The sequence below is a fragment of the Ruegeria sp. PrR005 genome (assembly GCF_010500245.1).
GTDB lineage: Bacteria > Pseudomonadota > Alphaproteobacteria > Rhodobacterales > Rhodobacteraceae > Ruegeria_B > Ruegeria_B marisflavi.
This window is the reverse complement of sequence record NZ_JAAGOX010000005.1, coordinates 1-54,729: the sequence shown is the minus strand read 5'-3', so window position 1 is coordinate 54,729 and position 54,729 is coordinate 1. Positions and strand designations below refer to the sequence as shown.

Annotated in this window: 58 protein-coding genes and 1 tRNA gene (1 of these 59 only partly in view); 29 read left to right on the top strand and 30 right to left on the bottom strand. The window is 62.4% G+C overall.

Features of this window, described 5'->3' with window-relative positions; all coding sequences use genetic code 11:
• A protein-coding gene (locus tag G0P99_RS03775; protein ID WP_164127869.1) for a GlxA family transcriptional regulator crosses the window boundary here: on the bottom strand, positions 1-245 show its 5' portion. It extends 760 nt beyond the left edge of the window; 245 of the gene's 1,005 nt are visible here — the first part of the coding sequence; the start codon lies at positions 243-245; its stop codon lies off the left edge, out of view.
• A gap of 168 nt (positions 246-413) precedes the next feature.
• On the opposite strand from G0P99_RS03775, the gene G0P99_RS03770 reads away from it, so the two are divergent.
• Positions 414-1,784, top strand: a complete 1,371-nt coding sequence (locus G0P99_RS03770; protein WP_164127867.1) for a class II 3-deoxy-7-phosphoheptulonate synthase — start codon at positions 414-416, stop codon at positions 1,782-1,784.
• Between the two features lie 50 nt (positions 1,785-1,834).
• Here G0P99_RS03770 and G0P99_RS03765 read toward each other — a convergent pair whose 3' ends face one another.
• Positions 1,835-2,503 (bottom strand): PAS domain-containing protein, encoded by a 669-nt coding sequence (locus G0P99_RS03765; RefSeq protein WP_239059663.1) that lies wholly within the window; start codon positions 2,501-2,503, stop codon positions 1,835-1,837.
• A gap of 246 nt (positions 2,504-2,749) precedes the next feature.
• Here G0P99_RS03765 and G0P99_RS03760 point away from each other — a divergent pair, with 246 nt between their 5' ends.
• The 10 genes from G0P99_RS03760 to phoB all read left to right on the top strand — a co-directional run bounded on the left by G0P99_RS03760 (position 2,750) and on the right by phoB (position 12,274).
• Positions 2,750-3,640 carry a YicC/YloC family endoribonuclease gene (locus G0P99_RS03760; protein ID WP_164127865.1) on the top strand — a complete coding sequence of 297 codons (891 nt, stop codon included), beginning with the start codon at positions 2,750-2,752 and terminating at the stop codon, positions 3,638-3,640.
• Positions 3,641-3,658: 18 nt separating this feature from the next.
• Complete coding sequence (gmk, locus tag G0P99_RS03755; RefSeq protein WP_164127863.1) at positions 3,659-4,300, top strand: guanylate kinase; 642 nt, start codon at positions 3,659-3,661, stop codon at positions 4,298-4,300.
• Positions 4,297-4,821, top strand: coding sequence for a gamma carbonic anhydrase family protein (locus tag G0P99_RS03750; protein WP_164127861.1), 525 nt, complete (start codon positions 4,297-4,299; stop codon positions 4,819-4,821). The genes gmk and G0P99_RS03750 overlap by 4 nt, the downstream gene beginning before the upstream one ends.
• A gap of 24 nt (positions 4,822-4,845) precedes the next feature.
• Complete coding sequence (locus G0P99_RS03745) at positions 4,846-5,892, top strand: ATP-binding protein (RefSeq protein ID WP_164128008.1); 1,047 nt, start codon at positions 4,846-4,848, stop codon at positions 5,890-5,892.
• 201 nt (positions 5,893-6,093) lie between these two features.
• Positions 6,094-7,134 carry a substrate-binding domain-containing protein gene (locus tag G0P99_RS03740; protein WP_164127859.1) on the top strand — a complete coding sequence of 347 codons (1,041 nt, stop codon included), beginning with the start codon at positions 6,094-6,096 and terminating at the stop codon, positions 7,132-7,134.
• Positions 7,135-7,215: 81 nt separating this feature from the next.
• Complete coding sequence (gene pstC, locus G0P99_RS03735) at positions 7,216-8,688, top strand: phosphate ABC transporter permease subunit PstC (RefSeq protein WP_164127857.1); 1,473 nt, start codon at positions 7,216-7,218, stop codon at positions 8,686-8,688.
• On the top strand, positions 8,685-10,037 hold the full coding sequence (pstA, locus tag G0P99_RS03730) for a phosphate ABC transporter permease PstA (RefSeq protein WP_164127855.1): 1,353 nt from the start codon (positions 8,685-8,687) through the stop codon (positions 10,035-10,037). The genes pstC and pstA overlap by 4 nt, the downstream gene beginning before the upstream one ends.
• A 14-nt stretch (positions 10,038-10,051) precedes the next feature.
• Positions 10,052-10,849: a phosphate ABC transporter ATP-binding protein PstB gene (gene pstB, locus G0P99_RS03725; protein ID WP_164127853.1), complete on the top strand. Its 798-nt coding sequence runs from the start codon at positions 10,052-10,054 to the stop codon at positions 10,847-10,849.
• Between the two features lie 17 nt (positions 10,850-10,866).
• The gene (gene phoU, locus G0P99_RS03720; RefSeq protein ID WP_164127851.1) at positions 10,867-11,568 is read left to right on the top strand and encodes a phosphate signaling complex protein PhoU; all 702 of its coding nucleotides are present in this window, start codon (positions 10,867-10,869) and stop codon (positions 11,566-11,568) included.
• Positions 11,569-11,584: 16 nt separating this feature from the next.
• Entirely contained in the window at positions 11,585-12,274 is a 690-nt protein-coding gene (gene phoB / locus G0P99_RS03715) for a phosphate regulon transcriptional regulator PhoB (RefSeq protein WP_164127849.1), read from the top strand.
• A gap of 5 nt (positions 12,275-12,279) precedes the next feature.
• On the opposite strand, the gene G0P99_RS03710 is transcribed toward phoB, so the two are convergent.
• Positions 12,280-13,191: a LysR family transcriptional regulator gene (locus tag G0P99_RS03710; protein ID WP_164127847.1), complete on the bottom strand. Its 912-nt coding sequence runs from the start codon at positions 13,189-13,191 to the stop codon at positions 12,280-12,282.
• A 97-nt stretch (positions 13,192-13,288) separates the two neighbouring features.
• On the opposite strand from G0P99_RS03710, the gene G0P99_RS03705 reads away from it, so the two are divergent.
• From G0P99_RS03705 to G0P99_RS03695, 3 genes are all read left to right on the top strand, one after another.
• Positions 13,289-14,515, top strand: a complete 1,227-nt coding sequence (locus G0P99_RS03705; protein ID WP_164127844.1) for an acyl-CoA dehydrogenase — start codon at positions 13,289-13,291, stop codon at positions 14,513-14,515.
• A 146-nt stretch (positions 14,516-14,661) separates the two neighbouring features.
• On the top strand, positions 14,662-16,413 hold the full coding sequence (locus tag G0P99_RS03700) for a SulP family inorganic anion transporter (RefSeq protein WP_164127842.1): 1,752 nt from the start codon (positions 14,662-14,664) through the stop codon (positions 16,411-16,413).
• 136 nt (positions 16,414-16,549) lie between these two features.
• Positions 16,550-17,320: an SDR family oxidoreductase gene (locus tag G0P99_RS03695; RefSeq protein ID WP_164127840.1), complete on the top strand. Its 771-nt coding sequence runs from the start codon at positions 16,550-16,552 to the stop codon at positions 17,318-17,320.
• On the opposite strand, the gene G0P99_RS03690 is transcribed toward G0P99_RS03695, so the two are convergent.
• The 4 genes from G0P99_RS03690 to G0P99_RS03675 form a co-directional block, all read right to left on the bottom strand.
• A complete protein-coding gene (locus G0P99_RS03690) occupies positions 17,317-18,186 on the bottom strand; it encodes an acyl-CoA thioesterase II (protein ID WP_164127838.1) in 870 nt (289 codons plus the stop codon). The genes G0P99_RS03695 and G0P99_RS03690 overlap by 4 nt on opposite strands.
• Positions 18,187-18,201: 15 nt before the next feature.
• Complete coding sequence (locus tag G0P99_RS03685) at positions 18,202-20,157, bottom strand: acetoacetate--CoA ligase (protein WP_164127836.1); 1,956 nt, start codon at positions 20,155-20,157, stop codon at positions 18,202-18,204.
• Complete coding sequence (locus G0P99_RS03680; RefSeq protein ID WP_164127834.1) at positions 20,157-21,389, bottom strand: serine hydrolase; 1,233 nt, start codon at positions 21,387-21,389, stop codon at positions 20,157-20,159. The genes G0P99_RS03685 and G0P99_RS03680 overlap by 1 nt, the downstream gene beginning before the upstream one ends.
• A 79-nt stretch (positions 21,390-21,468) precedes the next feature.
• Positions 21,469-22,209: an enoyl-CoA hydratase/isomerase family protein gene (locus G0P99_RS03675; protein WP_370462692.1), complete on the bottom strand. Its 741-nt coding sequence runs from the start codon at positions 22,207-22,209 to the stop codon at positions 21,469-21,471.
• 165 nt (positions 22,210-22,374) lie between these two features.
• Between G0P99_RS03675 and G0P99_RS03670 the strand changes: the two genes are divergently transcribed.
• From G0P99_RS03670 to G0P99_RS03660, 3 genes are read left to right on the top strand one after another with little or no spacing between them, the layout of a single operon-like run.
• Positions 22,375-22,980: a glutathione S-transferase family protein gene (locus G0P99_RS03670; protein ID WP_164127832.1), complete on the top strand. Its 606-nt coding sequence runs from the start codon at positions 22,375-22,377 to the stop codon at positions 22,978-22,980.
• Positions 22,977-23,711 (top strand): SDR family NAD(P)-dependent oxidoreductase, encoded by a 735-nt coding sequence (locus tag G0P99_RS03665; RefSeq protein ID WP_164127829.1) that lies wholly within the window; start codon positions 22,977-22,979, stop codon positions 23,709-23,711. Before G0P99_RS03670 ends, G0P99_RS03665 begins: the two co-directional genes overlap by 4 nt.
• Entirely contained in the window at positions 23,711-24,313 is a 603-nt protein-coding gene (locus tag G0P99_RS03660; protein WP_164127827.1) for a 2-hydroxychromene-2-carboxylate isomerase, read from the top strand. The genes G0P99_RS03665 and G0P99_RS03660 overlap by 1 nt, the downstream gene beginning before the upstream one ends.
• Here G0P99_RS03660 and G0P99_RS03655 read toward each other — a convergent pair.
• Genes G0P99_RS03655 through G0P99_RS03620 form a run of 8 tightly spaced genes read right to left on the bottom strand, consistent with a single transcriptional unit; the run spans position 24,310 to position 31,867 of the window.
• Positions 24,310-25,089, bottom strand: coding sequence for an IclR family transcriptional regulator (locus tag G0P99_RS03655; protein ID WP_164127826.1), 780 nt, complete (start codon positions 25,087-25,089; stop codon positions 24,310-24,312). The genes G0P99_RS03660 and G0P99_RS03655 overlap by 4 nt on opposite strands.
• Positions 25,090-25,106: 17 nt before the next feature.
• Positions 25,107-26,135, bottom strand: coding sequence for a phosphotransferase (locus tag G0P99_RS03650; RefSeq protein WP_164127824.1), 1,029 nt, complete (start codon positions 26,133-26,135; stop codon positions 25,107-25,109).
• A 10-nt stretch (positions 26,136-26,145) separates the two neighbouring features.
• Entirely contained in the window at positions 26,146-26,796 is a 651-nt protein-coding gene (locus G0P99_RS03645) for a histidine phosphatase family protein (protein ID WP_164127822.1), read from the bottom strand.
• A gap of 3 nt (positions 26,797-26,799) precedes the next feature.
• The gene (locus G0P99_RS03640; protein ID WP_164127820.1) at positions 26,800-27,807 is read right to left on the bottom strand and encodes a nitronate monooxygenase family protein; all 1,008 of its coding nucleotides are present in this window, start codon (positions 27,805-27,807) and stop codon (positions 26,800-26,802) included.
• Between the two features lie 13 nt (positions 27,808-27,820).
• On the bottom strand, positions 27,821-28,750 hold the full coding sequence (locus tag G0P99_RS03635) for an SDR family NAD(P)-dependent oxidoreductase (protein ID WP_164127818.1): 930 nt from the start codon (positions 28,748-28,750) through the stop codon (positions 27,821-27,823).
• A 10-nt stretch (positions 28,751-28,760) separates the two neighbouring features.
• The gene (locus tag G0P99_RS03630; RefSeq protein WP_164127816.1) at positions 28,761-29,579 is read right to left on the bottom strand and encodes an SDR family NAD(P)-dependent oxidoreductase; all 819 of its coding nucleotides are present in this window, start codon (positions 29,577-29,579) and stop codon (positions 28,761-28,763) included.
• Between the two features lie 9 nt (positions 29,580-29,588).
• Positions 29,589-30,704, bottom strand: a complete 1,116-nt coding sequence (locus G0P99_RS03625) for an acyl-CoA dehydrogenase family protein (protein ID WP_203582959.1) — start codon at positions 30,702-30,704, stop codon at positions 29,589-29,591.
• A 5-nt stretch (positions 30,705-30,709) separates the two neighbouring features.
• On the bottom strand, positions 30,710-31,867 hold the full coding sequence (locus tag G0P99_RS03620) for an acyl-CoA dehydrogenase family protein (protein WP_164127815.1): 1,158 nt from the start codon (positions 31,865-31,867) through the stop codon (positions 30,710-30,712).
• Between the two features lie 138 nt (positions 31,868-32,005).
• On the opposite strand from G0P99_RS03620, the gene G0P99_RS03615 reads away from it, so the two are divergent.
• Positions 32,006-33,001, top strand: coding sequence for an NADPH:quinone oxidoreductase family protein (locus tag G0P99_RS03615; RefSeq protein WP_164127813.1), 996 nt, complete (start codon positions 32,006-32,008; stop codon positions 32,999-33,001).
• Positions 33,002-33,006: 5 nt separating this feature from the next.
• Here G0P99_RS03615 and G0P99_RS03610 read toward each other — a convergent pair whose 3' ends face one another.
• Positions 33,007-33,663 carry a histidine phosphatase family protein gene (locus G0P99_RS03610; protein WP_164127811.1) on the bottom strand — a complete coding sequence of 219 codons (657 nt, stop codon included), beginning with the start codon at positions 33,661-33,663 and terminating at the stop codon, positions 33,007-33,009.
• 56 nt (positions 33,664-33,719) lie between these two features.
• Here G0P99_RS03610 and G0P99_RS03605 point away from each other — a divergent pair, with 56 nt between their 5' ends.
• The 4 genes from G0P99_RS03605 to G0P99_RS03590 all read left to right on the top strand — a co-directional run bounded on the left by G0P99_RS03605 (position 33,720) and on the right by G0P99_RS03590 (position 36,345).
• A complete protein-coding gene (locus G0P99_RS03605) occupies positions 33,720-34,544 on the top strand; it encodes an enoyl-CoA hydratase-related protein (RefSeq protein ID WP_164127809.1) in 825 nt (274 codons plus the stop codon).
• 10 nt (positions 34,545-34,554) lie between these two features.
• Entirely contained in the window at positions 34,555-35,025 is a 471-nt protein-coding gene (locus tag G0P99_RS03600) for a MaoC family dehydratase (RefSeq protein WP_164127807.1), read from the top strand.
• Between the two features lie 118 nt (positions 35,026-35,143).
• On the top strand, positions 35,144-35,593 hold the full coding sequence (aroQ, locus tag G0P99_RS03595; protein ID WP_164127805.1) for a type II 3-dehydroquinate dehydratase: 450 nt from the start codon (positions 35,144-35,146) through the stop codon (positions 35,591-35,593).
• Positions 35,590-36,345, top strand: coding sequence for an autoinducer binding domain-containing protein (locus tag G0P99_RS03590; RefSeq protein WP_164127803.1), 756 nt, complete (start codon positions 35,590-35,592; stop codon positions 36,343-36,345). The genes aroQ and G0P99_RS03590 overlap by 4 nt, the downstream gene beginning before the upstream one ends.
• Before the next feature lie 482 nt (positions 36,346-36,827).
• Here the strand turns inward: G0P99_RS03590 and tsf are convergent, their stop codons facing one another.
• The 5 genes from tsf to G0P99_RS03565 form a co-directional block, all read right to left on the bottom strand.
• On the bottom strand, positions 36,828-37,703 hold the full coding sequence (tsf, locus tag G0P99_RS03585) for a translation elongation factor Ts (RefSeq protein WP_164127801.1): 876 nt from the start codon (positions 37,701-37,703) through the stop codon (positions 36,828-36,830).
• A gap of 78 nt (positions 37,704-37,781) precedes the next feature.
• Positions 37,782-38,549: a 30S ribosomal protein S2 gene (gene rpsB / locus G0P99_RS03580; protein ID WP_164127799.1), complete on the bottom strand. Its 768-nt coding sequence runs from the start codon at positions 38,547-38,549 to the stop codon at positions 37,782-37,784.
• Between the two features lie 173 nt (positions 38,550-38,722).
• Positions 38,723-39,550: a 1-acyl-sn-glycerol-3-phosphate acyltransferase gene (locus G0P99_RS03575; RefSeq protein ID WP_164127797.1), complete on the bottom strand. Its 828-nt coding sequence runs from the start codon at positions 39,548-39,550 to the stop codon at positions 38,723-38,725.
• Between the two features lies 1 nt (position 39,551).
• Positions 39,552-40,307 (bottom strand): GNAT family N-acetyltransferase, encoded by a 756-nt coding sequence (locus G0P99_RS03570; RefSeq protein WP_164127796.1) that lies wholly within the window; start codon positions 40,305-40,307, stop codon positions 39,552-39,554.
• A 108-nt stretch (positions 40,308-40,415) separates the two neighbouring features.
• Positions 40,416-40,598, bottom strand: a complete 183-nt coding sequence (locus tag G0P99_RS03565) for a DUF3553 domain-containing protein (protein WP_164127794.1) — start codon at positions 40,596-40,598, stop codon at positions 40,416-40,418.
• A 50-nt stretch (positions 40,599-40,648) separates the two neighbouring features.
• On the opposite strand from G0P99_RS03565, the gene G0P99_RS03560 reads away from it, so the two are divergent.
• Positions 40,649-41,245 carry a histidine phosphotransferase family protein gene (locus tag G0P99_RS03560; RefSeq protein ID WP_164127791.1) on the top strand — a complete coding sequence of 199 codons (597 nt, stop codon included), beginning with the start codon at positions 40,649-40,651 and terminating at the stop codon, positions 41,243-41,245.
• On the opposite strand, the gene G0P99_RS03555 is transcribed toward G0P99_RS03560, so the two are convergent.
• The 9 genes from G0P99_RS03555 to G0P99_RS03515 form a co-directional block, all read right to left on the bottom strand.
• A complete protein-coding gene (locus G0P99_RS03555) occupies positions 41,246-42,499 on the bottom strand; it encodes a glutamate-5-semialdehyde dehydrogenase (protein WP_164127789.1) in 1,254 nt (417 codons plus the stop codon).
• 53 nt (positions 42,500-42,552) lie between these two features.
• Positions 42,553-43,659, bottom strand: a complete 1,107-nt coding sequence (proB, locus tag G0P99_RS03550) for a glutamate 5-kinase (protein WP_164127787.1) — start codon at positions 43,657-43,659, stop codon at positions 42,553-42,555.
• The gene (gene obgE, locus G0P99_RS03545) at positions 43,647-44,681 is read right to left on the bottom strand and encodes a GTPase ObgE (protein ID WP_164127785.1); all 1,035 of its coding nucleotides are present in this window, start codon (positions 44,679-44,681) and stop codon (positions 43,647-43,649) included. Before obgE ends, proB begins: the two co-directional genes overlap by 13 nt.
• Before the next feature lie 37 nt (positions 44,682-44,718).
• On the bottom strand, positions 44,719-45,255 hold the full coding sequence (locus G0P99_RS03540) for a GNAT family N-acetyltransferase (RefSeq protein WP_164127783.1): 537 nt from the start codon (positions 45,253-45,255) through the stop codon (positions 44,719-44,721).
• Entirely contained in the window at positions 45,252-45,860 is a 609-nt protein-coding gene (locus tag G0P99_RS03535; protein WP_164127781.1) for a LysE family translocator, read from the bottom strand. The genes G0P99_RS03540 and G0P99_RS03535 overlap by 4 nt, the downstream gene beginning before the upstream one ends.
• 97 nt (positions 45,861-45,957) lie before the next feature.
• Entirely contained in the window at positions 45,958-46,227 is a 270-nt protein-coding gene (gene rpmA, locus G0P99_RS03530) for a 50S ribosomal protein L27 (protein ID WP_164127779.1), read from the bottom strand.
• 11 nt (positions 46,228-46,238) lie between these two features.
• Positions 46,239-46,811: a 50S ribosomal protein L21 gene (locus tag G0P99_RS03525; protein ID WP_164127776.1), complete on the bottom strand. Its 573-nt coding sequence runs from the start codon at positions 46,809-46,811 to the stop codon at positions 46,239-46,241.
• Between the two features lie 221 nt (positions 46,812-47,032).
• Entirely contained in the window at positions 47,033-47,839 is an 807-nt protein-coding gene (locus G0P99_RS03520) for a DUF2059 domain-containing protein (RefSeq protein ID WP_164127774.1), read from the bottom strand.
• On the bottom strand, positions 47,839-48,678 hold the full coding sequence (locus G0P99_RS03515; protein WP_164127772.1) for a DUF2059 domain-containing protein: 840 nt from the start codon (positions 48,676-48,678) through the stop codon (positions 47,839-47,841). The genes G0P99_RS03520 and G0P99_RS03515 overlap by 1 nt, the downstream gene beginning before the upstream one ends.
• Before the next feature lie 123 nt (positions 48,679-48,801).
• Between G0P99_RS03515 and G0P99_RS03510 the strand changes: the two genes are divergently transcribed.
• From G0P99_RS03510 to G0P99_RS03485, 6 genes are all read left to right on the top strand, one after another.
• Positions 48,802-48,891, top strand: a tRNA-Ser gene (locus tag G0P99_RS03510).
• A 1,264-nt stretch (positions 48,892-50,155) separates the two neighbouring features.
• Positions 50,156-50,968, top strand: a complete 813-nt coding sequence (locus G0P99_RS03505) for an IclR family transcriptional regulator (RefSeq protein ID WP_164127770.1) — start codon at positions 50,156-50,158, stop codon at positions 50,966-50,968.
• 22 nt (positions 50,969-50,990) lie between these two features.
• The gene (gene mtoX / locus G0P99_RS03500; protein ID WP_164127768.1) at positions 50,991-52,301 is read left to right on the top strand and encodes a methanethiol oxidase; all 1,311 of its coding nucleotides are present in this window, start codon (positions 50,991-50,993) and stop codon (positions 52,299-52,301) included.
• Positions 52,302-52,370: 69 nt separating this feature from the next.
• On the top strand, positions 52,371-53,081 hold the full coding sequence (locus G0P99_RS03495) for an SCO family protein (protein ID WP_164127766.1): 711 nt from the start codon (positions 52,371-52,373) through the stop codon (positions 53,079-53,081).
• A complete protein-coding gene (locus G0P99_RS03490; RefSeq protein WP_164127764.1) occupies positions 53,078-54,292 on the top strand; it encodes a cytochrome-c peroxidase in 1,215 nt (404 codons plus the stop codon). Before G0P99_RS03495 ends, G0P99_RS03490 begins: the two co-directional genes overlap by 4 nt.
• An 18-nt stretch (positions 54,293-54,310) precedes the next feature.
• A partial coding sequence (locus G0P99_RS03485; protein ID WP_164127762.1) for an alcohol dehydrogenase catalytic domain-containing protein occupies positions 54,311-54,729 on the top strand: 419 nt, incomplete at its 3' end.

The following is a 54,729-nucleotide window of genomic DNA, read 5'->3' as shown; positions in this document are numbered from 1 at the left end:
CGCAATTCGCCCAAGTCGCTATCGAGCTTGAACACGGTGCCGTTGGAGCAGGTGGCCGAAACGCCGCCTTCGCCAATGACCATCCATTCATAGAGCGTCTGGCCCGCCATCCGGTTGGCGATGCGCAGCGATTCCACCGCGCAGGCGAAGCACAACATCGTGAATTGATCCAGCAGGACAAAAACAAACCTCTGCGGCTTCTTGCCCGAGGTGTCGACTTTGACAACTTGACGTTGTTCTTTCATTGATTTGTGTCCTTGGCTGGCATCCCGCGACCGGTTGGACGCAAGAGCTGTGTCATTTCACATTGGCCAGAGCTTGTTTGCGACGTCAAGGGGCGCAAATCGGATATGGTCACTGCCACATCGTTTTTGTATAGAGGCCACCTGTCGTTATCGTTGCGGAGAAAAGCTATGAGCGAGTGGCAAAAATCGAACTGGCGCGCCAAACCGCGGGTTCAGATGCCCGACTATACCGATCCGGACGCCCTGTCCCAGGTCGAGGCACAGCTTTCCAAATATCCGCCGCTGGTTTTTGCCGGTGAGGCGCGGCGCCTGAAGCGCCATCTGGGGGCTGCGGGACGCGGCGAGGCCTTTCTGCTTCAGGGCGGCGATTGCGCCGAGAGCTTCGAGCAGTTCAGCGCGGACGGCATTCGCGACACTTTCAAGGTGATGTTGCAGATGGCGATGGTGCTGACCTATGGCGCCAAGGTGCCGGTGATCAAGGTGGGCCGGATGGCCGGTCAGTTCGCCAAGCCGCGCAGCGCGCCGACCGAAGTGGTGAACGGGGTTGAATTGCCGAGCTACCGGGGCGACATCATCAACGAGCTGGCCTTCACTCCTGAGGCCCGCATTCCGGACCCGCGCAAGATGTTGCAGGCCTATACCCAGGCCGCCGCGACGCTGAACCTGCTGCGCGCCTTTTCGACCGGCGGTTTCGCCGACATGAGCCGGGTCCATTCCTGGACACTGGGGTTCACCAACGATCAGGACGTGCAGAAATATTCCGAGATCGCCGATCGCATCCAGGACACGATCGACTTTATGGGTGCGGCGGGCATCACGGCCGACACCACGCATGAATTCTCGACCGTTGAATTCTATACCAGCCACGAAGGGCTGCTGCTGGAGTATGAAGAGGCGCTGACGCGGCTCGATTCGACCTCGGGCAACTGGCTGGCAGGTTCGGGGCACATGATCTGGATCGGCGACCGGACCCGGCAGCCGGACGGCGCACATGTGGAATTCTGCCGGGGCGTGCTGAACCCGATCGGGTTGAAATGTGGCCCCACCACCACCGCCGAGGACCTCAAGGTGCTGATGGCCAAGCTGAACCCCGAGAACGAAGAGGGTAAACTGACCCTGATCGCGCGGTTCGGGGCGGGCAAGGCGGGCGAGCATCTGCCGCGCCTGATCCAGGCGGTGCGCGAGGAAGGTGCCAAGGTGACCTGGGTCTGTGACCCGATGCATGGCAACACGATCAAATCGGCATCTGGTTACAAGACGCGCCCGTTCGATCTGGTGCTGCGCGAGGTGCGCGACTTCTTTGCCGTGCATCAGGCCGAGGGTACCATCCCCGGTGGCGTGCATTTCGAGATGACCGGTCAGGACGTGACCGAATGCACCGGCGGCGTGCGCGCAGTGACCGACGAGGATCTGAGCGACCGGTACCACACCGCCTGCGACCCGCGCCTGAATGCCAGCCAGTCGCTGGAACTGGCCTTCCTGGTGGCCGAGGAACTGTCCAAGCTGCGCACCATGCAGCGTCGCCGCGCGGCGGTCTGATCCAAAGCGAGATGGCCCGGTGAGACCGGGCCATCACCCGCGGTCCGGTTTCAGTCTTCTCGAGAGACCACGCGCAATCCAGGCGCGTTCCGGCTGATCGGGGCCTGATCCTCGGCAAGGCCGGGAGCGGGTTCGACATTGCTCTGGACGGGCCGGGCGTCGATTTTCCTGAGATTCGAGCTTGCGATATCAAACCGCAGGCCACCGGCGCCCAGCGGCCCGTCGGCGACAAGAACGCCGAGCGCCCGGCTGACGTCACCCTGATCGCTCTTCAACGGCAGCAGAATGGTGCGCGCCTCGACCTGAGGAACCGCACCGCTGTTGTTTGCGCTGGCCAGGGACAGATCGGCAATGGCCGGAGCCAGAAAGATGTGTTCGAGTGTCGCCGCAGCCTCGGCCCGGGCCATGGCCGAGAAGAGGGCGGTCATCGGCATGCCGCGCACCTCCATGCCCAGAATCCGGGACAGGTGGTTGCCCGCGAGCCGGAACCGGGCCACGCCGGGGGCGATACGTTCGAGGATGAACGTGTATTCAAGGATGTTTTCCAGACCGCGCGGGTCGATGTCGGAGCGTTTCGGCACATCGCCCTGCCGCCGCAGCGCCGACCAATAGGCCTCGGCCTGCCGGATCGGAGACACACTGCGGCCACTGCGAAACCGGTCCATCGAGATTACGTTCCCCGTTTCGGCCCTGGAACGGCCACCCAAAAAAATCGTCATAATGCCACCTGTTGACCCGAAGCCCACCCGCCCGTTTCGCTCTGTGCGCCTGCATGCGCCCGATTCAGAACAGGTTACCCAAGTGTTAACGTGCCACGGGAAGCTCCTATTTTGGAGCATTTCCTTAATGAATGGTTAATTGTCTTAAACTCGTGGAAAATTCGCCCGGGTCTTGCCCTGAGGCAGGGGTTCGCATTAGGTGCGGCGGAACGGAACGGTCGCAGTTCGGGACGGGAGTTGACCAAGATGATCAGATCCATGACGGGTTTCGCCTCGGCGCGTGGTGAAAAAACGCCGTTTTCCTGGAGCTGGGACCTGCGCAGCGTGAACGCCAAGGGTCTCGATCTGCGTTTGCGCGTGCCCGATTGGCTAGATGGGCTGGAAGCGGCGCTGAGGGCCGATCTGGCCAAGGCGCTGACCCGGGGCAGTGTGAACCTGACGCTGAGACTGGGGCGGGGCGAAGAGGTGCCAAGCCTGGCGCTGAACCAGACTGCGCTGGCCGCGGTGCTGGACGCGCTGGCCGAGGCCGAGGAACAGGCCATGGCGCGGGGGCTTACGCTGGCGCCCTCCTGCGCCGCCGATCTGCTGGCGCTGCGCGGCGTCATGGACGCAGGAAGCGGCGAAGAGGACCTGACCCCGGTCGTCGCCCAGCTCAAGGCTGAATTTGGTCCGCTGGTTCAGGCATTCGTGCAGATGCGCGAAACCGAAGGGATGGCACTGGCCGAGATTTTGCAAAACCAGCTGACCCGGGTCGAGGAGCTGACGGCCCAGGCATCGGAACTGGCCGAGGCGCGCAAAGAGGCGGTGGCCGAAACCCTGCGGGCCAATCTGGCCCGTGTGCTAGACAATACCGACGGCGCCGACCCCGACCGCGTGGCGCAGGAACTGGCGCTGCTGGCGGTCAAGGCGGACGTCACCGAAGAGCTTGACCGGCTGCGCGCCCATGTGCGTGCCGCGCGGGGGCTGCTGGCGCAGGGCGGCGCGGTGGGGCGCAAGCTGGACTTCCTGATGCAGGAGTTCAACCGCGAGGCCAACACGCTGTGTTCAAAGTCGCAAAACGCGGACCTGACGGCCGTAGGGCTGGAGCTGAAGGCCGTGATCGACCAGATGCGCGAACAGGTTCAGAATGTGGAATAACGGAAAGGACCCCAGCAGATGACAGACCGTCGCGGGTTATTGATCATCCTGTCCTCGCCTTCAGGGGCAGGCAAGTCGACGCTGGCAAGCAGGCTGATGGCCTGGGATCCCGGCCTGAAATTCTCGGTCTCGGCCACCACCCGCGCGCCTCGCCCGGGCGAGGAACACGGGCGCGAGTATTTCTTTCTGACCGAAGACCAGTTCAAGGGACAGGTCCGGCGCGGCGAGATGCTGGAACATGCCCATGTGTTCGGCAATTTCTACGGCTCGCCCGCAGGCCCCGTGCGCGACACGATCGATGCGGGTCAGGACGTGTTGTTCGATGTCGACTGGCAGGGCGAGATCCAGATCCGCAACTCGGACCTGGGCAAGCATGCGCTGTCGATCTTCATCCTGCCGCCGTCGATCAAGGAGTTGCGCCGCAGGCTGGAGAGCCGGGGTCAGGACAGCGCCGAGGTGATCTCGCGCCGGATGCTGAAAAGCTGGGACGAGATCAGCCACTGGGGCTATTACGATTATGTCCTGATCAACGACGATCTGGACAGCACCGAGGAAAAACTGAAAACCATCGTCAGCGCCGAACGCATGCGCCGCATCCAGCAGCCCGCGTTGCAGGAGCACGTGCGCAAGCTGCAAGCCGAATTCGAGGACCTGTCATGACCATCTATGCCCTGGGTGACCACCGCCCCGAGATCCATCCCGACACCTGGGTCGCGCCCGATGCCAACCTCATTGGCAAGGTGGTGCTGGAAGAGGGCGCCTCGGTCTGGTTTGGCTGCACCATCCGCGCCGATCACGAGGAGATCCGCGTCGGCGCGGGATCGAATGTGCAGGAAAACTGCGTCATGCATATCGACGCGGGCTATCCGCTCAGAATCGGCACGAACTGCACCATCGGACACAAGGTCATGCTGCATGGTTGCACCATTGGCGACAATACGCTGGTCGGCATGGGTGCGACAGTGCTAAACGGGGCCAAGATCGGCCGCAACTGCCTGATCGGGGCGGGGGCGCTGATCACCGAGAACAAGGAAATCCCCGACAACTCGCTGGTTATGGGGGCCCCGGGCCGGGTCGTGCGGCAACTGGACGAGGCCGCTGTGGCGCGCATCGCCTGGAGCGCCAGGCACTATCAGGACAACATGCGCCGGTTCCGCGACACGCTGGTTCCCGTCGAATAAGACCGGGGGCGAAAGGCGGAAATGGTGTCGGAAACCGTGATCCAGGACCTTGTTGCGGCGGTACCCTTGCCGGCGCTGCTGGTGGACCAGTCCGAACGCATCCTGGCCGCCAATACCGAGGCGCGCACGCTCTTTGGCAGCCAGATCACCGGCCGCCATTTCGCCACCATCCTGCGACAGCCTCAGGTGATCGAGGCGATCGAGAAATCCCTGCGCGACAAGGCAGGCGCCCGCAGCAAGTACCTCGGCAATGACGGCGCGCAGGACACCTCGTTTGACGTGACCTGCCGCTACGTTCACGGCGTGGGCGCGGTGGAGGGCGGTGCGGTGCTGGTCAGTTTCATCGACGTGACCCCGGTTGAACAGGCCAGCCAGATGCGGCGCGATTTCGTCGCCAACGTCAGCCATGAATTGCGCACGCCGCTGACGGCGATCATGGGGTTCATCGAAACCCTGCGCGGCCCCGCCCGCGACGATGCCGCGGCGCGGGCCCGGTTCCTGGAGATCATGGAGCAGGAGGCCAGCCGGATGAATCGGCTGGTGGGGGATCTGTTGTCCTTGAACCGGGTGGAAACCGACGAGCGGGTGCGCCCGCGCGATCAGGTCGACCTGACGGCGCAGATCGCATCGACCCTGAACTCGCTCAGACCGCTGGCCGAAGAGGCGGGGGTCGAACTGATCTCGGATGGGCCCGAGCATCTGGTCAACGTGACCGGCGATACCGACCAGATCCGGCAGGTGCTGACAAACCTGATCGAGAACGCGATCAAATATGGCAGCAGCGGCGGTGAGGTCCGGGTAAGCCTGACCGAGGTCGAGCGTGATCCGGCCGTTCGCGGGCCGGCGGTGCGGCTGCTGGTGATGGACAAGGGGGCGGGGATCGACCCCATCCACCTGCCACGTCTGACCGAACGGTTTTACCGGGTCGACAGCCACCGGTCGCGGCAAAAGGGCGGCACCGGTCTGGGCCTGGCCATCGTCAAGCATATCATCAACCGCCATCGCGGTCGCCTGCGGGTGGAAAGCGCCCTGGGCGCGGGCACGACGTTCACGGTGATTCTGCCCCGCTGACCGGTTTGGCGGCATGCCTGGCGCCTGGCCTCTGTCACACGCCGGTTAAATAGCTGTCACATTCCTTTTTCCGACACTTGGCCGGGCTTTGTCATATGCCTGTTACATAACCGTCACAAAAGGCTCATGCACCGCCCCTAGGAGTCGCGGCGAGATCATCATGGGGATGATCACTACACTTTCGCTGTCATGGAGACTGCAATGTCCTTTGTGAAACTCTCGGCCTCGGCCCTGGCAATTGCTGCTGTTTCGGCCACCGCCGCCGCCGCCCGCGATCAGGTCCAGGTGGCCGGTTCCTCGACCGTTCTGCCCTATGCCTCGATCGTGGCCGAAGCTTTTGGTGAAAACTTCGACTTCCCGACCCCGGTGGTGGAATCGGGCGGCTCCTCGGCCGGTCTGAAGCGGTTCTGCGAAGGCGTGGGCGAAAACACCATCGACGTGGCCAACGCCTCGCGCAAGATCAAGGACAAGGAAATCGCCGTCTGTGCCGAAAACGGCGTGACCGACATCATTGAGGTTCGCATCGGGTATGACGGCATCGTGTTCGCCAGCGACATCGACGGCAACACCTATGAATTCACTCCCGCCGACTGGTTCCTGGCGCTGTCCGACAAGATCGTGGTCGACGGCGCGCTGGTCGACAACCCGAACAAGACCTGGGCCGATGTGAACGCCAGCTTCCCGGCGACCGATATCCAGGCCTTTATCCCGGGCACCAAGCACGGCACCCGCGAAGTGTTCGAGGAAAAGGTTATCCTCGCAGGCTGCGAGGAAACCGGTGCTTTCGAGGCCTTCAAGGCCGCTAATGGCGACGACAAGAAAGCCGCCGAGAAAGCCTGTATCGCGCTGCGCACCGATGGTGTGTCGGTCGATATCGACGGCGATTATACCGAGACGCTGGCCCGCATCGAATCGAACAAGAACGGCATCGGCGTCTTTGGCCTGGCCTTCTACGAGAACAACACCGACAAGCTGCAAGTGGCGACTATGTCGGGTGTGGTTCCCTCGACCGAGAGCATCGCAACCGGCGAATATCCGGTGTCGCGCCCGCTCTACTTCTACGTCAAAAAGGCACATATCGGCGTGATCCCCGGCCTGAAGGAATATGCCGAGTTCTTCATCGCCGACGAGATCGCAGGCCCCGATGGCCCGCTGGCCGAGTATGGTCTGGTTGCTGACCCGGAACTGGCCAAGACCCAGGAAGCCGTTGCCGAAGAAAAGGTACTTGGCGGCAACTCCTGATCCCTGTCGGGATTGTGACAAATGCCGGGGCAGGGCGACTGCCCCGGTTTTCCTTCTCCGCAAATATGGGCGTGCGTTCCTATGCCGACGCTTTGGCTGGTCTGCCTTCTTCTTGTTCTTGCCGCCGCCGGTTTCGTGATGGGACGCGCGCGTGCGCTTGCATCCGCTGGCGGAGATGCGCGAACGCTTCATTCCCTGCCGAATTACTATGGGTTCAACGTCGCGCTGACGTCGCTGGTGCCCGCGCTGGCGGTGCTGGCGGTCTGGCTGCTGGCGCAGCCGATCATCGTCGATACACGGGTCTCGAAACTGATCCCGGCTGACATGGTCCCCGAAGGCTCGACCATCGGGCTGGTGATGTCGGATGTGCGCCGGGTGGCTGCGGGGCTTGACCTGGCGGTTGACACCGGGCTGTTGCGCGCGCCCGAAGCCGCCGCGCTGAGCGCGAACGAGCGGGATGTGCGGTCACTGTTGGGCGAGGTGGGCGTGGCACTGGGAGCCGATGTCCGGCCCGAGGTTCTGGCGGCGGCGCAGCGCTCGCGCGAGTTGAACCATGCCGGTCGGCTGTTGATGACGGTTCTGGTCACGGGGCTGGCGCTGGCCGGTCTTGGCTGGGCTTATGTCCGCACCAACAAGGAGTTCCGCGCCCGCAACGTGGTCGAGCGCGGCGTGCTGGTTCTGCTGATCGTTGCCGCGTCGCTGGCGATCCTGACTACCATCGGTATCGTGTTGTCGATGCTGTTCGAGACCAGCAACTTTTTCCGGCTGCATGACTGGAAGGACTTCTTTTTCGGGTCTACCTGGGCGCCTAATTTCCGGGGCGACAGCGAGCTGTCGATCCTGCCGCTTCTCTGGGGTACGCTTTATATCTCGTTCATCGCGCTGCTGGTGTCGGTGCCCATCGGACTGTTCGCCGCGATCTACCTGTCCGAATACGCGGGCAAGGCGACGCGCGCCCTGGCAAAACCGTTGCTGGAGATCCTGGCGGGCATTCCCACCATCGTCTACGGCCTCTTTGCCCTGCTGACCGTGGGGCCGACACTGGCCAAGGTGTTCGGCAAGGGCGGCCTGCTGGGCGTCGAGTGGATGGCGGGGGCGACCTCGGTCCTGACGGCGGGGGTTGTCATGGGCATCATGCTGATCCCCTTTGTCAGCTCGCTGAGCGACGATATCATCAACGCGGTACCGCAATCCATGCGCGACGGGTCTCTGGGCCTGGGCGCGACCCGGTCCGAGACGGTGCGGCAGGTGGTTCTGCCCGCCGCTCTGCCGGGGATCGTGGGTGCCATCCTGCTGGCTGCATCGCGCGCCATCGGCGAGACGATGATCGTGGTGATGGGGGCGGGTGCGATTGCCAAGTTCTCGCTCAACCCGCTGGACACGATGACGACGATCACCACAAGGATCGTCAGCCAGCTGACCGGTGACACCGACTTTGCCAGCCCCGAAACGCTGGTGGCCTTTGCCCTGGGTCTGACCCTGTTCGTTCTGACCCTGGGGCTGAACGTTCTGGCGCTGTATATCGTGCGCAAGTACCGGGAGCAGTACGAATGACCGATCTCAGCGCAAACTCCGCACCCGCGACCCGGCATGGCGCCTCGCTGCTCAAGCAGAATGCGCGCACCCGCCGCCGCAACCGCGCCGAGGCCCGGTTTCGCGCCTATGGCATCGCCGCTATCGCGGTTGGCCTCGCCATGCTGCTGGTGCTGGTGTTCAACATCGTCTCGAAGGGTGTGGGCGCCTATAGCCAGACCTTTGTGACGCTTGAGGTCGAACTCTCGGAAAGCAAGCTCGACAAGAAGGGCAACCGCGATATCGAGGAGATCAAGAAGGTCTCGACTTTTGGCTATGCGCCGCTGATCAACAATGCCTTTGCCGCCGCGGTCAAGGAGGGCGGGCTTGAGACCAGGCTGAAGCCCAAGGATCAGGCCGGCATTCTGTCCAAGAGCGCGCCCGCGCAGTTGCGCGACTATGTGATCGCCAATCCGGACAAGATCGGGGAAACGGTCAGCTTTCGCTTTCTGGCCAACAGCCGCGTCGACGGCTATCTGAAAGGGCGCGTGACCCGCGACAGCATCGCCAATGACAAGTCGATCAGCGCGGAGCAGCTGGATTTCGTCGATCAGCTGGCCGCTGCCGGTATCCTGAAAAAGACCTTCAACCCGGATTTCGTCCTGGGGTCCGACGCGTCCGACCAGCGGCCCGAATCCGCCGGTATCGGCGTGTCGATGGTCGGGTCACTTTTCATGATGCTGGTTGTGCTGGCGCTGTCGCTGCCGATCGGGGTTGCCGCCTCGATCTATCTTGAGGAATTCGCGCCCAAGAACTGGATCACCGATATCATCGAGGTCAATATCTCGAACCTGGCGGCGGTGCCCTCCATCGTGTTCGGTATCCTGGGTCTGGCGGTCTTCATCAACTATATGCACCTGCCGATGTCGGCGCCACTGGTGGGTGGTCTGGTGCTGACGTTGATGACCCTGCCGACGATCATCATCTCGACCCGCGCTTCGCTGAAGGCGGTGCCGCCCTCGATCCGCGACGCGGCGCTGGGAGTTGGGGCGTCCAAGATGCAGGCGGTGTTCCATCACGTGTTGCCGCTGGCCGCGCCCGGCATCCTGACCGGGACCATCATCGGCCTGGCGCAGGCGCTGGGGGAAACCGCGCCGCTGTTGCTGATCGGGATGGTGGGGTTCATCGCCTCGAACCCGCCCGACAGCCTGGCCGCTGGCCTGTTGTCGCCCAACTCGGCCATGCCCGCGCAGATCTATGAATGGGCCAAACGGGCCGATCCGGCCTTTTACGAACGCGCCTGGGGGGGCATCATCATCCTGCTGGTGTTCCTGGTGACGATGAACACGCTGGCGGTGATCCTGCGCCGCAGGTTCGAACGCCGCTGGTAAGGAGGCACCTGGAAATGAACGATATGTCTCGACTGGAGAGAGTGGTGGAAACCAAGAACATCAAGATGGAGTGCCGGGACTGTCAGGTCTATTACGGCGAGACGCACGCGATCAAGGACGTGAACGTCGACATCGAAGAAAAGACCGTCACCGCCTTTATCGGCCCGTCGGGCTGTGGCAAGTCGACCTTTCTGCGCTGTCTCAACCGGATGAACGACACCATCGCCACGGCCCGGGTCGAGGGATCGTTCCGGCTGGATGGCGAGGATATCTATGACCGCCGCGTCGATCCGGTGCAGTTGCGCGCCAAGGTGGGAATGGTGTTCCAGAAGCCCAACCCTTTCCCCAAGTCGATCTATGACAATGTCGCCTATGGCCCCCGTATCCATGGCCTGGCCCGCAACAAGGCGGAGCTGGACGAGATCGTGGAAAAGGCCCTGCGGCGCGGGGCGCTGTGGAACGAGGTCAAGGACCGTCTGGATGCGCCGGGCACCGGCCTGTCGGGCGGCCAGCAACAACGCCTGTGCATTGCCCGCGCTATTGCCACCGAACCCGAAGTGCTGTTGATGGACGAGCCCTGTTCGGCGCTCGACCCCATCGCTACCGCGCAGGTCGAAGAGCTGATCGACGAGCTTCGACAGAACTACTCGGTGGTAATCGTCACCCATTCGATGCAGCAAGCCGCGCGGGTCAGCCAGAAGACCGCCTTTTTCCACTTGGGAAATCTGGTGGAGTTCGGCGAGACGGGTCAGATCTTTACCAACCCGGTCGATCCGCGCACGGAAAGCTATATCACCGGCCGGATCGGCTGAGGACAGGAACGAATACCATGGTGCAACAGCATATAACATCGGCCTATGACCGCGATCTGGAGGCGATCCAGGCCCATATCATGAAGATGGGCGGGCTGGTCGAGGCCGCGATCATGTCCTCGGCCCGGTCGCTGGAGATGCGCGATGTGGAACTGGCCAATGAGGTGCGCGCCGGCGACAAGGCCATCGACGCGCTGGAAGAGATCATCAACCAGGAGACCGCCCGCCTGATCGCGTTGCGCGCGCCCACGGCAAGCGATCTGCGGCTGGTGTTGTCGGTGCTGAAGGTCTCGGCCAACCTGGAGCGCATCGGCGACTATGCCAAGAACATTGCAAAGCGGACCACCGTTCTGGTCGAGGTGCCGCAAGTACCGGACAGCGCCGCAGCGCTCCGGCGCATGGCGCGCGAGGTCGAGCTGATGCTGAAGGACGCACTCGACAGCTATATCCAGCGCGATGCGGAACTGGCATCGGATGTCATCACGCGCGATCACGAGGTGGACCAGATGTACAACGCCCTGTTCCGCCAGTTCCTGACCTTCATGGCCGAGGATCCGCGCAGCATCACATCGTGCATGCATCTGCATTTCATCGCCAAGAACATCGAACGCATGGGCGACCATGTGACCGCGATTGCCGAACAGGTGGTCTATCTTGTCACCGGCAACCGCCCGGACGACGCGCGCCCCAAGGGCGACACGACCTCGACAACGGTCTGAACAGGAGGGTCCTGCAATGTCGGCTGATCAACCCACCGTGCTTGTGGTCGAGGACGAGATGGCGCAGCGCGAGGTGCTGGCCTACAATCTGGAGGCCGAAGGGTTCCGGGTGCTCAAGGCCGAGGACGGCGAAGAGGCCATGCTGTTGGTGGACGAAGATGCGCCGGATATCATCGTGTTGGACTGGATGATGCCGAACCTGAGCGGTATCGAGGTGTGCCGCCGTCTGAAGACCCGGAACGAAACCCGTTCGATCCCGGTGATCATGCTGTCGGCGCGCAGCGAGGAAGTGGACAAGGTACGCGGTCTGGAAACCGGCGCCGATGACTATGTGGTCAAACCCTATTCCGTGGTCGAGCTGATGGCCCGAGTGCGCGGGCAGTTGCGGCGGGTACGGCCCTCGGCCGTGGGTCTGCGGCTGGAGTACGAGGATATCGTGCTGGATTCGGAGACGCACCGGGTGAGCCGGGCGAACAAGCCGCTGAAACTGGGCCCGACCGAATTCCGGCTGCTTTCCACTTTCATGGAAAAACCCGGCCGGGTCTGGAGCCGGGAACAGCTTTTGGACCGGGTCTGGGGCCGCGACATCTATGTCGATACCCGCACCGTCGACGTGCATATCGGGCGGCTGCGCAAGGCGCTGACCCAATATGGCGGCGCCGACCCGCTGCGCACCGTGCGCGGTGCCGGTTACGCCTTGGGCTGAGCCGCTCAGCGCGGCAGGGTCTCTTCGGGCTCCGCTTGTCCGGCCAGCCAGTGTCGAAAAGTTCTGAGTGACGGGTCCGCGCCTTTGGCGCGGGGCCAGACCAGATAATAGGCCCCGACGGTTTCGACAGCATCGGGATAGGCGGCAACCAGCCGCCCGGTGGCCAGATCCTGTTCCACCACATATTGCGGCAAGAGCGCCACACCCAACCCGTGCAAGGCCGCCTGGCTGATCGTGGCGAACTGGTCATGAAGGGTGCCGGGCAGGGGATCGGGATAGGCGACGCCCATCTGGGCAAACCAGTGCTGCCAGGCGCGTGGGCGGGTCTGGATATGCAAAAGCGGCAGGCGCAGCAGGTCGGCGGGCGACCTTGGCGCGCCATGCGGCAATAGCTGGGGCGCGCAGACCGGCAGCACCCGTTCCGCCTTGAGCAGCAACCGGTCCGTGCCAGGCCAATCCGGTTCGCCGAAATGTATTGCCGCGTCAAAGGGTTCAGAAGCAAAGCTGAACGGGCGCAGCCGGGTGGACATGTTGATGGTGATATCAGGATGCAGCCGTGCAAATTCGGGCAGGCGCGGCATCAACCAGCGCATCCCGAAGGTCGGCAGGATGGCCAGGTTCACGGTGCCGCCAACCGGCGTGACCTGCAACCGCAGCGAAGCCTGCGCGATGCGGTTCAGCGCCTCGCGGATCTCGGTCACATAGTCCTGCGCTGCGGGCGTCAGCGACAGCCGCTTTCGGTCACGCTGGATCAGTTCGACCCCCATCTGGGTTTCCAGCGTCTGGAGCTGGCGGCTTACCGCGCTCTGGGTCAGCGACAGTTCCTCGGCCACGGCCGAGGCCGAGCCGAGCCGGTCCAGCGCTTCGAGTGCGCGAAGCGATGAAATGGAAGGGAGAAAACGTCTGGGCGCGATCATGTATGCGTTTTACTCATGAAAATGTGCCAAAGTCTCGCTGTTTTTTGCCATTCCGGAAAGGTATGTTGCCCCCAAACCGCAAATCAGGAGTTTCCCGATGGATACCGTTGCCAAGCCCAGCCTGCGTGACAAGGACAAACCCGATCTGGGTGGTTTCGACTGGGAGGATCCGTTCCGCCTGACCGACCAGCTGTCTGAGGACGAACGCATGATCGCCGACGCGGCCCGCGCCTATGCGCAGGAAAAGCTGCAACCGCGCGTTACCGCCGCGTTCCAGAACGAGGTGACAGATCCCGAAATCTTCCGTGAGATGGGCGAGATGGGCCTGCTGGGCACCACAATTCCCGAAGCTTATGGCGGCATCGGTGCAGGTTACGTGGCCTATGGTCTGGTGGCGCGCGAGGTCGAGCGGGTCGATAGCGGCTATCGCTCGATGATGTCGGTTCAAAGCTCGCTGGTGATGTACCCGATCTATGCTTATGGCAGCGAAGAGCAGCGCATGAAATACCTGCCCAAGCTCGCCAGTGGCGAATGGATCGGCTGTTTCGGCCTGACCGAGCCCGATGCCGGGTCGGACCCCGCCAGCATGAAGACCCGCGCGGTCAAGACCGAGAGCGGGTACAAACTGACCGGCACCAAGATGTGGATTTCGAACGCGCCGATCGCCGATGTATTTGTTGTCTGGGCCAAGTCCGAGGCGCATGACGGCAAGATCCGCGGCTTCATCCTGGAAAAAGGCATGAAGGGGCTGAGTGCGCCCAAGATCGAGAACAAGATGTCGCTGCGCGCCTCGATCACCGGCGAGATCGTCATGGACGGCGTCGAAGTGGGCGAAGAGGCGCTGTTGCCGCATGTGTCCGGCCTGAAAGGCCCGTTCGGCTGTCTGAACCGCGCCCGCTACGGCATCAGCTGGGGTGCGATGGGAGCGGCGGAATGCTGCTGGCACGCCGCGCGCCAATACGGTCTGGACCGCAAGCAGTTCAACCGCCCGCTGGCCCAGACCCAGCTGTTTCAGTTGAAACTGGCCAATATGCAGACCGAGATCGCGCTTGGCATGCAAGCCAGCCTGCGCGTCGGACGCCTGATGGACGAGGCCAAGGCCGCGCCCGAGATGATCTCGATCATCAAGCGCAACAACTGCGGCAAGGCGCTGGAAATCGCGCGCCACGCGCGCGACATGCATGGCGGCAACGGCATCAGCCTGGAATTCCAGGTGATCCGGCACATGGTGAACCTGGAGACGGTGAATACCTATGAAGGCACCCATGATGTCCACGCCCTGATCCTGGGCCGGGCGCAGACCGGGTTGCAGGCATTCTTCTGATCCTTCGCCAATCTGGCATTCGAGAGCGCGGGCCACGGTCCGCGCTGTTTTTCTGTGCAAAGCCCTTCACATCTGAATGAAATTATTCATATAAGATTAAATGAATATGATGTGACTCGCCGGAGATCCGGGGGCAGGGGACCTGTATGACCTTCAAGAGCGTAATCGCGGGATCGGCCCGATATCTGCCCATTCTGGACTGGGGCCGGCGCTATGGCCGTGTGGAGCTGAGCGGTGATCTGATCGCGGCGGTGATCGTGACCGTCATGTTGATTCCGCAATCGCTGGCCTATGCCTTGCTTGCGGGGCTTCCGGCCGAGGTTGGGCTTTATGCCTCGATCCTGCCGCTGGTGGCCTATGCCGTGTTCGGGACCAGCCGGGCGCTGGCGGTTGGGCCGGTGGCCGTGGTGTCGCTGATGACCGCGTCGGCGCTGGCGCCGCTGGGTTTGCAAAGTGTCACGGAGTACGTGACCGCAGCGGGCATGCTGGCCTTGCTGTCCGGCGCGATGCTGCTGGGCATGGGTTTTTTCCGGCTGGGGGTCGTTGCGAATTTCCTCAGCCATCCGGTGATTGCCGGGTTCATAACGGCATCGGGTCTGTTGATCGCCGCGAGCCAGCTCAAGCATATCCTGGGCGTGTCGGTGCAGGGCCATAGCTTGCCCGGGCTTCTGTCCGATCTTTTTGCCCATTTGGGCGAGACCAATCCCGCAACCCTGATCATAGGCCTTGCCGCGCTGGGTTTTCTGTTTTGGGTGCGCAAGGGCATGGCGGCGGCCTTGCAGCGCCATTTCGGCCTGTCGCGGCATCTGGCGGCCACATTGGCGCGGATTGGGCCGATCTTTGCGGTGATCGGAACCACTCTGGTGACCTGGGCGCTGGATTTGCAATCCTGGGGCGTGGCGGTGGTGGGGACCGTGCCGACCGGATTGCCACCCGTCGGCGTTCCGTGGGAGGCATGGTCGCTGATCCCGGCGCTGGCCGGTCCGGCGCTGTTGCTGTCTGTCATCGGATATGTGGAATCCGTATCCGTGGCGCAAACCCTGGCCGCCAAGAAGAAACAGCGGATCGACCCGAACCAGGAGTTGATCGCCCTTGGCGCCGCCAACATGTCATCGGCCTTGTCGGGCGGCTATCCGGTCACCGGCGGCTTTGCCCGTTCGGTGGTGAATTTCGATGCCGGCGCCGAAACGCCCGCGGCGGGCGCCTTTACCGCTGTTGGGCTGCTGGTGGCCGCGATGTTCCTGACGCCGCTTTTGTATTTCCTGCCCAAGGCGACGTTGGCAGCCACGATCATAGTGGCGGTGCTGTCGTTGGTGGATCTGTCGATCCTGACCCGCGCCTGGAGCTATTCGCGGGCGGATTTTGCGGCGGTGTTCACCACAATTGCGCTGACCCTGACCGCCGGTGTCGAAACCGGAGTTGCAAGCGGTGTCGTTGTCTCGCTGTTGCTCTTTGTCTGGAAAACCTCGCGCCCGCATGTCGCCGAGGTGGGGCAGGTGCCCGGCAGCCAGCATTTCCGCAACATCCTGCGCCATCATGTGCTGACTGACCCGCATGTGCTGACGCTGCGGATCGACGAAAGCCTGTATTTCGCCAACGCCCGGCGGATGGAGGATATGGTTGTCGAACGCGTCCTGCGCGACCGGAACACGATCCGCCATGTCATCTTGATGTTCTCGGCTGTGAACGAAGTGGATTTCAGCGCGTTGGAATCGCTGGAGGCCATCAACCAGCGGCTGCGCGATCTGGGGGTCACGCTGCATCTGTCCGAAGTCAAAGGTCCGGTGATGGACCGGCTGAAGCGCAGTCATTTCCTGCAAGAGATGACAGGGCAGGTTTTCCTGTCCCAGTTTGAAGCTTTTGATCATTTGCGGTCCAGGAGCGCCAAGACGGCTTGAGTATCGATTAATCTCATAATCGGTATTATGGTGAATACTTATGCCTGTCTGGACGTCACATGGCGACAAAGGATTGGCTTATTCCCGATGGAATTCATACGATTGCAGTGAACATCTGCCATTGTAAGGACCTGATATGGAGTTGAAAGACCGGATTGTCGTCGTGACAGGTGCCGCCAGTGGCATCGGACGTGGTCTTGCCGTGCGTCTTGCGGCCGAAGGCGCAAAATCTGTCGTCTGTGCTGACAGAAACCTGGTTGGCGCGCAGCAAGTAGCCGATGAGATCGGCGGTGTCGCCTTTGCCTGCGATGTCAGCAAAGAAGATGACATTGCCCGGCTGATCGACACTGTCGAACGCGAGGTCGGCCCGATCGACCTCTTTTGCTCCAACGCGGGTATCCTGACCATCGGCGGTATCGAGACGCCCAACGAGGATTGGCAGCGGATCTGGGACATCAACGTCATGTCACAGGTCTGGGCCGCGCGCCATGTGGTGCCGCGCATGATTGCGCGCGGTGGTGGCTACCTTCTCAACACCGCCTCGGCTGCGGGCCTGCTCAACCAGGTCGGCGCCGCGCCATATGGAGTGACCAAACATGCCTCGGTCGGTTTGGCGGAATGGCTGGCGATGACCTATGGCGATCAGGGCATCGGGGTTTCGGTCCTGTGCCCGCAGGCAGTGCGCTCGGAAATGACACGTGGGCATGAGGAGTCTGTTGCGGCGCTGGATGGAATGCTGGAGCCTTCGGACGTGGCGCAGGCCTGTATCGAAGCCATTCGTGAACGCCGTTTCCTGGTGCTGCCGCATCCACAGGTCCTGGATTATATCCGAATGAAAACAGCGGATTATGACCGTTGGTTGGGCGGAATGCGCAAGTTGAACCGGCAGTTCGGCGGCAAGCTTTAATCCCTGGGCTGCAAGCGCCGCATCAGGCCCTCTTGGGCGACGCTGGCCACCAGAGTGCCATCCTCGGCATAGACCTTGCCGCGGTTGAAGCTGCGGCCCGCACCGGTCCAGGGGCTGTCCATTGCATAAAGATGCCAGTTTTCGAACCGGATCGGCGCGTGAAACCACATCGCATGATCCAGGCTCGCGCCATTGACCTGGCGTGTGTACCAACTGAGCCCGTGCGGGCGCAGGCCGGAGCCCAACAGCCCCATGTCCGAGGCATAGGCCAAAAGCAGATGCTGGGTCGCCGGATCGGCCCCGGCGGCGGCGCCCATGCGAAACCACAGATAGTGGCGGTCATCCGTCGGGATCGGCTCGAACATGTCCCGCGGCTCGACTTCGCGGATTTCGATGGGCCTTGGCCGGGTGAACTCGGCCCTGTGCTTCTCGGGGATGCGGTCGATGAAGCGCTCTTGCAGGGTCTGGCGCGTGGGATGCGCAGCCGGGCCGTCAATCTCGGGCATCGGGTGCTGGTGATCCCATCCGGCGTCACCGGCATGAAACGAGGCGGACAGGTTCAGGATTTGCCGTCCATGCTGGATCGCCACCACGCGCCGGGTGGTAAAAGAGCCTCCATCCCGCGCCCTATCGACTTGATAGATAACGGGAATGCTTGGGTCTCCGGGCCGGATGAAATAGGCGTGCAGTGAGTGACACAGCCTGTCCTCCACCGTCCGGTAGGCCGCGGCCAGCGCTTGGGCGATCACCTGTCCGCCATAGATGCGCGTGGGTGTCTCACCCCCCGACCCTGTTCCCCGAAACAAATCGGTTTCCAGACGCTCGACATCGAGCAAGTCCAGCAACTGGCGTTCGGCTTCGGTCATGGACATCTCGTATCTTTACGTTCGTTGCGCCGCATAAGTGGTAAAGAACTCGAAGCTTTCCGGGTTTGCCATCGCGTCCCGGTTGACCATCTTTGCGGGATCACCGCCCAATAGCAGTTTTTTAACGGGCACTTCCAGTTTCTTTCCTGACAGGGTGCGCGGCACTTCCTTGATTTCTATGATGTCATTCGGGATGAAACGCGGCGACACCGCCTCGCGGATGGCGGTGTTGATCTTGGCTTTCAGGTCGTCGTCCAATTCTACGCCCGGGGCCGGAACGACAAAGAGCGGCATGAAACTGTCGCGGCCAAGGAACTCCAGATCGACGACGAGACTGTCGAAGACCTCGGGCAGGCTTTCGACCGCGCGGTAAATCTCGGAAGAGCCCAACCGCAGCCCCTTGCGGTTGATGGTGGCGTCGGACCGGCCGTAGATCACTGATCCGCCTTCGGGAGTGATCTCGATCCAGTCGCCATGCCGCCAGATACCGGGATAAGTGTCGAAATAACTCTCAAACAACCGACTGCCGTCAGTATCGCCCCAGAAATAGAGTGGCATCGAGGGAAGCGGTTCGGTACAGACAAGCTCTCCGACTTCACCAATAATTTCATTGCCTTCCGGATCAAAGCTGCGAACCGCATTGCCCAGGTAACGGCATTGCATCTCGCCCGCGCGCACCGGCAACATCGGGTTGCCCCCCACGAAGGCCCCGCAGAGGTCGGTCCCGCCCGAGATCGGCGCCAGCCAGATATCCGGGTCGATGGCATCGTAGACCCATTCATAGCCATCGGCGGTCAGCGGCGACCCGGTGGTGCCAAGCGCCTTGAGCGCGCTCAGGTCCAACTCGTCGCGTGGGCGTATGCCTGCCTTGACACACAACGTTACAAACGCCGCGCCGACACCGAAATTGGTCAGCCGTTCCCGTGCAACACAACGCCAGACCTCTAACATGTCGGGATAATTGGCGGCACCGTCGAACAGGAACACGGTCGCACCCTGCCCCAACGCCACGAATTGCACGTTCCACATGATCCAGCCTGACGATGTCAGCCAGGAGAACCTGTCGCCCGCTTTCAGATCCTGATGCAACGATTGTTTGGCACCTTCCAGAAGGATGCCGCCATGCCCGTGGACGATGGGTTTGGGGTTGCCGGTCGTGCCCGAGGAATAGACGATCCATAGCGGATGATCGAAGGGCAGTTCGGCAAAGCTCAGTTCGGCCCTTGTGTCCGTCAGGTTGGACCATGCGGTTACATCATCGCCCAGTCCACCCGCCACCGGGATCAGCACCGTGTGTTCCAGCGTGTCGAGGCCCGCGCGGATGGTGTCCAACGCGGCGCGCCGGTCGACCAGCTTGCCCGCATGCACATAGCCGTCCTGCGCGATAAGAACCTTGGGTTCGATCTGGCGGAACCGGTCCAGGATGGCCACATGCCCCATGTCCGGGGCGCAAAGGGACCAGATCGCACCGATGCTGGCACAGGCGAGAAAGGCGATGGTGGCGGTTTCGGTGTTGGGCAGGACGGCGACCACCCGATCACCCTGCCCCACACCCATGGCGCGCAGATGGGTCGCAACGCTGGCTACGTGATGGGCCAGCTCGGCCCAGGTCAGTTCGCAGCGGCCAAAGGTCTCCGACTGCACGATCAGCGCCACCTCATCGGACCGGGTTTCGGCGCTGCGCAGCATCTGGCGGGCGAAATTGGTCCGTACCCCTGGAAACCATTCCGCGCCCGGCATCTTTCGCTCCGCCAGAACCACGCCCGATCCGCCGGAAAAGGGCAAATCGAAGTAATCCCGGATCGCGGTCCAGAACCCGTCAAGATCACTAACGCTCCACATCCAGAGCGCATTGTAATCGTCGAATTCCAGGCCCTTTTCCGACTTCAACCATCTCTGAAACGCGGCCATGCGGCTTTGCTCGGCGCGGTCTCTCGTGGGTTTCCAGAGGATGGGCCTGGGGTCGGACATCAGATCAGTGCTCCATGGATCAACGCCTTAAGCTCGGATCGTGAGGGATAGGAACTCGATGGCGAAAGCTGTGTGAAGAATACAACCGTGATATCATGCACCCGGTCGAGCCAGAAGAAGGTCGAGGCCATGCCGCCCCAGCTGAAATCGCCGACGGATCCGGGGGTTCGTGCGCGGCCCGGATCCAGCACAACGGCGCCGCCCAGGCCAAAGCCCATGCCCTCCATAGGCTGTTCGGCAAAGCTCTGCGGTCCCATCGCGGCGATATCGCCCGGCAGATGGTTACTCATCATGAAGTCCAGCGTCGCGGGCCCGATAAGGCGCTGACCATCCACGTCGCCCCCGCGGCGCAACATCTCTGCAAACCGACGGTAGTCGTCGATGGTGCCCACCAATCCGCCGCCCCCGGAAAACATCGTTGCCGCCTCAAAGGGCGATTGCCCGGCCTGATCGACCAGGCGCAGGGTCTCGCCCCCCGCTTTGGCGGCATTCAGCGCCATGGCATCACCCGCAAGTGGCGTATAAAGCGACGCGAACCGGTCCCCTGCCCTGGCTGGTACAGAAAATCCGGTTTCCGTCATCCCAAGGGGGGCAAAGATCTCCTGTTCAAAGAACTCCGCCAGCGATCGGCCCGAGACCACTTCGACCACGCGACCCAGAATGTCGATGGCCACCGAGTATTCCCAGCGGGTTCCGGGCTGAAAGGCCAACGGCAGCGCCGCGACCTGGTTGCACATATCCGCCAGCGACCCCTGATCGGGTTTGAAGAGGAGGTCCTGTTCCTCCATCGCGCGGGCCAGCACACCGGGGTTGAACGGATAGCTGAGCCCCGACGTATGGGTCAGCAGTTGGTGCAGCGTCGGCGCTGCCGCCCGTTCCGTCTGGTCGATCCGCTCGGCGCCGGGCACCAGCGCCCGCATGTCGGAGAAGGACGGGATGAACTGGGACACCGGCGCGTCGAGGTGAAACAACCCCCGTTCCGCCAGCATCATCACCGCAAGCGAGGTGACAGGCTTGGTCATCGAATAGATCCGCGCAATCGTGTCGCGCTGGAACGGCAGGCCGTTTTCGGCGCTGCGCAGACCTGCTGCGTGAAAATACACCTCTTCGCCCGACTGGCTGATCAGAACGGAACTGCCGGCATACTTGCGTTGATCGACATAGCGCTGCATCCATTCGCCGATGCGCCCCAGCCGCGTTGTGTCAAGTTTGCGTGAAATCGGGCTGGTCATCTACATGTTCTCCTCTGGCTGCGCCTCGGCCGGAGTGTCCCCCGTGCCCGCGCCCGAGAAAAGTACGTAGGAATACGCATCACCCGATCATCGCCTGCATTGCACCCCGCGTTTCCGCGTTGAACCAGCCACCTTCAGGCGCGTTGCCGCCCGCCGCGATCTCATTCCCGATCAGTGCGATAGTCGCACCTCGGATCTGTTGTTTGACCTTGGCATAGGTAACTGGCGGGATCTGAGCCAGTGCCCGTGCCTCGGCCAGGGCGCGCGTGTGGACGTCATCGTCCAGCACGTCGGCTATACCGGCCGCATGCGCGGTTTGCGCGTCGATGGGCTGACCCGTCAGCATCAGCCGGCGCAGCAAGTCGGGCGACAGGGTTGCGCGGGCAATCTCCATGGGGCCAACCGGGAAATCAGCGCCCACCCGCACCTCGGCCAATCCAAGCCGCGCCCTCGGCGATACAACGCGCAGATCGCTGCCCAGCACAAAGAACAGTCCACCTGCGATCGCCGCACCGTTGACGGCGCAGACCGTGGGTTTTGAACAGGCAAAGAGCGCCAGGAACCCCTCGTTCAGCCCCTTGACGATGGCGTGCTGCTGAGGAATGTCGAAATGCTGCGCTTCCTTGAGGTCGAGGCCCGCGGACAAAACCTTGAACGGGCTGGTCAGGACGATGGCCCGCACCGTGTCATCCTGCTCCAGCTTAGCGATGGTCGCGGCAAACGCGGTCAGGAACGGCGCGCTCAGGGCATTGACCGGCGCCCGGTTCAATACCAGTTCCGCCAGCCCGCCCTCGTGCATGTTCAAAAGAATTTCGCTCACACTGTCCTCCCTCGCTTACGGTCGAGCCTAGTCGCTGCGCGCCCCAATCGTCGAGTAACAAACCCAGCTCCCCCCACACAAGATGCGCAACGTCACAACCAGAGATGTTGACACCCGGGATGGGCGGTCCCTAGCGTTTGGAAGGTTCACACGGAAGGGTCGAACATGAAGCTCTTTTTCGCTCCGGACACACGCGCGGTCCGCATCGCCTGGCTTCTTGAGGAACTGGGGTTGGACTATGACCTGGAAAGGTTCACTCTGGGCGATCCGGCCATGCGCAGCCCCGAGTACCGCCGGATTCACCCTTTGGGACGCGTGCCGGTCCTTGCCGATGGCGACGTGACCATTCACGAATCCGGCGCAATTGTCGAATACGTGCTGGCCCGACACGGCCAAGGCCGCCTGCGTCTTGAATCAGGTTCAGCCGAGTTTCCCAACTACCTGCAATGGCTTCATTTCTGCGAAGGCATGTTGATGCCTCCGATCAACACGATCGTGGTGGAAACGGTTCTGTTGCCGCCAGACCGGCGCAACGAGGTGAATGTGAAGCGTGCGGTGAAACTTCTCAATCAGATGCTCGCCGCGGTGGATAGGCACATGGAGGGCAGAGAGTATCTGGCGGGAGCGTTTTCGGGTGCCGATATCATGACCGGGCATGCGGTGATCACCTCTGGCCGGCTGGGGGGCGATTTCGCCGACAAACCCAACCTGCAACCCTATGTCGACCGGTTGCTGGCCCGGCCCGCCTTGCAAAAGGCCATGTCCCTGTGACCGCCCGCGTCGCCCTGATCGTTGGCGCTGGCGACTATATCGGTGCCGCCATCGCGCGCAGGTTTGCGCGTGGCGGTTTCACAGTCTGTCTCGGGCGACGGAATGGAGACAAGCTGATCCCGCTTGTCGAGGGTATCGAGGCCGAAGGCGGCCGAGCCCTTGGCTATGCCATGGATGCACGGGACGAGGACAGTGTCGTGGACCTCTTCGCCCGGGTCGAGCGCGAGGCCGGCCCTATCGAGGTCGTGATCTTCAACGTGGGCGGCAACGTCCGGTTTCCCATCCAGGAAACCACTGCGCGGGTGTTCCGCAAGGTCTGGGAAATGGCCTGTTTTGCCGGTTTTCTGACCGGGAGAGAAGCAGCCCGTCATATGGTTCCGCGGGGCCGAGGCAGCATCTTTTTTACCGGTGCCAGTGCCTCGCTGCGCGGCAATCCGGGGTTCGCGGCCTTTGCGGCCGGCAAAGCCGGGCTGCGGGCCTTGGCCCAGAGCATAGCCAAGGAGCTTGGGCCTAAGAACATCCATGTCGCGCATTTGGTCATCGACGCAGGCGTCGATACTGCGTTTGTCCGCGAACGGATGCAGCAGGCAGGCCGCGACCCTGATACATTGCCGCCAGACACGCTGATGTCGCCGGATTCGGTGGCCGAGGCTTATTGGATGTTGCACCAACAGACACTGGACGCCTGGAGTTTCGAGATGGACCTGCGGCCCTTTGGAGAAAGATTTTAATGCAAGAAATTGAGTTCATTTATGATTTTGGAAGTCCGAATGCCTATCTCGTGCATCGGGTCCTGCCCGCTCTGGCCGCGCGTCACGGCGCCATCGTACGACCCTCTCCGGTTTTGTTGGGCGGTATCTTCAAGGCCACAAACAACCAGTCCCCGATGGAGGCGTTTTCGCGTGTCCGCCACAAGCTGACCTATCAGGCGCTGGAACTGCAACGCTTCGTGCGTCGTCATGATCTGGTGTTCCACATGAACCCGCATTTTCCGGTGAATACGCTTCTGCCCATGCGCGGAGCAATATTTGCGCGCGGAAAAGATTGGGAAAACAGCTATATGGATGCCATGTTTAATGCGATGTGGGTGCATGGCCAGAACCTTTCCGAACGGCATGTGTTCGAAGAGGTGCTGCGCGAGAGCGGCCTGCCTGTGCGGCGCACGCTGGAGGCGGTCGAGACGCCAGAGATCAAGCAGGCGCTGGTCGACGCAACGGCAGGGGCGGTGGAACGCGGCGTGTTTGGCGCGCCCTCCATGTTGCTGAACGACGAGCTTTTTTTTGGCAAGGACTCGCTACCGGACCTGGAGTTCGAGCTGGAAAAGACCGGCTAGGGAGTAAGGCCCAGTGCCTTCCCGGCCGCGATCAGCAGTGGTGCATAGGTGTTTTCCAGTTCCTCGACCGTGACATGAAAGCTGGGGCCGCCCACGTTGAGGCCGTGCACCCGGCTGCCGCCCAGCGAGACCACCGGCACAGCGATGGCATTCACATCGGCGCGCCAGTCTCCATAGCCGGAGCAATAGCCACGCGCTCTGTACTGTTCGACTGCGTTGCGGGCTTCAGCCTCCAGCGCTGCAATCTGTTGACCCGTGTCCCGCGCACCAGCCTGAATTGCCGCGCTCCGATCTTCCTCGGTCATACCCGCCAGAATGGCGCGCCCCATGGCAGAGCGGAACAAGGGCAGGCGCGAACCGACATGCATGCTGAGCGAGACGTTCTCGCGCGACCGCGAGACCGCGACATAGACCGCTTCGGCCCTGTGCGCCTCTCCCAATGCGGCGGTGATATAGGGGTTGGCACCTGCGCGCAGGCCGCGCAGCACCTCGGCGGCGCGGTCGCAGATATCCATGCCCGCCAGCACACCCATGCCCAGTTGCAGCACGCCCACGCCCAGCCGGTAGGCGCCGGTTTCACGATCCTGCACCAGATAACCCAACTGGCACAGCGTATAGGTCAGGCGCGAGACGGTGGGTTTGGGCAGGCCGGTCCGCTCGGAGAGGTCGGTATTGGTCAGCAGCACCTCGCCGGGTCGAAAGCTGCGCAGCACATCCAGCCCCCGCGCCAGCGCGATGACAAAGTTGCGGTCCTTGCTCTCGGTCAGACCGTCCATATCACCGCCCTGCCCGCTCACCCGCGCAGCGCCCTCAACCCGTTTTGCGCAAACACCGCCACATACTGGCCCAGCCTCCGGGCGCGTTCGGGGTTTGACGCATTGCCGTCGAGCGCGCGTTTGTAGACGCCCTGGATGATCGCGGCCATGCGGAAGAAGTTGAAGGCAAGGTAGAAGCCGAACCGGTCGATCCCGCCGATCCCGCGCCGCGCGCAATAGGCGGCGATGAACTCGGCATCCGTGGGCAGGCCCAGCGCGGCACGGTCGACCCCTGCCAGCCCGCGCCCCTCTTTGCCCGGCGGCATCTGCCATTGCATGATCACGGCGGCCAGGTCGGCATAGGGATGGCCGATGGTCGACAGCTCCCAATCCAGTACGCCCAGACAGCGGGTGCCGCCCTTTTCGAACATCATGTTGTCGATCCGGTAATCGCCATGCACCAGCGTGCGCTGGCCGTCATCCTCGGGCATCTCCTGCCCCAGCGCATCGATTAACGCGTCCATATCGGCGATAGTGTCGGTTTCCGAGGCGCGATACTGCTTGGTCCAGCGCGAGAGCTGTCGTTCGAAGTAGTTTCCCGGCGGGCCGTAATCGGACAGGCCCACTGCGTCGATGTCGACCGAATGCAGCGCTGCCAGCACCCGGTTCATCTCGTCGATGACAGCGGTGCGGGTGGCATTGGTCTCGCCCTCCATCGTGGGTTCGTAGAAATTGCGCCCGTCCAGATGCTCCATCACGTAAAAGGCCGAACCGATCACCGCGTCATCCTCGCAGAGCAGATACATGCGCGGCACCGGCACATCCGTGCCCGCCAGCGCGCTTTGCACCCGGAACTCGCGATCCACTGCATGGGCGGATTTGAGCAAGACTCCCGGTGGCTTGCGCCGCAGCACATAATTGCGCGCGGGTGTTTTCAGCAGAAAGGTCGGGTTCGATTGGCCAACGTCGAATTTCTTCGCCTCCAGCGGCCCGGCATAGCCCGGCAGGTGGTCGCGCAGATAGGCATCAACGGCGCTCAGGTCGAGGCTTTGGGTCGTGTCGCTCATATCCTGTCCCTCAACTATAGCTCAGCATATCCGCATGGGCCGGTTGGGCAAAATGCGGGGTGGCGTTGAATTCATGCAAAAAGAACGCGCGCTGGGTAAAGATGAAGCGCGACATGGCGGTGTTCTTCACTTGCAGGTTCAGCGCGATCATCTGTTCGGGCGGCGCGCTCAGCGCGGCGGCGGTCAACTGTCCGATGGCCCCGCCCGAGCTGATCACCAGCACCCGTTCGGCACCCGCGCGGGTGGCAGCCTGGCGCGCGGCCTCGATCCGGGTGGTGAACTGGGCCCAGCTTTCGCGCGCGCCCGCAACCCCGCCGCCCTGCCATTCGCGCAAAACATCCCGCAGGGTGCGGAAATGCGTCTTGCGGTCCTGCTGTACCAGATCGGGGATGGTGCCGCCGAATTTCACCCGCAACAGGTCGTGGAAATCGTATTCGTTCCAGCCCGCGTGTTCCTCGGGCACATCCGTGAACCCCATGCCGCGCAGGGTCTCTTTCTGTCGCGTCAGCGTGCCGGTGACCAGCCGGTCGGGCACCCAGCCCGTCTCGCGCAGCGCGGCCCCCACCAGTTCCGACTGGCGATGGCCCAACTCGCTCAGCCGGTCATAGTCGTCCGACCCGAACGAGGCCTGCGCATGGCGGATAACGATCAGTTCCGCCATGGCTCAGCCGGGGAACTCGGCGGCAAGCCGGGCGCCCGCCGCGCGATACTCGCGGTCGATCCGGTCCACCAGATCACCCACCGGCACAATCTGGTGCACATCGCCCACGCCCTGGCCCGAGCCCCAGATCTCTTTCCACGCCTTGGGCTTGGAGGACCCCTGGCTGAAATTCATCGAACTGGCATCGGCCGAAGGCAGGTTGTCGGGGTCCATCCCGGCGCGTTCCACCGATTTCTTCAGGTAGTTGCCATGCACCCCGGTAAAGAGCGAGGAATAGACTATATCCTCGGCGGTGCTGTCGACGATCATCTGCTTGTACTCGGGTTGCGCATTGGCCTCATTCGTGGCGATGAAGGGCGAGCCCATATAGCCGAAGTCGGCCCCCATCGCACGGGCGGCCAGCAGGCTTTCGCCACAGGCGATGGCGCCCGACAGAGCCAGCGGCCCGTTGAACCACGACCGGATCTCGCGGATCAGTGCCAGTGGCGATTGCTGCCCGGCGTGCCCCCCGGCCCCCGCCGCCACGGCGATCAGCCCGTCGGCGCCTTTTTCAATGGCCTTCTTGGCAAATGTGTTGTTGATCACGTCATGCAGCACTACGCCGCCGCAGCTGTGGGCGGCCTCGTTCACCTCCACCCTCGCACCAAGCGAGGTGATCCAGATCGGCACGTTCCAGCGGCTACAGATCTCCAGATCCCGCTCCAGCCGTCCGTTCGAGCGGTGCACGATCTGGTTCACCGCAAAAGGCGCCGCCGGGCGGTCGGGGTTGTCCTGGTTATGGCGGTCCAGTTCCTCGGTGATGCGTTTCAGCCAAGCCTCCAGCAGCGGCGGCTCGCCCTCGCCTTCGCCTTCGCGCGCATTGAGCGCCGGGAATGACCCCACGATGCCCGCCTTGCATTGCGCGATCACCAGATCGGGCACCGAGATGATGAAAAGCGGCGAGCCGATCAGCGGGATGCGCAGGCCGCGCAGAGCAGGCGGCAGATGGTTTTCGTCACGGGTCCAGGTCATGTCTTTCACTTTCTCATGCTCCCCAGGGCAGGTCGATGCCGCGCGCCTCGGCGGCCTTGCGGGCGTATTTTCGGGTCTGGCTGAACGCGTCGGTCAACTCGCGCTTGGCCTCTTCGTCCTGCACCGCTGCAAAACGGGCGGCGATCTCTTCGGGCGTGTTGGCGTCGCCTTCCAGCAGGATGCCTTCGGTCTCGAACACACGGGTCTGCGCGTAACAGCCCGCCCCGGCGCAAAGGATCACGCGCGAGGGCGCGTCCTCGCTCACCAAATAGAGCAGGCCGGGCGTGATCGTTTCCGGCGCCAGCAGCGCCAGTGCCTGTTCGGGGATCAGCGCCTCGGTCATCCGCGTCGCGGCCGTCGGCGCCAGACAGTTGACGCGGATATTGTCGCGCGCGCCTTCGATATGTAGCACGTTCATCAGGCCCATCATGGCGGCCTTGGCCGCGCCATAGTTGGCCTGCCCGAAATTGCCGTAAAGCCCAGAGGCGGAGGAGGTGAACACAACCCGCCCGTACCCCTGTTCTCGCATGATCGACCAACAGGCATGGGCCACATTGGCGCTGCCGATCAGATGCACGTCGATCACCTTGCGGAAATCGCCCATGCTCATCTTGGCAAAGCTCTTGTCGCGCAGGATGCCGGCGTTGTTGACCACGATATCGACGCGGCCCCATTGGGACATGGTCTGAGCGACCATGTCCGCCACCTGCGCCTCGTCCGCCACATCGGCCCCGTGCGCGATGGCCTCGCCCCCCAGGACGCGGATCTCCTCGACCACCGCCTGCGCGGCGTCGGAGGAGGCACCGGTGCCGTCGGTCGCCGCCCCCAGATCGTTGATCACCACCCTGGCGCCGCGCGCGGCCAGGCCCAGCGCATGGGCGCGGCCCAGACCGGCGCCCGATCCGGTGACGATCGCCACCCGTCCGTCGAAACGAATGTCCATCCCCGCCCCCTTACAACGCCTTTTCAAAGATATTAGGGCCGGTCATCACGTTGATGCCGCCCGAAACCGGGATCACCGCGCCGGTGACATAGGCCCCGCCACGCCCGCAGAGAAACAGCATGCAACCAGCGATATCCTCGTCCCGGCCCACCCGGCGCAGCGGCACGTCGCTGCCGACCTTGGCGCGTTTCTCCTCGTCAGCGGTGGCGAATGCGGTCATCCGAGACACGAACGGCCCCGGCGCCAGCGCGTTGACCGTCACCGCATAGGGCGCCAGCTCCTTGCCCATGATCTTGGTCAGATGGATCACCGCCGCCTTGGAGGCCGCATAGCTATAGGCGCCATCGCCCATCGGCACCTCGCCCATGACCGAGCCCACATTGATCACCCGAGCCGGATCATCGACCGAGCCGCTTTTCATCAGCATCGGCAACAGCTTCTGGGTCAGGTCAAAGACACCGGCCACATTGACCGACATCACCTTTTCCCAGGCTTCATGCGGGAACTGACCCATCGGCGCACCCCAGGTGACGCCAGAGTTGTTCATCAGGATATCAAGGGTTTCGGTGCGACTCTTTACCTCCGCAGCCAGCGCATCGATGCCCTCTTTGCTGCCCACGTCGCCCGCGAACCCCTCGGCCATACCCGGGGCATCAAGAGCGTTCAGCTCGGCGGCCACCGCCTCGCAGGCCTCGCCCTTGCGCGAGGCGATCAGAACGCGCGCCCCCGCGCGGAGCAGCGCCTCGGCTGCCATGCGCCCAATGCCAGTGGCGCCGCCGGTGACCAGCGCGGTCTTTCCGTGCAGGGAAAACAGTATCTCAGGTGTCATGATAAATCCTTAAAATCCGCGTGCTTGCGCGACGATATTTGCGTGATAGCCATAGTCGCCCAGCCATTCGGCCCCGACCCGGGCGCGTTTCATGTAGAAGCCCATGTCGAATGCGTCGGTCATGCCGATACCGCCATGCATCTGCACACCCTCCTGCACCGCGCGCTGCGCGGTGTCAGTTGCGCGCGCCTTGGCCAGCGACACGGCCAACGCTGCGTTGTCGGGGTCCTCGTCCAGCATCCGGCCCGCGTTCAGGATGGCCGAGGCGGTCACCTCGCATTCACACCACAGATGCGCGGCGCGGTGTTGCAGGGCCTGAAACGCGCCAATCGGCACCCCGAACTGCTTGCGTTCCTTGAGATATTCGACGGTCATGCCAAAGGCACCTGCGGCCAGCCCGGCCATCTCGGCGGCCAGTGCCGCCTGACCGGCGCGCAGCGCGGGGGCCAGTACAGTCATCGCGTCATCGACCTGACCCAGTACATCCTCACCCGTGGCGACGACATCGGCAAACGCGATCCGCGCCGCGTCACGGCTGTCGATCATCGCCTGCCCCTCGCGGATGATGCCGTCGCGGTCAGCGGGCAGGTCGAACAGGGTCAGTCCCGCATCGGTCCGCGCCAGCACCAGCAGGCGCTTGGCATTGGCGCCGTCCACGACAAACCGTTTTTCGCCGTTTAGGCGGAACCCGTTGCCCTCGGCCCGCGCCTGCATCTGTGTTGCCTCGGGGGCGAACTTGGCGCCCTCATCAATCGCCAGTGCATAGGTGACCTCTCCGCTGGCGATCCGGGCCAACGCCTGGCCCGCGCGGGCATCCGACACCTGCCGCAGCGCGGTGGCCGCGATCACCGCCGTGGACAGAAACGGCGAGGCGACCAGCGTCTTGCCCATCTCACCGGCCAGCGCACAGGCGGCAGCATGGCCCATGTCGCTGCCACCGGCCTCTTCGGGGACCAGCACCCCGGCCCAGCCCATCGCGGCCATTTCCGACCAGAGCGCCCGGTCCTGCGTCTGCCCGCTGTCGCGCAGCCTGCGCAGATGCGCCGCCGGGGCGGCCTGATCCAGAAAGCCGCGCGCGGCATCGGCCAGCATGACCTCTTCTTCTGTACGTACCAGTTTTGCCATCTACCTTACCCCGGAAGCCCAAGAACGCGTTTGGAAATGATCGACAGCATCACCTCGGAGGTGCCACCCTCGATCGAATTGGCCTTGGTCCTCAACCAGTTGGGCGCGCGCCCGTCCTCCCAGATCAGCGCGTCAGAGCCACCCGCCGCCATCACCAGTTCCAGATTGCGCTTGTTCAACTCGGTTCCCATGTATTTCAGCATGGCCGAGGCATCGCCCGCGCCCTGCCCGGCATCGGCCTGATCCTTGTAGCGCTCCAGTGTCAGCGCCACGGCCAGCCCGTCGACCTCGGCCCGCATCGCATCGGCGCGCAGCACCGTGTCGGTGCTGCCGCTGTCGGCCAGCACGGCGCCAAGCGCCCGGCCCGAGCCCATGGTGCCGCCAGCGGCCGAGATCATCTCGCGCTCATGCGTCAGCAGGTATTTGGCCACGTCCCAGCCGCGATTGACCTCGCCCACCACCTGTTCACGCGGAACCTGCACATCGTCAAAGAAGGTCTCGCAAAACGGCGACGCGCCCGAGATCAGCTTGATCGGTCGCGTGGTCACGCCCGGGCTGGTCATGTCAAGCAGGATGAAGGAAATGCCCTTGTGCTTGGGCGCCTCGCGGTCGGTGCGCAGCAGCGCAAAGATCCAGTCGGCCTGATCGGCGTATGAGGTCCAGATCTTCTGCCCGTTGACCAGCCAGTGATCACCCTTGTCCTCTGCCCGGCTTTGCACATTTGCCAGATCCGATCCCGCGACCGGTTCGGAATAGCCCTGACACCAGCGGATTTCGCCACGTGCGATAGGCGGCAGGTAATGCAGCTTCTGCTCATGCGTTCCGAAATGCAAAAGCGCCGGTCCCAGCATCCAGATGCCAAAGCTTTGCAGCGGATAGCGCGCGTTCAGGCGGTGCATTTCCTGGTGGAACACCTTCTCCTGATCCCGGCTCAGCCCGGCGCCGCCATACTCGATGGGCCAGGTCGGCACCGTGTACCCTTTGCTGACGCAACGTTGCAGCCAGGTACGCTGCGCTTCTGACGTAAAGTTCCAGTTCTTGCCGCCCCAGCAGATGCTAGCCTCGTCATTGCGGCCATCGCGCATTTCTGCGGGGCAATTCGCCTCCAGCCAGGCGCGCAGCTCGTCGCGGAAGGCGGCAATCGCCCTATCCTCTTCGGCCATGTCTCCTCCCCATATACCGATATCTGTTTTGCACAGCAGAATTGCATTTCGATATCCGGTTGACAACCAAGGGGGCGGGCCAAAGACTTGACGTCAAATCGCGGTACGCACGCGACCGCAACAGGGAGAAAGACCGATATGAAAGCCATGCTGAGCACCGCCGTGGGCGGCCCCGAAACGCTGGAACTGACCGAACTGCCTGACCCCACGCCCGGCAAGGGAGAGCTGCTGGTGCGTGTCCATGCTGCGGGGGTGAACTTTCCCGATACGCTGATGATCCGCGACCTCTACCAAATGAAGCCGCCCCGCCCCTTTGCCCCCGGCGGCGAGATCGCGGGAGAGGTTCTGGCGGTGGGCGAAGGTGTCAGCGGCTATGCGCCCGGCGACCGGGTGCTGGCACTGACCGGGCATGGCGGCTTTGCCACCCATCTGACAGTCAAGGCCAACGTCGCGGTCAGGATCCCCGATGCGATGCCCTATGAGGATGCCGCCTGTTTCATCTTCACCTATGGTACCTCGCATCACGCACTCAAGGATCGCGCGGCGCTGCAACCGGGTGAGACGCTGCTGATCCTGGGGGCCGCGGGCGGCGTCGGTGCGGCTGCCATCGAGCTGGGCAAGGCTGCTGGCGCGCGGGTGATCGCCGCCGTCTCGTCCGAGGAGAAGGCCGAATTCTGCCGCCAGATCGGTGCCGACGAGACGCTGGTTTACCCACGCGAGCTGGACCGCGACGGGCAAAAGGCGCTGTCGGCCGAGATCAAGAAACTGGCCGGGGGCGACGGGGTCGATGTGGTCTATGACGCGGTGGGTGGCGCCTATGCCGAACCCTGCCTGCGGGCGATGGCATGGAAGGGTCGTTACCTGGTGGTGGGCTTTCCCGCCGGCATCCCGAACATCCCGTTGAACCTGACCTTGCTAAAAGGCTGCCAGATCGTTGGCGTGTTCTGGGGTGCCTCGGTGTTTCGCGAACCAAAGGGCCACGCCGAGAACATGGCCGACCTGTTCCGCCTCTATGCCGAGGGTCGGATCAAACCGCGCATCAGCGCCCGGTTTCCGTTGGAACAGGCGGCTGAAGCGCTGGAGATGATGCAGGACCGAAAGGTTCTGGGCAAGGTCGTCATAACGATGGGCTGACCGGATCACCCCAGATGCGAAATGTCGTTGAACCCCCGGACAGCCATCCGCTCACCATGTATCACAAGGCGGCTGATGGACCCGTTATGCGCGCCGTTAAAGGCAAACGCCTGAGCTTCGCAGGCCATGGCAAGCGCCGCGCCGATGACGCCGCCATGCACGAACACCGCGACCCGCTGGTCGGCGTGGCGCGCCGCAATACGCAACAGCCCCGACCGCACCCGCGCATGCAGTTGCGCGGTGGTCTCGGCCCCGGGGATTTCGCCCCATTCCTGCCTATCATGGGCGCGCTGGATCACTGGATCGCCATGCGCGGCCCGGATCCGGTACTCACCTGTATCCCAGTCGCCCAGGAAAACCTCCCGAAGGTCCGGCTCGACAATTGGTTGCAGGTTCAGATGCCCTGCCAGCGGGGCGGCCGTCTGATGGGTGCGGCGCAGCGTGGTAACATAGATCGCCGCCAAGGGTTCGGACTTCAGCCGCTCGCCGACGGCGCGCGCCTGCGCTTCGCCATTGGGGTGCAGTTCCGGGTCGCCATGCCCGTCGACCGTGGGAAACGCCTCGCCCGGGCGCGCGGCGCGGCTTTCACCGTGCCGGATCAGCAAAAGATCCGCCGCGCCCCGCGGCGGCATATAGACAGATTGACGATATTCCCGGGTCATCCGCGCCTCGCTTCCACATTTGCGCCAATGGTGACCCCAGACGGAAAGGAATTGCAATGACCGGTCGGAAAATCGAAACGGGCAGCCCCCTGGTTCTGTGCGAGGTGTCGAGCCATGTCGCGACGATCACACTGAACAACCCGGAAAAGCGCAACGCCATGTCTGGCAACATGACCGACGCCCTGTCAGAGCTGTTTCTGGCGCTCGACCTCGATCCCGAGGTCAGGGTCCTGATCCTGACCGGCACGGCTGACGCCTTTTGTGCCGGGGGTGATGTGTCCAGCATGGGCGGCGCCCTGGCGGGCGGCGCGGCGCCCGATACCGATGCCATGATCCGCCGTTTGCGCCATGCTCAGGAAACCGTGGGGCTGCGTCTCTACAACTTTGGCAAACCGACAATCGCGGCCCTGCCCGGTGCTGCGGCAGGGGCCGGAATGTCTCTGGCGCTGGCCTGCGACCTGCGGGTGATGGCTGACAGTGCCTTTCTTCTACCAGCCTTCGGTGCGATAGGTCTGTCCGGGGATTTTGGCGGAACCTGGCTGCTCAGCCAGTTGGTTGGCCCGTCGCGCGCCAAAGAGATTTACTTCACCAACCGCAGGATCGGCGCCGAGGATGCGCTGGCGCTTGGTCTTGCGAACCGGATCGTTGCCGATTCCGATTTGCAGCAAACAGCCGAAACCCTTGCCGCCGAGATTGCCGGTTTTGCGCCAATGGCTCTGCGCTACATGAAGGAAAACCACAATCGCGCGCGGGCAACCGATCTGCAAGCATCCATGGAGATGGAGGCGGACCGGATGATCCGAACGCTGCAAAGCGCGGATCACGCCGAAGGCGCACGCGCCTTCATGGAAAAGCGCAAGCCAATTTTCACGGGACGTTGAGGAAAGAGAAATGTCAGCACTCGCTCGGGCACTTGCCACCGAACAGGAGAAAATCGGCACAGAAGTCGGCGTGTCGAACTGGATTACTGTCGACCAAGAGATGATCGATCGTTTTGCAGAGGTGACGCATGACGACCAGTGGATCCATGTCGACCCGGACCGGGCCGCCGCACAGACCCCCTTTGGCGGCGCCATCGCGCACGGGTTTCTGACCCTGTCCCTGGCCAGCCGCTTCGTCTATGACGTGCTGCCCGAACAACCCGGACAGGTCATGGGCATCAACTATGGCTTCAACAAGCTCAGGTTCCTTGCTCCTGTCCCCGCCGGATCCCGCCTGCGCGGGCGGTTCGTCCTGAAGGACGTGCGCCAGCGATCGGCAACCGAGCTGTTGCGCGAACATGCGCTGACAATCGAAATCGACGGCGAGAAGACACCGGCGCTGGTGGCCGATTGGCTGGGCCTCAGCATCTTCGCTGACTGATATGTATCGAGGAACCAACCTGTTCGAATAAGCGAAGTTTCACCGGTATGGGTGACAGTATTATGGACAGAACACGCTATTCCCGTTTAAGAGATTCCTGAATGGGGATAAAATTGACATGATGAATATTCTGGTCCTGAACGGCCCGAACCTGAATCTATTGGGTACCCGCCAGCCCGAGGTCTATGGCTCCACCACCCTGGCAATGGTTGAAGAAGCCTGTATCGCGCATGGCAAGGCCGCAGACATGGACGTGTCCTGCTTTCAAACGAACCACGAGGGCGCGCTGATCGATCAGATCCACGCGGCCAAGGGGCAAAAGCACGGGATTATTCTGAACGCCGGGGCCTATACCCATACTTCGATCGCGCTGATGGATGCCATTTCCTCGGTCGAATTGCCCGTGGTCGAAGTGCATCTGTCCAATATCCATGCGCGCGAAGCCTTTCGTCACAAATCCTACATTGCGCCGGTGGCTCTGGGGCAAATCTGCGGCTTCGGCGCACAGGGATACATTCTGGCGCTGGACGCGCTCAAGGCTCATCTCTCCAAGGGAGAGGTCAAATGAACCTGCGTAGCTATCTGGAGTTCCTGAGTTACGTCAAAACCCTGGAAGAGCTTTGGGACGCCCATACCAAACAGATGGGCGAATACGGGTTTGACCGCCTGCTATACGGCTATACCAATTACCGGACCGCCACGTCGCTGGGCGATCCTGAAGATTTTGTCATCCTGACCAATCACGAGAAAGCCTATATCGACGGGTTCCTGCATTCCGGGCTCTATTTCCATGCCCCCATGCTGCATTGGGCGTTGGAGCACGAGGGCGCCGGAAGCTGGAAAATGATCTCGGACATGCTGTCCAGCGCAACGATGACCCCGCAGGAAAAGCGCGTCTACGAATTCAACGCGGCCCATGGTGTCACGGCGGGCTACACCATCAGTTTCACCTCGGTTTCGGCGCGGGCAAAGGGCGCGATCTCGTTGAGCGCCCCCAAAGGGGCCAATCAGGCCGAGGTCGACGCAATTTGGGAGGAGCACGGACGGGATATTCTCCTGATGAACAACGTGGCCCACCTCAAAATCATGACCCTGCCTTATGTGGCCCCGAACCGGTCGCTGACACGCCGCCAACGCGAAGCGTTGCAATGGGTCGGCGACGGTAAAACGACACAAGACATCGCGATCTTGATGGGGCTGACCATGGCAACCGTGGAGAAACATCTGCGATTGGCGCGAGAGGCTTTGTCGGTGGAGACCACGGCACAGGCAGTGCTGAAGGCAGCCTTGCACAACCAGATGTTCATCATGGAAGCGTGAGACACACGCACTTTACTCAAGAAGATGCTGTTTTCGTTTGAAAAAGTCGCGCAGTTGTGCGGCTTTTTTAGGTCATTTCCGTGGGCAGCCAGGCTTGCCTCACACCGGACCGCCATGGTGTTTCCGCAAAGTTTACCACAGGTAAGGAATCCCCGACTTTCGATCCGGAGGCGCGTTGGGCAATATGAGTTTGTTCCGTGAGTGGTGGCTTTAGCCTAGGGACATCGGGAAAAGATCCTCATTATTCAGAGGCGCTCTGACCCGTCCGGCGGCGAGTGCTTATTGTTCGGCAAGCACCGTCGGAGAACATGAGGGGCCCCATCCATCCCCATCGACCGGGGCCCCTCTTCTTTTTCAGGTGGAACCGGAGACATCCGGTTTCACCTTTTTCGTGTCGAGCCAATAAAAACCGGCCGCGTTTTCACGCGACCGGTTTAATCTTTGTAACAGGCCACGTCCAAGAGACGTGGCCACCTATACAATCAGCCTTGAGCAGCTTTTGCGACTTCGGCAGCAAAGTCTTCTTTTTCGACCACGATGCCTTCGCCAACTTCCAGACGGACGAAACCGGTGATCTCTGCGCCAGCTTCCGCTGCTGCGGCCCCAACGGTCAGGTCCGGGTTCACGACGAACTGCTGGCTCAGCAGGGTCGATTCAGCGACGAACTTCTTCATCCGGCCTTCGATCATCTTTTCGATCACCTGCTCCGGCTTGCCGGATTCACGGGCGATATCCATCTGGATCTGCTTTTCCTTCTCAACGACAGCGGGATCCATGTCCGCTTCGCTCAGCGCGGCCGGGTTCACGGCGGCGATGTGCATCGCAACCTGCTTGCCCAGGGCTTCGTCGCCGCCTTTCATGGCGACTAGAACACCGATCTTGCCCATGCCGACGGTGGCGGCGTTGTGGACATAGGTCACAACGGTGTCGCCTTCGATCTTGGCCATCCGGCGCAGGGTCATGTTCTCGCCGATCTTGGCGATCTTGTCGGTCAGCGTGTCGGCCACGGTCTTGCCGCCCAGATCGGCACCGTTCAGCGCGTCAAGGTCAGCAACGTTGACAGCGGCGGCCGCGATCTGGCCAACCATGTCCTGGAACTCGGCGTTCTTGGCGACAAAGTCGGTTTCGGCGTTCACTTCGACGGCAACGCCCTTGCCACCTTCGACGACAACGGCGACCAGACCTTCGGCAGCGGTGCGGCCGGATTTCTTGGCGGCCTTTGCCAGGCCCTTGGTGCGCAGCCAGTCGATGGCGGCTTCCATATCGCCGTCGGTTTCAGTCAGTGCTTTCTTGGCGTCCATCATGCCGGCGCCGGTTGCGTCGCGCAGTTCTTTCACGAGTGCAGCTGTGATTGCCATCTTGGCTCTCCTCAAATCGAATCGGATTTGGGGCAGGTCATACCCTGCCCCATTTGACATACAGATGACGGAGACCGATCAGGCCTCGGCGTCTTCCGCCAGTGCTTCTTCGACAGGCGCGTCTTCAAGCGCGCCCAGGTCGACGCCAGCGGCGCCCAGCTGTGCCGACATGCCGTCCAGCGCGGCACGGGCCGCCAGGTCGCAGTAGAGGCCAATGGCGCGCGCCGCGTCGTCGTTGCCGGGGATGATATAGTCAACGCCATCGGGCGAGCAGTTGGTGTCAACCACGGCCACAACCGGGATGCCCAGCTTGTTGGCTTCGGCGATGGCCAGTGCTTCTTTCTTGACGTCGATGACGAACAGCAGATCCGGCACGCCGCCCATCTCGCGGATACCACCCAGCGAAGCTTGCAGTTTGCCCTGGTCGCGTTCCATGCCCAGACGCTCTTTCTTGGTCAGGCCTTCGGCGCCGCCTTCCATGGCTTCGTCAATGGAACGAAGACGCTGGATCGACTGCGAAACGGTTTTCCAGTTGGTCAGCGTGCCGCCCAGCCAGCGGTGGTTCATGTAATACTGTGCCGACTTCTCGGCGGCTTCGGCGATCGGGCCTGCGGCCTGGCGCTTGGTGCCGACGAACAGGATGCGGCCGCCCTTGGCGACGGTGTCGCGGATAACCTTCAGCGCCTGGTCCAGCATCGGAACGGTCTGGGTCAGGTCGACGATGTGGATGCCATTGCGGGCGCCGTAGATGAACGGCGCCATGCGCGGGTTCCAACGTTGGGTCTGGTGGCCGAAGTGAACGCCAGCTTCCAGCAGCTGACGCATGGAGAACTCGGGAAGAGCCATGCGGTATTTTCCTTTTCCGGTTTACGCCTTGGCGGGGGAGAAGAAGCGGATGCTCCAACCGGCGGTTCGGATGGGGATGTCTCCCCCAAACGGACCAAAACCCCGCCTGCGGGTTTTGAATGGCGCGCGTATAGGCCAGCAGCGCCGCAAGCGCAAGGGGCAATATCGTTGTCTCAGGGTCGCGCCAGTTCATGGGCGTGGCGCACGGCGGCCTCGCAATAGGCAGCCAGCGCCTTGCGGCTGTCAAAACCCGCAACCCGAACGGGCTCGTGATAGATCAACTCGACCCGGCCCTGACTACGGGCCGCCAGCGTCTTGACCAGATGCGGACCGAACTCCATGTCGCCCCACCAACCATAGAACCGGTTTGATTGCCCCTTTGGGGGATGGAACACCACCGTCACCGGCTGCACGAACATGAAATCGCGCAGTTCCGGCGTGAAGAACGCCGCAAACAGCGTGGTCTTGAACGGCAAGACCCGCAGTCCATCGGTCGAGGTGCCCTCGGGAAAGAACAACAGCTTGTGCCCGGCTTTCAGCCGCTCTTCGAACAGCGCGGTTTGTTCGCGCGCCTTCTTTGGGTTGCGCTCGATGAACACGGTGCCGGTCGCCCGCGCCAGCCAGCCAATGCCGGGCCAGCCCGCCACTTCGGCCTTGGAGACGAAATAGATCCGCTTGCGCGCGTTCAGCGCAAAGATATCAAGCCACGAGCTGTGATTTGCCACCACCGCCCCGTGCTGGCGCATAAGCTCTCCGCTGGTGGAAAAGCCGATACCAAGGATGCGAAACGCGTTGCGACAGACGAACTGGGTGATGAACGGGGTCACGGGACGACGCACGCCATACAAAGGCCGCTCGATCAGCCGCACGCAGAGCAGCACCAAGAGCCCGCCGAACACCAACAGCGCCAGCGGCAAGCCGCGCAGCAGCACCAGCAGCCATCCCAGCGGGCCGATTTCCACCCCCTCGGGTGGCTCATCGCTGTTCCACAGAGGTTCCATGCTAAACCCCGGAGTAGATCTTGCGCTGGCGCTCGTTCAGGCGCGTGGTGTCCAGGATCAGACAGACGTCGGTGGTGTTGAATGCCTGGTCGACATAGGCGCCATCACCCACGTATCCGCCAAGCCGCAGATATGCCTTTATCAATGCCGGAACGTCGAGCATCGCGCGCCGCCGGTCCAGTTGGTCGGGCGGAACCCGGTTCATCTCGACAAAATGTTGCGGCTGCGCGCGAACGCGAAGCTCTTCGGGTGCAAGGTGGTTATGGTAGAGCAAGGACAGTGGCTCGGCCAATGTTTCGGGATTGGTGCCATGGAAACTTGCCACCCCGAACAGAATCTCGATTTCATGTCTGGCCACATAAGCGGCCAGCCCGTTCCAGAGGTTATACATCGCCATGCCGCCGCGATAGTTGCGGTGGACGCAGGAGCGCCCAAGCTCCAACAGCTTGCGGCCCGAGGTCTTGAGGGCCGTAAGATCGTATTCATCCTCGGAATAGAACTGCCCGACCGCCTCTGCCTGTTCCGACCGGAGCAGGCGGTAAACGCCGACAACCTGACCGGACTTGTTGTCGATACACAGCATGTGGTCGAAAAACGGGTCGAATCTGTCCTGCTCCAGGCCGCGATCATGGTCGACCATCGCGCCGCTGCCACCCAGTTCCCGCACAAACACATCATAGCGCAACGCCTGGGCCGCGCGGATTTCGTCTTCGTTTTCGGCAATTTTCACGGTGAATGTTGATCCGCGATCAGTCATCGGAGATTGCTTCCAGATTTCCCGGTTGCGGGCAGATACCGCGCCTCTGACGAGGTTGGCAACCGAAAGCGAACAGAAACTTTGGCGTTAACCTTTCGGTAAGGCAAATCACAGATCAAAGACGGGCACCAAGGCGATGCGTGTACCGTCGATCACCACCTTTCCTTGATCGGGAAAGTTAACCGTGATCTTTCCGGCGATGCTGGATTGCACCTGGCCGATTCCCCAATCGGGGTAACTCGGGTGGCGTACATACATGCCCGGTGCAAGAATGGCATTCAGATCGGTCATGGGTGCGCCCCGTGTGGCAAGCATGTGAAGGTCTAAGACGGAGGTATCGCATGGCCCAAAGCGGCGTCAACCTGGCTGGCCTGATCGGCTCGCGCATCTGCCATGACCTGATCAGCCCGGTCGGCGCAATAACCAATGGTCTGGAACTGCTCGAAATGACCGGCGCCGTTCAGGGCCCCGAGATGGATTTGATCTCGGACAGCGTCAATTGCGCCGAGGCGCGGATCAAGTTCTTTCGCATCGCATACGGGGCGGCAGGAGAGCAGCAGATCGGCCGCGCCGAAGTGGTTTCCATTTTCGATGACCTCAATCGCGGGCATCGGGTGCGGGCAGAATGGTGTCCGGCTGAGCCCGTACTGCGCAGCGAAACGCGGCTTGCCTTTCTGGCGCTGCAATGCTGTGAAACCGCGATGCCCATTGGCGGTGAGGTGAAGATCGAGGAGTCCTCGGGCAACTGGCGGGTGACGGGAACCGCCAGCAGGCTGGCTGTCGATCCGTCCCTTTGGGAAGGGCTGAGCAACCCGGCTGCATTGGTTCATGTCACCCCGGCCCAGGTTCAGTTTGCCCTGTTGCCCGCTGTTGCCGCCGACACCGGCCGACGGATCACGGTGGAAACCACAGAGACCCAGGTCGTCATCAGGTTCTGATCAGCCCCGGACCGTACCTTCGCCACGGACCAGATACTTGAAACTGGTCAGTTGCGCCGCCCCAACAGGGCCGCGCGCATGCATCTTGCCGGTGGCGATGCCGATCTCGGCGCCCATGCCGAATTCGCCGCCATCGGCAAACTGGGTCGAGGCGTTGTGCATCAGAATGGCGCTGTCGAGCTGCTCAAAGAAACGCGCGGCGACCGCGTCATTTTCGGTGATCACGCAATCGGTATGGTTCGATCCATAGTGGCGGATATGGGCGATGGCCGCGTCCACATCCTCGACCACCCTGGCCGCGATGATCATGTCGAGGTATTCCTTGCCCCAGTCCGTCTCGCTTGCAGCGATGGAGCCGGGCAGCCCTTCGGCCCGTACCTCCACCCCGGCCTCGATCAGCGCGCGTACCAGATCAGCACCAAGACTGTCCGCTATATCCTTGTGAATCAAAAGACATTCCGCAGCGCCACAAATCCCTGTGCGGCGCGTCTTGGCATTCATCACCACCCGCAGCGCCTTTTCAGGGTCGGCGTCCTTGTCGACATAGATATGCACGATGCCTTCGAGATGGGCAAAGACCGGCACCCGCGCCTCGCGCTGTACCAGCCCCACCAGCCCCTTGCCGCCGCGCGGCACGATGACGTCGACATAGTCGGTCATGGTCAGCAGCTCGGAAACCGCCGCCCGGTCGCGGGTCGGAACCAGCTGGATCACATCCTCGGGCAGGTTCGCAGCGCGCAACCCCTCGACCAGACAGGCATGGATCGCGCCTGAAGAGTGGAAACTCTCGGACCCGCCGCGCAGGATTACCGCATTGCCCGATTTCAGGCACAGCGCCCCGGCATCCGCCGTCACGTTGGGGCGGCTTTCATAGATCACCCCGATCACCCCCAACGGTGTGCGTACCCGCTGGATATGCAGGCCTGAAGGCATGTCCCATTCCGCCAGAACCTCGCCCACCGGATCGGCCTGTTCGGCCACGGTGCGCAGACCGTCGACGATGCCCTGAATGCGCCCTTCGTCCAGCTTGAGCCGGTCCATCATCGCCGGGCTCAGCCCCTTGTCGCGGCCATAGTCCAGATCACGCGCATTGGCGGCGATGATCTCGGCCCGGCGGGCCCAGACCGCATCGGCGGCGGCGATCAATGCGGCATGCTTGCGCTCGGCTGTGGCAAAGGCCAGCTCGGCCGCAGCGGCCTTGGCCCGTTTGCCGATATCGGTCATGACGGCGGCGATATCTTCGATGTCTTTCATGGCGGTCCCCTGGCTTGGGTCAGGTCAATGGATAGAGCGTCGCGGCGTCTGGGTCAAAGCGCCATGTCGTCCCGGTGGATCAATGCGGCGCGGCCTGGATAGCCCAGCGTTGCCTCAATCTCGGAGGACTGACGCCCCCGAATGGCCCGCGCCTCGTCGCCGGTATAGCGGCAAAGCCCCTGCCCCAGGCGCCGGCCGTCCGGCCCCAGAATGGCAACCGGGTCGCCGCGCCCAAAGGAACCCGAAATCGTCGTCACCCCGGCTGGCAACAGGCTTTTGCCACCTTCCAGCGCGCGCGCCGCCCCGGCATCGACCGTGATCTCTCCACGCGGTTTCATCGCGGCGATCCAGCGCTTGCGCGCCGCCTGCGGGTCGAGCGTTGCGGTGAACCAGGTGCAATTCGCGCCATTCTCAAGCGTTTTCAGTGGGTTCAAAGGCGACCCTTCGGTAATCGCCATGGCGCAGCCGCCTGCCGTGGCCATCTGCGCCGCCATCAGCTTGGTCTTCATCCCGCCTTTGGACAGACCAGAAACCGCGTCCCCCGCCATTGCCACGATCTCGGGCGTGATGCGGTCGACCACATCGAACCGGGTGGCGTTCGGGTCTTCGTTCGGATTGCCTGTATAGAACCCGTCCACATCCGACAGCAGGATCAACTGATCGGCGCCGACCGTCACGGCGATCTGCGCCGCCAATCGGTCGTTGTCGCCATAGCGAATCTCGTCGGTGGCGACAGTGTCGTTCTCGTTGACGATGGGCACCGCTCCGAGGCTCAGCAGGGTTTCCAATGTCGCGCGCGAGTTCAGGTAACGGCGCCGATCCTCGCTGTCCTCGAGTGTGACCAGCACCTGAGCGGTGGTGATCTTGTGCGGATCGAGCGCCTCTTCATAGGCGCGGGCCAGCCGGATCTGGCCAACGGCGGCGGCGGCCTGCGACTGTTCCAGCGGCAATGCCGTGCGCGGCAGGCCCAGCACCCCGCGCCCCAATGCGATGGACCCCGACGAAACCAGGATCACATCCATGCCCTGCCCTTTGAGCCAAGCCACATCCTGTGCCAGCGAGCGCAGCCACTCGGCCCGCAGATCACCGGTCTTGCGGTCGACCAACAGGGCCGACCCGATCTTGACCACCAGCCGCCGGGCTGCCGTCAGGGTTGCCAAGTCTGTTCCTCCTCGGCGGGTTTATGGCGCAGACGGTCGGCGTCAATCTGCGCGCGCAGGGCGCGCAGCACGTCCGTGACCCCTTCGCGCGAGGCGCCTGACATCATCATCACCTGACTGCCGGAGGCCTCTTCCAGTTCTTCGACCAGGAAAGCACGTTCCTCGTCATCCAGCGCGTCTATCTTGTTCAGAACGGTGATACGCGGCTTGTCGGCCAGATCTCCGCCATAGGCCTCAAGCTCGTGAATGATGGTGTGGTAATCCTCGATCGGATCGCCCGAGGTGCCATCCACCAGATGCAACAACACCGCGCAGCGTTCGACATGGCCCAGGAAGCGGTCACCAATCCCCCGCCCCTCGTGCGCGCCCGCGATCAGGCCGGGGATGTCGGCAATCACAAACTCAACGTTGTCGACCCCGACCACGCCGAGGTTGGGATGCAGCGTGGTGAACGGATAATCGGCAATCTTGGGCCGCGCGTTCGAGGTCGAGGCCAGAAAGGTCGACTTGCCCGCATTGGGCATGCCCAGCAGGCCCACGTCAGCGATCAGCTTCAGCCGCAGCCAGATGGTCCGGTCCACCCCGGGTTGGCCCGGATTGGCGCGGCGCGGCGCCTGGTTGGTGGCGGATTTGAAATGCAGGTTGCCGAACCCGCCATTGCCGCCACGCGCCAGCAGTACCCGCTCGCCCACGGTGGTCAGGTCGGCCAGCACGGTCTCCTCATCCTCGTCGAGGATTTCGGTACCAACCGGGACCCGCAGGACGATGTCACTGCCGTCCTTGCCCGAACGCTGCTGGCCGCGGCCGGGCTGGCCGTTGTCGGCAAAGAAATGCTGCTGATAGCGAAAGTCGATCAGCGTGTTCAGCCCCTCGACCGCCTCGGCCCAGACCGAGCCGCCATCGCCGCCATCACCGCCATCGGGCCCGCCGAATTCGACGAACTTTTCCCGCCGGAAGCTGACACAACCGCCGCCGCCCGCGCCCGAGCGAATGTAGACCTTTGCAAGATCGAGAAATTTCATATGTGCTCCCTACTGCAAAGGCCGCGCACGGCTCAAGTCACAGCTTTCGGCTATAGGTCCAGGTGGGTACGGTCGCGCCCCGCGCAACCGAATAACTCTCGGCGTCTCCAAGATACTGAAACCCGCAATGGGTCAAGACCCTGGCTGAGGCCGGGTTATCCTGGAACACGCTGGCGAACATCGTCGCGTTGTCCATCGGGTTGGCATTTACCAACGCCTCCACCGCCATCGAGGCGATACCGGTGTTCCAGTAGATCGGCGCAACCCAGTATCCAACCTCGGATTGGTTGCGGTCCATCTTCTTGAGCGAGATCACCCCGATCAACTCGGGCCCGTTGTCTCGCGTCGCGTCCATAGCCCAGATGTCCTCGCCCCGGTCATCGGACATCGCACGCGCGACAAACGCCTCGGTCATGCCGGGCGGTAAAGGATGCGGGATCGAGGTGGTCATACGCGCGACACGTTCGTCGCTGGCATAATACTCGATCAGCCCCATGTCCGATTTGCGCAAGGGGCGCAGATCGAACCGGTCGGTCTCTATGACAGGCTGATTAATGATCGTATCAAACTTCATTCCTGTGCTCCTCCTCCGAACACAACAAAAACAACAGAGGCAACCGTCAGCCCCGCCAGCATCCACATCAGGTATTTCTCGGCAGGCCGTCCTGCAACCACATGGGCAATCCTGTCGCCGGCAAACGCCCAGATCGGGTGGAAAACCGCCTGGCACGCCAGCAGTATACCGGCAATCGTCAATGTCGCCTGGAAATGTGGCGTACCCACGGCGACAAAGCCGGTAAAACCCGCCACGATCATCGCCCAGGCCTTGGGGTTGAGCGGATGAACCAGCAGGCCCGCGCGAAATCCGGGCGGGTTGTCAGCCCCGGCCTGCGGCGTCAGACGCAGGTTGGCGATTTTCAAGGCCAGCCAGCAAACATAGGCCACGCAAAGATATTTCAGCCCCTCAAAAACCCAAGGCGCCCTGTTGGCCAGCTCCATCAGACCAAAGCCCACCGGCCAGATCACCAGCTGCTTGCCCAAGGCCACACCTGCCACAAAGGGCAAGGCCGCCACGAAGCCATAGCGCGCGCCAACCGACATCAGGGCCATGTTGGCAGGCCCTGGCGTGCCGACCTGGCTGGCGGCAAAAATCAGAAAGCTGGTCGTGGCAACGCCCATGATCCTGTCCGATCAAACTCCGGTGAAGAACGAGAAAGGGGACCGGCAATCCTTGCCGGTCCCCCATGAATTTTTTCTAAACCTTCTGGGCTTCGGCTTACTCTGCGGCCTCCGCCACCGGCAGGACCGAAATGAAGGTACGCTGTTTCAGGCCCTTGTGGAACTTCACGGCGCCGTCGACGGTTGCAAAGATGGTGTGATCTTTGCCCATGCCAACGCCCTGGCCCGGCCAGAACTTGGTGCCGCGCTGACGCACGATGATGTTGCCCGCGTCGACAGCTTCGCCGCCGTATTTCTTGACGCCAAGGCGGCGACCGATGGAGTCGCGACCGTTACGGGAGGAACCGCCAGCTTTTTTATGTGCCATTCTTTCTCTCCTTAGCCCTGAGCCAGCTCTTTGGCCTGCTCAACCCATTCGGGTTTCACTTTGACCGCGTCGATAGCAGCAATCTGCTCGTCCGACAAGGCGGCCAGCGCGGCATAGCTGCCGATGCCGGCTTCGACCAGCTTCTTGGCGGCTGCGGGACCCACGCCGGTGATCTTGGTCAGATCGTCCGAACCTGCGGCAGCTGCGGCCGGAGCGGCGGCGCCTTTCGGGGCCTGGCCGGTTGCGGCCTTGACACCGGTCTTGTCGGCGCCCGAGGTCAGGATCTCGGTGATCTTGACCAGGGTCAGCTTCTGACGGTGGCCCTTGGTGCGCTGCGAGCTGTGCTTACGACGGCGCTTGACGAAATGGATCAGCTTTTCGCCCTTGACCTGATCGATCACCTCGGCCTGAACGGCCGCGCCATCGACCAGCGGAGCGCCCACGACCGGCGCGTCGCCGCCCAGCATCAGCACTTCGTTGAATTGAACTTTTTCACCTGCGTCGGCAGCCAGCTTTTCAACGCGGAGCACATCGCCCGCCTGAACCTTGTACTGCTTGCCGCCAGTCTTGAGGACCGCAAACATGCGTCTTTCCTTCTTGTCACCGCGTTCTTCGGTCCCCGGTTGCCCGGACGTTCTGGCCCCGTCATGGAAAGCCACCTGCGAACAGCGCGCCCTGTCACGGGCTGATTGGGCGATCTGCCGTTTCACGACAGATCAAACGATAACGAAACCCGGCGCGGATTTCCGGCCGGGATGCGGGCTTATCGTCAGATGAAGGGTAATTGTCAACCGGAAATCGCGGGCTAAAGGTCCGTCGCCCCAAGGGCCACACCAACCGCGCGCCCCAGCTCATAGGATATGTCGTCATAGAGCCGATCAAACCCTTGAAACAGTGCATCGTTGACAGCTTGCCCGGCGCCGGTGGCCGAGAAATCCAGGTTCCCCTGCATCTGCGCATTGGTCAAAGGCGAATAGGCGAACAGCAAGAAGCCATACAGCCACTTGCGTGTCTCTGCCTCTGTTTCATGGCTGTTACCGATCAGTTCGCTCAACACCGCCTCGTCGTCGCGCGGCGTGCCCTGCCCGTCGGCCAGACCCAGATAGAAGTAATAATCCGCACTGATGGCGCCGCGTACGTTGCGCGGGACAAGCTCGTTCAGCCGGATGTACTCGTCGACCAGCCGGTACATCGTTCGGGTCTTGTCCATCTCCTGCGCGGTCTCGAACGCCAGTTCCTCGATTTCAGGTTCGGCAAAGGCGCGGCGGGCCGCGTTTTCCAGTTCGAGAATCGTCTGCCCGAGTTCCGAGCCAAAGAAAACCGTGGCCGCCGCCATGTCCTCGGCGCTGAGCCGCTCGGCCAGTACGTCGCGCAGGGTGTCAGTCATCCGGTCCGTATTGTAGATCGCTTTTACCTGCGTGCGAAACACCTGCCCGCCAGTTCCTTCGAGCATTTCCTCATCGAGGGTCCGGCCATAACGCAGACCTTCGTCGTGAAGAATCTCCACAACTTCATCCAGACGCATCGCAATCGCCAGCCGGTCGATGGCCTCGCTTGACCAAGCAGGCCAGGCCAGCGCCAGGCTCAGAACTGACGCGGCAAGCACCCGCATCAAAGATCCTGTGTCGGCTGAAGCCCGGCCATGCGCGCCGCGAGATGCTCGAACCGGTCGGCCATGATGTGGTACTGCACGGCGTTCAGCAACTCATAGACCTCCTGCATCAGCGGCTCCTCCAGCGCCTCGGTATAGCTCTGTACCTCGGCATCCGAGAATGCCTGATAGGTAAAGGCCGCCCCGGCCAGCGCCGAGAGTTGCAGGGCATTGCGCAATTCGGTCTCGTTTTGCTGCAAGAGCGCGCGCAGGTCCTCGGTGTCCATTTCCAGCTCGATCACCCCCGCAGCGCTGGCAGCCAGCAGGAACCGCAACTGGATCTCCTGCAAGGCCTTGAGCGCGGTACCCGACGAGTCGATGGCGCGGTTCATCCGTTTCAGCCATTCCAGCCGCCCCGATCCATGCCGCACAAGTTCCGACACGATCGCCTGCCCCGCTTCCTGCTTCAGGTCGTCGTCCTCAAGATGGGAATCGTTCTCGGCAATCACCAGCCGTTGCCCCAGATCGCTGGCGTAGAAGCCGACCGCGTGATCCAGCGCCTCCTCGCTCAGGGTTTCCTCGAGGATATCGAGCGCATCACTGCGCATCGTCTCGGTGTCGAACACCTCTTCGGCCAGGTCACGCCATTGCTGCCCAAAGGCTTCGGCATCCAGCCCCAGCATCTGCGGCGCTGACGCCGAGGACAGTGCGATCGAGTCGAGCGCCACATCGAATCCCGTGGTCACCAGAAACGCCTCGATCCGCGCCCGGTCGGCGGCCAACCCAGGCCGCGCAAACAAGGAAAAGACCAAGATCAAAGCCGCAAGCGGCACCCAACGGAGAAGACGCAGATGTTTCATAGCGCAGAGCCTAAGCGTTTTCCGTGCCTCGGCAACGGAAAAACGGGGGCGGCAAAAAACTTCGAACTTTCCGCTTGCGCCCATCGGCGAACCTGACTAAATCCCCCCCTCACAGACCCCCGCGGAGAGGTGCCGGAGTGGTCGAACGGGGCGGTCTCGAAAACCGTTGTGGGTGCAAGCCCACCCAGGGTTCGAATCCCTGTCTCTCCGCCACAAAACCCTGTGAGGTTTTGGCAAACAATCCAGCTAAACAAGATATTGGATCGTTACACCATTCGGTGCGATCCATCATTCTTCCCTGTTTTGCAACACGTTTCGCCGGACAATCCGCACACACCATCAGCGGGGAAATGGCCATGACCATCATGAAGCGGGGCAGCACTTACCGCCTGCTCAAGCGCGTGCCGCGCAGCTATTAGGACGTGTGAGAGCGCAAGAGCACCTGGGTCAGCCTGTACAAGGACACCGCTACCGCCGCTGAACAGAGATCCGTGTTGTCTCGGAACGCGACATGCCCGGCGTTCCGAAACATTCAGCTCAGCAAGAACACGATCAAAACAAGCACGGCGACGAGCGGGGCTTGGAGGGGCGCCGCGTTCCGAGCCACAGACCATACACTGGATGGTTTGCCAAAGGCCCTTCGTCCTTTGCTGGTCCGGGATACGCTTGTCCAGCATCAGGTTGGAAACGGCCTTGCGTAACCGCTCGTTCTCCTTGTGTAGTCGCTTCAGCACCTTCAATCGACCGTGCCAATTCCACCGGACTTCGTCGTCCGACGGTAGAATGTTCGTTCCGTCACGCCTATCTATCGGACCGCATCCAGACGCGGCATACCTTGCACTGTCTGAACCTCAACCTGCCGTGACTTAGTGACAATCTCCTTGGGCATTGGTCGCTTGTTGGCCATGTGTTTCCGCTGTTTTCCTGAACATCGTGAAGGACCAATTCGGCGGGGGAGGATCAACCACTTGCCTTGGATTCAGGCGGAAATCAGGTACGCGCCCAACCCATTGATGAATGGTGCTCGACACCACCGCCAAGGGGTTTAACCTTGCAAGCGCACGTCTTTGCTGTATGGTTTTCTTAGAAAACCCTGCAAGATTCAGACTTTTCCCGCGCCCGATAAACCGCACGCAGATCTCGGCACAGTGGCCGTTATCACGGGTCTTGCCATGGCAATGTCAAAAGACCGCGAACACTCGAATTCTTCGACCAATTGAGCCCTGCTGCTTTGCCCAGAGCAGGAGGGATAGAGACCTTCGTGGGACAATGGGATTGTTCGGCAAGGGGTAATTACAATGCTTCCTAACCGTAGATCAGCCGTGAACCAAGGCTTCAAACCGGGTGTCGGCAAGACCACCCGAAAAACAGGCACACCGCGCAAGCGCCATCATTCGTTTGGTTCAAACAGGAAACAGTTGCATGACCGATATTTCCCGGATTACGGTGAATTGTCCCGAATTTTGAGAATCGCCATATGCAAGAACGTCTGATTCAATTGTTGGAAGCCATCTCGGGAGCCGCCAGGCCCGTCGGCGCCAACGAGCTTGCGCAACTGACCGGTCTGCCGAGTTCGACGATCTATCGCAACCTGACCTCGCTCATCGACTGCGGATTTCTGGAAGAGGTCGATGGCGGCAAGCGCTACGTTCTGGGGATGCGTTTCGTAAAGATTGCCCTGACGGGAAAGGCCGACTCGCATGTCATTTCGGCGGTCGCCAGCATGATGCGCCGTCTGGTCAGTGATCTGGGTGAAACTGCCTTTCTGGCGCGTTTTCGGGGGGGACGGGTCGATTTGATCAGCCTCGAAACACCGAGCGATCCCACAATCCCCTATATCTACCCGGGCCTCGGCCCCCGCCCCGCCCACGCCTGTTCCTCGGCCAAGGCCATTGCGGCGTTTATCGCCCCCTTGCTTCGCGAAGAGTTGCTTGAAACACGGCCCTTGCGGTTTACCGACAAGACGATCGTCGATCCCGATCTGATCCGTAAAGAGCTGAGCCAGGTCCAGAGATATGGCTATGCGGTTTGTGATGGCGAGATCGACGAAGGTGTGACCAGCATCGCTGTCCCGATCAACATCGACAGGCTGGGGTCGATTTTCAGCATTGGTGTGGTCGGACCATCGAACCGGATCAAACCAGCAATTCAAGGCCGGATTTTGCCGGTCTTGCTCCAGGAGAATGTCCGGGCTGCGGCGGCCATACAGCATTGCTCGATCGTCGACGCCGAAACCACGAATTCAAGAACCCTGGCAGCAGCCGGAGAAAGAACGAATACCGCACATTAATTATCTAAAAGGGAGGACTACAATGAAAAGAAGAGAATTTGGCCTTTTGGCTGCTGCGGCCGTAGCGGCCGGCAGCCCGTTCAGGGCCTTTGCCGACGAAACCTGTCAATCGCCCTACATGCCCAAGATCACCGGGCAAGAGGAATTCGTCTATGTCTGGACCCTGGGGGTCGAGGGTATGGGCGACGAGCAGGACAAGCTGGTCACCATCGATCTGCGCCCGGGGTCGGACACGCGTGGCCAGGTGATCAACTCGGTCTCGGTCGGTGGCCGGAACGAGGCGCATCATGGTGGGTTCTCGGCTGACCGGCGCTATTTCTGGACCGGCGGACTGGATACCAACCGCATCTTCATCTTCGACGTGCATTCCGACCCCTCGGCGCCGAAGCTGCACAAGACCATCGACACCTTTGTCAAGGACAGTGGCGGGGTCGTGGGGCCGCATACCTTCTTTGCCCTGCCCGGCAGCATGATGATCACCGGTCTCAGCAACGATGACGACCATGGCGGGCGCACCGCTTTGGTCGAATACAATGACGACGGCGATTACGTGGCGACCTATTGGATGCCTACCGCAAGCGACATGCAGGGTGCGGTGGCCGTAGGCGACGCGGTGGCCGATGGTTACGGCTATGACATTCGTGCGCTGATCCGCAAGAACGTCATGCTGACCTCGTCCTTTACCGGCTGGTCCAACTACATGATGGACTTCGGCCAGATGTTGCAGGACGGCGAGGCAATGAAGCGGTTCGGCAATACCATCGTGCAATGGGATCTGCACACCCGCCAGCCCAAGAAAGTGTTCAACGTCCCCGGTGCGCCGCTGGAGATCCGCTTCCCCTGGGGGTCGAACGCCAATTACGCCTTCTCTACCACTGCGCTCACCTCGCAGCTTTGGCTGATCTACGAGGATGACGCGGGCGAATGGCAGGCCAAGGCAGTCGCCGATATCGGCAACCCGGCGGATATCCCGCTGCCGGTCGATATCTCGATTGCCGCAGACGACCAGACGCTGTGGATCAACAGCTTCATGGATGGCAAGACTCGGCTGTTCGACATCTCGGATCCGCACAAGCCGTTCCAGATTTACGAAAAGGTCATCGACCGCCAGGTCAACATGGTCAGCCAGAGCTGGGATGGAAAGCGCGTCTATTTCTCCTCCTCGCTTCTGGCCAACTGGGACAAGAAGGGCGAGGACGACGTCCAATACCTGAAGGCCTACAATTGGGACGGCAAGGAACTGGTCGAGGATTTCGCCGTCGACTTCTACGAACTGGGTCTGGGTCGCGCGCATATCATGCGCTTTGGAAGCTCGGCGCTCTATTCATCCTGAGACCTCCCAGACTTCCGGGGCGGCCCCGCGCTGCCCCGGCTTTTCCTTTGACACGGACGGTAGCAGCCGATGCGCAAGAGATACCTCCTTTCCGGGCTGACAGCGGCGGTGCTGGCGGCTGTACTCGGCTGGCAGGTCTGGTGGCCCGGGCCTCCGGCCCGGCCCAGCCCGATGGCCTCGGTCTTCGAGGCGAGCGATGCTTATCAATTCGACCCGCCCGCCCCGGGCAGCTATCGTCTGAACCGCATCAAATCCGCGCCCGATGGCCGGGTGCTGGATGTCGCGGGACGCGAACACAGCCTGCACGACCTGACCCGGGGCAAGATCTCCTTGGTCAGCTTCGTCTATCTCACCTGCGGCGACGTGAACGGCTGTCCGCTGGCGATGTCGGTCTTCTTCGATGTGCATGACGCCAGCCGCGATCTGCCCGGCCTGAAAGAGGATGTGCAGCTCTTGACCATCAGCTTCGATCCCGCCCGCGACACGGTTGCGGCGATCGACGCCTTCGCCTATCCCATCACCTCGGATGAAGAGGCGAGCGCCAAGCTCGACTGGCAGGTGCTGACCACCTCGGGGCCGCAGGCGTTGGCCCCCATTCTGGATGGTTATGGCCAAGTGGTCGACCGGTCCGAGGATCAGGAGACGATCAGCCACCTTCTGCGCCTGTTTCTGGTCGACCGGCAGGGCGACATCCGCAATGTCTATGGTCTGGGCTTTCTCGACCCACGCTTGCTCTTGACCGACATCGAAACCTTGCTGATGGAAGAGGCGGGCGCATGATCCGTGCGCTTGCGACAGCGCTGGCCCTGCTTGCCCCCGTCGCGATGGCCGGGGAGTATGGCGCCGCCCTGCCCGCCCCAATCAGCGCCGAGACCTGCCCAACGGACCGTGAGAGCTGGGCGAGCGCCGCGCTGGAGCGCAGTCTGACACCGCAACCGGGCCTGCCCCCGGTGCCGCATCCGGCGGACAACCCGCCGACCGAGGCCAAGATCGAACTGGGGCGCAAGCTGTTCTTCGACAGGCGCCTGTCGATCAACCGCACCATGTCCTGCGCCATGTGCCATGTGCCAGAACAGGGCTTTGCCAATTGGGAACTGGCCACCGCCATCGGGGTCGAGGGGCGCAGCATCAAGCGCAACGCGCCCAGCGTGATCAATGTGGGCTTTCTGACCCCGCTCTTTCACGACGGGCGCGACCCGGCGCTGGAGACCCAGTTCGTCGCGCCCTTGGTGGCCCGCAACGAAATGGCCAACCCCTCGATCGGCCATGTGGTCGCCGAGCTGAACGGCCTGCCCGATTACCGGCCTCTCTTTGACGCTGCGTTCGCGGCGCCCGCCTCGCTTGACCGGATCGGTCAGGCGCTTGGCGCTTATCAACGCAGCCTGACGTTGGGCAACAGTGCCTTTGACCGCTGGTACTACGGTGGTGACGAGACCGCGCTGAACGCGGCGGCGCAGCGGGGTTTCGCGCTGTTCACCGGCAAGGCCGACTGCGCCTCGTGCCACCTCATCGAAACAGACCAAGCCCTGTTCACCGATCAGCAGTTCCACGACACCGGTTATGGCCGGTTGCGCGAGGAGCGGCGCCAGAACCCGCCCGCCACCCATCCGGTGCAGGTGGCGCCCGGCGTGGTGCATCAGGTCGATTTCTCTCGCATCCTTTCGGTCAGCGCCCCGCGCGAGGCCGATCTTGGCCGCTACGAGGTGACAGAGGAGCCAGAGGATCGCTGGAAGTTCCGCACCCCGGGCCTGCGCAATCTGGCGGTGACTGCGCCCTATATGCATGACGGTGCGCTGACCACGCTGGGGGACGTTCTGGAGTTCTACAATATCGGCGGCGCCGGACACCCCGATCAGGATGCCCGCATCCACCCGCTAAACCTCAGCCCCACCGAACTTGCGGATATCGAGGCTTTTCTGTTGGCGCTCACCTCGGACGGGCTCGATTGCCTTGTGGCCGAAGCCCGCAGCCATCCCCCCGACAATTTCTGACCTAAGGAGAACATACATATGCGGACGCGCGCGGCGGTAGCGGTTGAGGCGGGCAAGCCTCTGGAAGTGATGGAAGTGAACCTCGAAGGGCCGAAGGCCGGTGAGGTCCTGGTCGAGATCAAGGCGACCGGTATCTGTCACACGGACGAGTTCACGCTCTCGGGCGCCGACCCGGAGGGGCTGTTCCCGGCCATTCTGGGCCACGAGGGCGCGGGCATCGTGCTGGAGGTCGGTCCCGGCGTCACCAGCCTGAAACCCGGCGATCACGTGATCCCGCTCTACACCCCTGAATGCCGCCAGTGCGAATATTGCCTGAGCGGCAAGACCAACCTGTGCCAGGCCATTCGCACCACGCAAGGAAAGGGCCTGATGCCCGACGGCACCACCCGGTTTTCCATGCTCGATGGCACGCCGATCCTGCATTACATGGGCTGCTC

What these genes read in the sequence shown, in the direction of transcription:
- G0P99_RS03770 (WP_164127867.1), top strand. Translation starts at nt 414, where the DNA reads ATGAGCGAGTGGCAAAAATCGAACTGGCGCGCCAAACCGCGGGTTCAG.
- G0P99_RS03765 (WP_239059663.1), bottom strand. Translation starts at nt 2,503, where the DNA reads ATGACGATTTTTTTGGGTGGCCGTTCCAGGGCCGAAACGGGGAACGTA.
- G0P99_RS03760 (WP_164127865.1), top strand. Translation starts at nt 2,750, where the DNA reads ATGATCAGATCCATGACGGGTTTCGCCTCGGCGCGTGGTGAAAAAACG.
- gmk (WP_164127863.1), top strand. Translation starts at nt 3,659, where the DNA reads ATGACAGACCGTCGCGGGTTATTGATCATCCTGTCCTCGCCTTCAGGG.
- G0P99_RS03750 (WP_164127861.1), top strand. Translation starts at nt 4,297, where the DNA reads ATGACCATCTATGCCCTGGGTGACCACCGCCCCGAGATCCATCCCGAC.
- G0P99_RS03740 (WP_164127859.1), top strand. Translation starts at nt 6,094, where the DNA reads ATGTCCTTTGTGAAACTCTCGGCCTCGGCCCTGGCAATTGCTGCTGTT.
- pstC (WP_164127857.1), top strand. Translation starts at nt 7,216, where the DNA reads ATGCCGACGCTTTGGCTGGTCTGCCTTCTTCTTGTTCTTGCCGCCGCC.
- pstA (WP_164127855.1), top strand. Translation starts at nt 8,685, where the DNA reads ATGACCGATCTCAGCGCAAACTCCGCACCCGCGACCCGGCATGGCGCC.
- pstB (WP_164127853.1), top strand. Translation starts at nt 10,052, where the DNA reads ATGAACGATATGTCTCGACTGGAGAGAGTGGTGGAAACCAAGAACATC.
- phoU (WP_164127851.1), top strand. Translation starts at nt 10,867, where the DNA reads ATGGTGCAACAGCATATAACATCGGCCTATGACCGCGATCTGGAGGCG.
- phoB (WP_164127849.1), top strand. Translation starts at nt 11,585, where the DNA reads ATGTCGGCTGATCAACCCACCGTGCTTGTGGTCGAGGACGAGATGGCG.
- G0P99_RS03710 (WP_164127847.1), bottom strand. Translation starts at nt 13,191, where the DNA reads ATGATCGCGCCCAGACGTTTTCTCCCTTCCATTTCATCGCTTCGCGCA.
- G0P99_RS03705 (WP_164127844.1), top strand. Translation starts at nt 13,289, where the DNA reads ATGGATACCGTTGCCAAGCCCAGCCTGCGTGACAAGGACAAACCCGAT.
- G0P99_RS03700 (WP_164127842.1), top strand. Translation starts at nt 14,662, where the DNA reads ATGACCTTCAAGAGCGTAATCGCGGGATCGGCCCGATATCTGCCCATT.
- G0P99_RS03695 (WP_164127840.1), top strand. Translation starts at nt 16,550, where the DNA reads ATGGAGTTGAAAGACCGGATTGTCGTCGTGACAGGTGCCGCCAGTGGC.
- G0P99_RS03690 (WP_164127838.1), bottom strand. Translation starts at nt 18,186, where the DNA reads ATGACCGAAGCCGAACGCCAGTTGCTGGACTTGCTCGATGTCGAGCGT.
- G0P99_RS03685 (WP_164127836.1), bottom strand. Translation starts at nt 20,157, where the DNA reads ATGTCCGACCCCAGGCCCATCCTCTGGAAACCCACGAGAGACCGCGCC.
- G0P99_RS03680 (WP_164127834.1), bottom strand. Translation starts at nt 21,389, where the DNA reads ATGACCAGCCCGATTTCACGCAAACTTGACACAACGCGGCTGGGGCGC.
- G0P99_RS03670 (WP_164127832.1), top strand. Translation starts at nt 22,375, where the DNA reads ATGAAGCTCTTTTTCGCTCCGGACACACGCGCGGTCCGCATCGCCTGG.
- G0P99_RS03660 (WP_164127827.1), top strand. Translation starts at nt 23,711, where the DNA reads ATGCAAGAAATTGAGTTCATTTATGATTTTGGAAGTCCGAATGCCTAT.
- G0P99_RS03655 (WP_164127826.1), bottom strand. Translation starts at nt 25,089, where the DNA reads ATGGACGGTCTGACCGAGAGCAAGGACCGCAACTTTGTCATCGCGCTG.
- G0P99_RS03650 (WP_164127824.1), bottom strand. Translation starts at nt 26,135, where the DNA reads ATGAGCGACACGACCCAAAGCCTCGACCTGAGCGCCGTTGATGCCTAT.
- G0P99_RS03645 (WP_164127822.1), bottom strand. Translation starts at nt 26,796, where the DNA reads ATGGCGGAACTGATCGTTATCCGCCATGCGCAGGCCTCGTTCGGGTCG.
- G0P99_RS03640 (WP_164127820.1), bottom strand. Translation starts at nt 27,807, where the DNA reads ATGACCTGGACCCGTGACGAAAACCATCTGCCGCCTGCTCTGCGCGGC.
- G0P99_RS03635 (WP_164127818.1), bottom strand. Translation starts at nt 28,750, where the DNA reads ATGGACATTCGTTTCGACGGACGGGTGGCGATCGTCACCGGATCGGGC.
- G0P99_RS03630 (WP_164127816.1), bottom strand. Translation starts at nt 29,579, where the DNA reads ATGACACCTGAGATACTGTTTTCCCTGCACGGAAAGACCGCGCTGGTC.
- G0P99_RS03625 (WP_203582959.1), bottom strand. Translation starts at nt 30,704, where the DNA reads ATGGCAAAACTGGTACGTACAGAAGAAGAGGTCATGCTGGCCGATGCC.
- G0P99_RS03620 (WP_164127815.1), bottom strand. Translation starts at nt 31,867, where the DNA reads ATGGCCGAAGAGGATAGGGCGATTGCCGCCTTCCGCGACGAGCTGCGC.
- G0P99_RS03615 (WP_164127813.1), top strand. Translation starts at nt 32,006, where the DNA reads ATGAAAGCCATGCTGAGCACCGCCGTGGGCGGCCCCGAAACGCTGGAA.
- G0P99_RS03610 (WP_164127811.1), bottom strand. Translation starts at nt 33,663, where the DNA reads ATGACCCGGGAATATCGTCAATCTGTCTATATGCCGCCGCGGGGCGCG.
- G0P99_RS03605 (WP_164127809.1), top strand. Translation starts at nt 33,720, where the DNA reads ATGACCGGTCGGAAAATCGAAACGGGCAGCCCCCTGGTTCTGTGCGAG.
- G0P99_RS03600 (WP_164127807.1), top strand. Translation starts at nt 34,555, where the DNA reads ATGTCAGCACTCGCTCGGGCACTTGCCACCGAACAGGAGAAAATCGGC.
- aroQ (WP_164127805.1), top strand. Translation starts at nt 35,144, where the DNA reads ATGATGAATATTCTGGTCCTGAACGGCCCGAACCTGAATCTATTGGGT.
- G0P99_RS03590 (WP_164127803.1), top strand. Translation starts at nt 35,590, where the DNA reads ATGAACCTGCGTAGCTATCTGGAGTTCCTGAGTTACGTCAAAACCCTG.
- tsf (WP_164127801.1), bottom strand. Translation starts at nt 37,703, where the DNA reads ATGGCAATCACAGCTGCACTCGTGAAAGAACTGCGCGACGCAACCGGC.
- rpsB (WP_164127799.1), bottom strand. Translation starts at nt 38,549, where the DNA reads ATGGCTCTTCCCGAGTTCTCCATGCGTCAGCTGCTGGAAGCTGGCGTT.
- G0P99_RS03575 (WP_164127797.1), bottom strand. Translation starts at nt 39,550, where the DNA reads ATGGAACCTCTGTGGAACAGCGATGAGCCACCCGAGGGGGTGGAAATC.
- G0P99_RS03570 (WP_164127796.1), bottom strand. Translation starts at nt 40,307, where the DNA reads ATGACTGATCGCGGATCAACATTCACCGTGAAAATTGCCGAAAACGAA.
- G0P99_RS03565 (WP_164127794.1), bottom strand. Translation starts at nt 40,598, where the DNA reads ATGACCGATCTGAATGCCATTCTTGCACCGGGCATGTATGTACGCCAC.
- G0P99_RS03560 (WP_164127791.1), top strand. Translation starts at nt 40,649, where the DNA reads ATGGCCCAAAGCGGCGTCAACCTGGCTGGCCTGATCGGCTCGCGCATC.
- G0P99_RS03555 (WP_164127789.1), bottom strand. Translation starts at nt 42,499, where the DNA reads ATGAAAGACATCGAAGATATCGCCGCCGTCATGACCGATATCGGCAAA.
- obgE (WP_164127785.1), bottom strand. Translation starts at nt 44,681, where the DNA reads ATGAAATTTCTCGATCTTGCAAAGGTCTACATTCGCTCGGGCGCGGGC.
- G0P99_RS03540 (WP_164127783.1), bottom strand. Translation starts at nt 45,255, where the DNA reads ATGAAGTTTGATACGATCATTAATCAGCCTGTCATAGAGACCGACCGG.
- G0P99_RS03535 (WP_164127781.1), bottom strand. Translation starts at nt 45,860, where the DNA reads ATGGGCGTTGCCACGACCAGCTTTCTGATTTTTGCCGCCAGCCAGGTC.
- rpmA (WP_164127779.1), bottom strand. Translation starts at nt 46,227, where the DNA reads ATGGCACATAAAAAAGCTGGCGGTTCCTCCCGTAACGGTCGCGACTCC.
- G0P99_RS03525 (WP_164127776.1), bottom strand. Translation starts at nt 46,811, where the DNA reads ATGTTTGCGGTCCTCAAGACTGGCGGCAAGCAGTACAAGGTTCAGGCG.
- G0P99_RS03520 (WP_164127774.1), bottom strand. Translation starts at nt 47,839, where the DNA reads ATGCGGGTGCTTGCCGCGTCAGTTCTGAGCCTGGCGCTGGCCTGGCCT.
- G0P99_RS03515 (WP_164127772.1), bottom strand. Translation starts at nt 48,678, where the DNA reads ATGAAACATCTGCGTCTTCTCCGTTGGGTGCCGCTTGCGGCTTTGATC.
- G0P99_RS03505 (WP_164127770.1), top strand. Translation starts at nt 50,156, where the DNA reads ATGCAAGAACGTCTGATTCAATTGTTGGAAGCCATCTCGGGAGCCGCC.
- mtoX (WP_164127768.1), top strand. Translation starts at nt 50,991, where the DNA reads ATGAAAAGAAGAGAATTTGGCCTTTTGGCTGCTGCGGCCGTAGCGGCC.
- G0P99_RS03495 (WP_164127766.1), top strand. Translation starts at nt 52,371, where the DNA reads ATGCGCAAGAGATACCTCCTTTCCGGGCTGACAGCGGCGGTGCTGGCG.
- G0P99_RS03490 (WP_164127764.1), top strand. Translation starts at nt 53,078, where the DNA reads ATGATCCGTGCGCTTGCGACAGCGCTGGCCCTGCTTGCCCCCGTCGCG.